The 57,671-nt window shown below is 55.3% G+C and carries 45 protein-coding genes (1 of these 45 only partly in view); 33 read left to right on the top strand and 12 right to left on the bottom strand.

Annotation, left to right across the window (positions count from 1 at the left end; translation table 11 throughout):
• Nucleotides 1–175 precede the first annotated feature (175 nt).
• Nucleotides 176–1,834, top strand: a complete 1,659-nt coding sequence (locus L350_RS13695) for an ATP-dependent endonuclease (protein ID WP_023299709.1) — start codon at nucleotides 176–178, stop codon at nucleotides 1,832–1,834.
• Here L350_RS13695 and L350_RS13700 read toward each other — a convergent pair.
• Nucleotides 1,831–2,787 carry a VirK/YbjX family protein gene (locus L350_RS13700; protein WP_032624548.1) on the bottom strand — a complete coding sequence of 319 codons (957 nt, stop codon included), beginning with the start codon at nucleotides 2,785–2,787 and terminating at the stop codon, nucleotides 1,831–1,833. The two genes, L350_RS13695 and L350_RS13700, sit on opposite strands and share 4 nt — an antisense overlap.
• 159 nt (nucleotides 2,788–2,946) lie before the next feature.
• On the opposite strand from L350_RS13700, the gene macA reads away from it, so the two are divergent.
• Nucleotides 2,947–4,062, top strand: a complete 1,116-nt coding sequence (gene macA, locus L350_RS13705; RefSeq protein WP_022647609.1) for a macrolide transporter subunit MacA — start codon at nucleotides 2,947–2,949, stop codon at nucleotides 4,060–4,062.
• Nucleotides 4,059–5,999 (top strand): macrolide ABC transporter ATP-binding protein/permease MacB, encoded by a 1,941-nt coding sequence (macB, locus tag L350_RS13710; RefSeq protein WP_032624546.1) that lies wholly within the window; start codon nucleotides 4,059–4,061, stop codon nucleotides 5,997–5,999. Before macA ends, macB begins: the two co-directional genes overlap by 4 nt.
• A gap of 70 nt (nucleotides 6,000–6,069) precedes the next feature.
• Here the strand turns inward: macB and cspD are convergent, their stop codons facing one another.
• The gene (gene cspD, locus L350_RS13715) at nucleotides 6,070–6,291 is read right to left on the bottom strand and encodes a cold shock-like protein CspD (protein WP_006174390.1); all 222 of its coding nucleotides are present in this window, start codon (nucleotides 6,289–6,291) and stop codon (nucleotides 6,070–6,072) included.
• A 267-nt stretch (nucleotides 6,292–6,558) separates the two neighbouring features.
• Between cspD and clpS the strand changes: the two genes are divergently transcribed.
• From clpS to L350_RS13730, 3 genes are all read left to right on the top strand, one after another.
• The gene (gene clpS / locus L350_RS13720) at nucleotides 6,559–6,879 is read left to right on the top strand and encodes an ATP-dependent Clp protease adapter ClpS (RefSeq protein ID WP_006174393.1); all 321 of its coding nucleotides are present in this window, start codon (nucleotides 6,559–6,561) and stop codon (nucleotides 6,877–6,879) included.
• Between the two features lie 27 nt (nucleotides 6,880–6,906).
• Nucleotides 6,907–9,186, top strand: a complete 2,280-nt coding sequence (gene clpA, locus L350_RS13725; RefSeq protein ID WP_032624545.1) for an ATP-dependent Clp protease ATP-binding subunit ClpA — start codon at nucleotides 6,907–6,909, stop codon at nucleotides 9,184–9,186.
• 253 nt (nucleotides 9,187–9,439) lie between these two features.
• On the top strand, nucleotides 9,440–9,889 hold the full coding sequence (locus L350_RS13730) for a hypothetical protein (RefSeq protein WP_032624543.1): 450 nt from the start codon (nucleotides 9,440–9,442) through the stop codon (nucleotides 9,887–9,889).
• Nucleotides 9,890–9,960: 71 nt separating this feature from the next.
• Here the strand turns inward: L350_RS13730 and infA are convergent, their stop codons facing one another.
• From infA to trxB, 5 genes are all read right to left on the bottom strand, one after another.
• A complete protein-coding gene (infA, locus tag L350_RS13735) occupies nucleotides 9,961–10,179 on the bottom strand; it encodes a translation initiation factor IF-1 (RefSeq protein ID WP_002211347.1) in 219 nt (72 codons plus the stop codon).
• A gap of 284 nt (nucleotides 10,180–10,463) precedes the next feature.
• On the bottom strand, nucleotides 10,464–11,168 hold the full coding sequence (gene aat / locus L350_RS13740) for a leucyl/phenylalanyl-tRNA--protein transferase (protein ID WP_023299713.1): 705 nt from the start codon (nucleotides 11,166–11,168) through the stop codon (nucleotides 10,464–10,466).
• Between the two features lie 45 nt (nucleotides 11,169–11,213).
• The gene (gene cydC / locus L350_RS13745) at nucleotides 11,214–12,935 is read right to left on the bottom strand and encodes a heme ABC transporter ATP-binding protein/permease CydC (protein ID WP_032624542.1); all 1,722 of its coding nucleotides are present in this window, start codon (nucleotides 12,933–12,935) and stop codon (nucleotides 11,214–11,216) included.
• Nucleotides 12,935–14,701 carry a heme ABC transporter permease/ATP-binding protein CydD gene (gene cydD / locus L350_RS13750; RefSeq protein ID WP_032624541.1) on the bottom strand — a complete coding sequence of 589 codons (1,767 nt, stop codon included), beginning with the start codon at nucleotides 14,699–14,701 and terminating at the stop codon, nucleotides 12,935–12,937. The genes cydC and cydD overlap by 1 nt, the downstream gene beginning before the upstream one ends.
• Nucleotides 14,702–14,815: 114 nt before the next feature.
• On the bottom strand, nucleotides 14,816–15,784 hold the full coding sequence (gene trxB / locus L350_RS13755; protein WP_022647616.1) for a thioredoxin-disulfide reductase: 969 nt from the start codon (nucleotides 15,782–15,784) through the stop codon (nucleotides 14,816–14,818).
• A 543-nt stretch (nucleotides 15,785–16,327) separates the two neighbouring features.
• Here trxB and lrp point away from each other — a divergent pair.
• From lrp to L350_RS13805, 10 genes are all read left to right on the top strand, one after another.
• Complete coding sequence (gene lrp / locus L350_RS13760) at nucleotides 16,328–16,822, top strand: leucine-responsive transcriptional regulator Lrp (RefSeq protein ID WP_000228469.1); 495 nt, start codon at nucleotides 16,328–16,330, stop codon at nucleotides 16,820–16,822.
• A 135-nt stretch (nucleotides 16,823–16,957) separates the two neighbouring features.
• Nucleotides 16,958–20,641, top strand: a complete 3,684-nt coding sequence (locus L350_RS13765; RefSeq protein WP_032624540.1) for a DNA translocase FtsK 4TM domain-containing protein — start codon at nucleotides 16,958–16,960, stop codon at nucleotides 20,639–20,641.
• Between the two features lie 127 nt (nucleotides 20,642–20,768).
• Nucleotides 20,769–21,383: an outer membrane lipoprotein periplasmic chaperone LolA gene (gene lolA, locus L350_RS13770; protein ID WP_022647618.1), complete on the top strand. Its 615-nt coding sequence runs from the start codon at nucleotides 20,769–20,771 to the stop codon at nucleotides 21,381–21,383.
• Nucleotides 21,384–21,392: 9 nt separating this feature from the next.
• On the top strand, nucleotides 21,393–22,736 hold the full coding sequence (rarA, locus tag L350_RS13775; RefSeq protein ID WP_032624539.1) for a replication-associated recombination protein RarA: 1,344 nt from the start codon (nucleotides 21,393–21,395) through the stop codon (nucleotides 22,734–22,736).
• A gap of 92 nt (nucleotides 22,737–22,828) precedes the next feature.
• Complete coding sequence (gene serS / locus L350_RS13780; protein WP_003858266.1) at nucleotides 22,829–24,121, top strand: serine--tRNA ligase; 1,293 nt, start codon at nucleotides 22,829–22,831, stop codon at nucleotides 24,119–24,121.
• Nucleotides 24,122–24,332: 211 nt separating this feature from the next.
• Nucleotides 24,333–26,777: a dimethylsulfoxide reductase subunit A gene (gene dmsA / locus L350_RS13785; RefSeq protein ID WP_032624537.1), complete on the top strand. Its 2,445-nt coding sequence runs from the start codon at nucleotides 24,333–24,335 to the stop codon at nucleotides 26,775–26,777.
• 10 nt (nucleotides 26,778–26,787) lie between these two features.
• Entirely contained in the window at nucleotides 26,788–27,405 is a 618-nt protein-coding gene (locus L350_RS13790; protein ID WP_032624536.1) for a DMSO/selenate family reductase complex B subunit, read from the top strand.
• 1 nt (nucleotide 27,406) lies between these two features.
• On the top strand, nucleotides 27,407–28,270 hold the full coding sequence (locus L350_RS13795) for a dimethyl sulfoxide reductase anchor subunit family protein (protein ID WP_032624535.1): 864 nt from the start codon (nucleotides 27,407–27,409) through the stop codon (nucleotides 28,268–28,270).
• 274 nt (nucleotides 28,271–28,544) lie between these two features.
• Nucleotides 28,545–29,693 (top strand): MFS transporter, encoded by a 1,149-nt coding sequence (locus tag L350_RS13800; protein WP_022647622.1) that lies wholly within the window; start codon nucleotides 28,545–28,547, stop codon nucleotides 29,691–29,693.
• 123 nt (nucleotides 29,694–29,816) lie between these two features.
• Entirely contained in the window at nucleotides 29,817–30,338 is a 522-nt protein-coding gene (locus L350_RS13805) for an anti-virulence regulator CigR family protein (protein ID WP_032624534.1), read from the top strand.
• Between the two features lie 35 nt (nucleotides 30,339–30,373).
• Here the strand turns inward: L350_RS13805 and pflA are convergent, their stop codons facing one another.
• The 4 genes from pflA to ycaO all read right to left on the bottom strand — a co-directional run bounded on the left by pflA (nucleotide 30,374) and on the right by ycaO (nucleotide 36,675).
• Nucleotides 30,374–31,114, bottom strand: coding sequence for a pyruvate formate lyase 1-activating protein (gene pflA, locus L350_RS13810; protein WP_003858250.1), 741 nt, complete (start codon nucleotides 31,112–31,114; stop codon nucleotides 30,374–30,376).
• Nucleotides 31,115–31,317: 203 nt separating this feature from the next.
• On the bottom strand, nucleotides 31,318–33,600 hold the full coding sequence (pflB, locus tag L350_RS13815) for a formate C-acetyltransferase (protein WP_022647624.1): 2,283 nt from the start codon (nucleotides 33,598–33,600) through the stop codon (nucleotides 31,318–31,320).
• A gap of 51 nt (nucleotides 33,601–33,651) precedes the next feature.
• Nucleotides 33,652–34,509, bottom strand: coding sequence for a formate transporter FocA (gene focA, locus L350_RS13820; protein ID WP_017384832.1), 858 nt, complete (start codon nucleotides 34,507–34,509; stop codon nucleotides 33,652–33,654).
• A 405-nt stretch (nucleotides 34,510–34,914) separates the two neighbouring features.
• Nucleotides 34,915–36,675 (bottom strand): 30S ribosomal protein S12 methylthiotransferase accessory factor YcaO, encoded by a 1,761-nt coding sequence (gene ycaO, locus L350_RS13825; protein WP_022647625.1) that lies wholly within the window; start codon nucleotides 36,673–36,675, stop codon nucleotides 34,915–34,917.
• A gap of 127 nt (nucleotides 36,676–36,802) precedes the next feature.
• Here ycaO and L350_RS13830 point away from each other — a divergent pair, with 127 nt between their 5' ends.
• From L350_RS13830 to L350_RS13890, 13 genes are all read left to right on the top strand, one after another.
• Nucleotides 36,803–37,495 (top strand): DUF421 domain-containing protein, encoded by a 693-nt coding sequence (locus L350_RS13830; protein ID WP_023299721.1) that lies wholly within the window; start codon nucleotides 36,803–36,805, stop codon nucleotides 37,493–37,495.
• A 162-nt stretch (nucleotides 37,496–37,657) separates the two neighbouring features.
• Nucleotides 37,658–38,746 carry a 3-phosphoserine/phosphohydroxythreonine transaminase gene (gene serC / locus L350_RS13835; RefSeq protein ID WP_022647627.1) on the top strand — a complete coding sequence of 363 codons (1,089 nt, stop codon included), beginning with the start codon at nucleotides 37,658–37,660 and terminating at the stop codon, nucleotides 38,744–38,746.
• A gap of 68 nt (nucleotides 38,747–38,814) precedes the next feature.
• Nucleotides 38,815–40,098, top strand: coding sequence for a 3-phosphoshikimate 1-carboxyvinyltransferase (gene aroA, locus L350_RS13840; RefSeq protein ID WP_032624533.1), 1,284 nt, complete (start codon nucleotides 38,815–38,817; stop codon nucleotides 40,096–40,098).
• Between the two features lie 185 nt (nucleotides 40,099–40,283).
• Nucleotides 40,284–40,967, top strand: a complete 684-nt coding sequence (gene cmk, locus L350_RS13845; protein WP_015570968.1) for a (d)CMP kinase — start codon at nucleotides 40,284–40,286, stop codon at nucleotides 40,965–40,967.
• 111 nt (nucleotides 40,968–41,078) lie between these two features.
• A complete protein-coding gene (gene rpsA / locus L350_RS13850; protein WP_003858235.1) occupies nucleotides 41,079–42,752 on the top strand; it encodes a 30S ribosomal protein S1 in 1,674 nt (557 codons plus the stop codon).
• A 170-nt stretch (nucleotides 42,753–42,922) separates the two neighbouring features.
• A complete protein-coding gene (ihfB, locus tag L350_RS13855; RefSeq protein WP_003858233.1) occupies nucleotides 42,923–43,210 on the top strand; it encodes an integration host factor subunit beta in 288 nt (95 codons plus the stop codon).
• Nucleotides 43,211–43,422: 212 nt separating this feature from the next.
• Nucleotides 43,423–45,687, top strand: a complete 2,265-nt coding sequence (locus L350_RS13860) for a ComEC family protein (RefSeq protein WP_032624532.1) — start codon at nucleotides 43,423–43,425, stop codon at nucleotides 45,685–45,687.
• Between the two features lie 36 nt (nucleotides 45,688–45,723).
• The gene (msbA, locus tag L350_RS13865; protein ID WP_003858227.1) at nucleotides 45,724–47,472 is read left to right on the top strand and encodes a lipid A ABC transporter ATP-binding protein/permease MsbA; all 1,749 of its coding nucleotides are present in this window, start codon (nucleotides 45,724–45,726) and stop codon (nucleotides 47,470–47,472) included.
• Nucleotides 47,469–48,446 (top strand): tetraacyldisaccharide 4'-kinase, encoded by a 978-nt coding sequence (gene lpxK, locus L350_RS13870; RefSeq protein WP_032624531.1) that lies wholly within the window; start codon nucleotides 47,469–47,471, stop codon nucleotides 48,444–48,446. The genes msbA and lpxK overlap by 4 nt, the downstream gene beginning before the upstream one ends.
• 43 nt (nucleotides 48,447–48,489) lie before the next feature.
• Nucleotides 48,490–49,719, top strand: coding sequence for a winged helix-turn-helix domain-containing protein (locus L350_RS13875; protein WP_032624530.1), 1,230 nt, complete (start codon nucleotides 48,490–48,492; stop codon nucleotides 49,717–49,719).
• A 45-nt stretch (nucleotides 49,720–49,764) separates the two neighbouring features.
• Complete coding sequence (gene ycaR, locus L350_RS13880; RefSeq protein WP_003858220.1) at nucleotides 49,765–49,947, top strand: protein YcaR; 183 nt, start codon at nucleotides 49,765–49,767, stop codon at nucleotides 49,945–49,947.
• The gene (kdsB, locus tag L350_RS13885) at nucleotides 49,944–50,690 is read left to right on the top strand and encodes a 3-deoxy-manno-octulosonate cytidylyltransferase (RefSeq protein ID WP_023299728.1); all 747 of its coding nucleotides are present in this window, start codon (nucleotides 49,944–49,946) and stop codon (nucleotides 50,688–50,690) included. The genes ycaR and kdsB overlap by 4 nt, the downstream gene beginning before the upstream one ends.
• Before the next feature lie 130 nt (nucleotides 50,691–50,820).
• On the top strand, nucleotides 50,821–51,714 hold the full coding sequence (locus L350_RS13890) for a YcbJ family phosphotransferase (RefSeq protein ID WP_003858216.1): 894 nt from the start codon (nucleotides 50,821–50,823) through the stop codon (nucleotides 51,712–51,714).
• Here L350_RS13890 and elyC read toward each other — a convergent pair.
• The gene (gene elyC, locus L350_RS13895; RefSeq protein ID WP_022647634.1) at nucleotides 51,691–52,470 is read right to left on the bottom strand and encodes an envelope biogenesis factor ElyC; all 780 of its coding nucleotides are present in this window, start codon (nucleotides 52,468–52,470) and stop codon (nucleotides 51,691–51,693) included. The two genes, L350_RS13890 and elyC, sit on opposite strands and share 24 nt — an antisense overlap.
• Nucleotides 52,471–52,590: 120 nt before the next feature.
• Here elyC and cmoM point away from each other — a divergent pair, with 120 nt between their 5' ends.
• The 4 genes in view from cmoM to mukB are tightly spaced (at most 3 nt apart) and all read left to right on the top strand, a layout consistent with a single transcriptional unit that may run on beyond the window.
• Nucleotides 52,591–53,370: a tRNA uridine 5-oxyacetic acid(34) methyltransferase CmoM gene (gene cmoM / locus L350_RS13900; protein ID WP_006809373.1), complete on the top strand. Its 780-nt coding sequence runs from the start codon at nucleotides 52,591–52,593 to the stop codon at nucleotides 53,368–53,370.
• A 3-nt stretch (nucleotides 53,371–53,373) separates the two neighbouring features.
• Nucleotides 53,374–54,696: a chromosome partition protein MukF gene (gene mukF, locus L350_RS13905; protein WP_022647635.1), complete on the top strand. Its 1,323-nt coding sequence runs from the start codon at nucleotides 53,374–53,376 to the stop codon at nucleotides 54,694–54,696.
• Nucleotides 54,677–55,381: a chromosome partition protein MukE gene (mukE, locus tag L350_RS13910; RefSeq protein WP_003858208.1), complete on the top strand. Its 705-nt coding sequence runs from the start codon at nucleotides 54,677–54,679 to the stop codon at nucleotides 55,379–55,381. Before mukF ends, mukE begins: the two co-directional genes overlap by 20 nt.
• Nucleotides 55,381–57,671, top strand: partial view of a chromosome partition protein MukB gene (mukB, locus tag L350_RS13915; protein WP_032624529.1) — the 5' portion only. It continues 2,158 nt past the right edge of the window; only the first 2,291 of its 4,449 coding nucleotides appear in the window; its start codon is at nucleotides 55,381–55,383; its stop codon lies beyond the right edge, outside the window. The genes mukE and mukB overlap by 1 nt, the downstream gene beginning before the upstream one ends.

Below are 57,671 nucleotides of genomic sequence, written 5' to 3'. Positions count from 1 at the left end.
AATAAATTCACTAAATTTGATTTAAGGCAATGTGATGTCAATCCTTGTTCAGAACGGAGGTAATTAGAGCATAGCCCAATAATTAAGGGGGCGTATATTCTGCTGTCGTGACCTACAGCCTGCCGCTATACTGCTGATAACTTGAAGGAAAAAGTGGCCGAAATGCGGGGGATGTATGCTACTCGAACGTGTGGAGATTGTCGGGTTTCGCGGGATTAACCGCCTGTCGCTGCAACTGGAACAGAACAACGTCCTGATAGGCGAAAACGCCTGGGGTAAATCCAGCCTGCTGGATGCCCTGACGCTGCTGCTTTCGCCCGAAGAGAACTTGTACCACTTCGTCCATGATGACTTCTGGTTTCCGCCGGGGGATGTCAACGGGCGCGAGAAACACCTGCATATCATTCTGACCTTCCGCGAATCCGAGCCCGGTCGCCATCGCGTGCGTCGTTTTCGCCCTATGTCGCCCTGCTGGGTGCCCTGTGAAGATGGGTTCCAGCGTATTTTCTATCGCCTTGAGGGCGAAATGGCGCAAAACGACGGGGTATTAACCCTGCGTGAATTTCTTGATGAGAAGGGGAATCCGATCCCGCTCGATAATATTGACGAGCTTGCCCGCCATCTTATCCGCCTCTCCCCCGTGTTGCGCTTACGAGACGCGCGCTTTATGCGGCGGATCCGTAACGGCACCGTACCGAATATGCCCGAGGTGGAGGTGACCGCCCGCGAACTGGATTTCCTCGCCCGTGAACTGGTCTCACGGCCGCAGAACCTCACCGACGGCCAGATCCGTCAGGGACTGTCTGCCATGGTCCAACTGCTGGAGCACTACTTCTCCGAGCAGGGAACGGGGCAGGCGCGCCACCGCCTGATGCGCCGCCGCTCGCACGACGAGCAACGAAGCTGGCGCTATCTCGATATTATCAACCGCATGATCGACCGCCCCAGCGGGCGCACGCATCGGGTGATCCTGCTGGGATTATTCTCCACGCTGTTACAGGCGAAAGGGACGGTGCGCCTGGATCGGGACGCGCGCCCGCTGCTGCTGGTAGAAGATCCGGAAACGCGGCTGCACCCGATTATGCTTTCCGTGGCGTGGCATCTTCTTAATCTGCTGCCGTTGCAGCGTGTCACCACCACGAATTCCGGCGAGCTGCTCTCCCTGACGCCGGTGGAGTATGTCTGCCGCCTGGTGCGTGAATCCTCGCGGGTCACCGCCTACCGGCTCGGGCCCGGCGGGTTAAATGCCGAAGATGGCCGACGCATTGCGTTTCATATCCGTTTTAACCGTGCCTCTTCCCTGTTTGCCCGCTGCTGGTTGCTGGTGGAAGGTGAAACTGAAACCTGGGTGATAAACGAGCTGGCTCGCCAGTGCGGACACCACTTTGATGCCGAAGGCATCAAAGTGATCGAATTTGCTCAGTCTGGCTTAAAGCCGCTGATCAAATTTGCGCGCCGGATGGGGATAGAGTGGCACGTGCTGGTGGATGGCGATGAGGCGGGTAAAAAATATGCGGCGACCGTGCGTAGCCTGCTCAATAACGATCGTGAAGAGGAGCGGGAACATCTGACCACGCTGCCCGCGATGGACATGGAGCACTTTATGTACCGCCAGGGATTTGACGACGTCTTTCACCGCGTGGCGATGATCCCGGTGGATGTGCCCATGAATATGCGTCGGGTGATTGCCAAAGCTATCCATCGGTCGTCAAAACCGGATTTGGCCATTGAAGTCGCGACGGAAGCGGGCAGGCGGGGCGTGGAGTCGGTGCCCACGCTGCTGCGTAAAATGTTCTCCCGCGTCCTCTGGCTGGCACGCGGGAGAGCCGATTAACGGGCAGTCGCCTGCGATACCTGTTGGAGCAGGCTATCAAGCAGGATATAGCGGCGGCGGTACTCGGACCGTTTTTTACTCGCAATCTCTTCCATCGGTTTGCGTGGCATGGTCAGTGGCAGGGCAAAGTTGCCGTTCTCCTGCTGCTGTCCGCCAAGGGAGCGCCAGAAGCTGTCATAGTCAGCCAGCATTTTTCCCTCTTTTTTCTTGCGATAGCGCCAGCTGCGGTAGATGTGGGTGGCGTTACTCACCGCGAGGATCTGCTCGACGGGGAAGGCGCCTGCCAGCGTCATGACCGCTTCAACCAGCAGACGTTTTGGGAACAGTCCGTGACAGGCTTTGGTCGCCAGCTGAATGTGCTCGTGCGGGACATGCGCTTTCGCCCCCTGCATTCCGCCGATGAAGAGCGTTGACTTGCCCTGGTATTTGCACAGCGTAAAGGTCAGCTCGGCCAGCACCGTGTTCTGGTGGTCGCAAAAAGTGAGGGTCGCTTCCCCTTCTTTGTCCAGAAACGCATCCGCGCTCAGGCGAACGCTAAACTGCTGCTCCTCTTTGCCCGTTAACGTCACCAGCGTGATGCCCTGGCTGGAAAGGTAGCCGTTCAGCAGTGACGCCGGAAGATGGAGGCTCATCATCTGATAGTGATTGTCCAATGCGTCCAGCGTATTCTGACGGCCCATATTGACGGTCAGCCACGGTCGGTGCAGGCGGCACGGCAGGCCGGGCTGCACGCGCAGGATCTGCATCAGACGGGGCTGTTTTGCAAGGTTTCCGAGCAGGCGCGCAGTGGTGAACGGCGTTGCAAGCGAGCGCAACATAAACTTACGTCGATAGGCCGGATTTTGCCACGCCAGCCCCGGCGTGAGGGAACCCGATGCCAGGCTTTTAAACAGTTGCCAGCCCGATTTAGGCTGGGACAGCGTTGAATAAGGTGTATCGACGATGGAAGACATGTTAGATCCTGCTTCTGGTGGAATTTCGCTATTTCAGCAGGCGCTTTATCAACATCGGGTAAACAATTCCCGACGATTACGGGGATCGGGGGTTTCGTTGAGGAGTGGTTTAGATAAAATCAACGGTGATGATAGCCAGAACAATTATTTGGAATATTTATGAACCTGAAGGGAAAACGCAGAAAGCTGTTTCTGCTGCTGGCGGTAGTGGTGTTAGCAGGCGGATTCTGGTTATGGAAGGTACTGAACGCGCCGGTACCACAGTATCAAACGCTGATTGTTCGTCCGGGCGAGCTGCAACAAAACGTGCTGGCGACGGGGAAGCTGGATGCCCTGCGTAAGGTTGACGTGGGCGCGCAGGTCAGCGGTCAGCTTAAAACCCTGTCGGTTGAGATTGGCGATAAGGTTAAAAAAGGCCAGTTGCTTGGCGTGATCGATCCTGAGCAGGCGCAAAACCAGATCCGCGAAGTGGAAGCGACGCTGATGGAGTTGCGCGCGCAGCGCGCTCAGGCTCAGGCGGAGCGTAATCTCGCTCAGGTCACCCTGTCGCGCCAGCAGGCGCTGGCGAAAACGCAGGCCATCTCGAAACAGGATCTGGACACAGCCGCCACGGAGCTGGCGGTGAAGCAGGCGCAGATTGGCACCATCGATGCGCAAATCAAGCGGAATCAGGCCTCGCTGGATACGGCGAAAACCAACCTCGATTACACGCAAATCGTTGCGCCAATGGCCGGGGAAGTGACGCAGATAACCACCCTGCAAGGCCAGACGGTCATCGCCGCGCAGCAGGCGCCGAACATCCTGACCCTGGCGGATATGAGCACCATGCTGGTGAAAGCCCAGGTATCTGAAGCGGACGTCATTCACCTTAAGCCGGGGCAGAAAGCCTGGTTTACGGTGCTGGGCGATCCGCAAACCCGCTATGAAGGGGTGCTGAAAGATATCCTGCCGACGCCGGAGAAGGTCAACGACGCCATCTTCTACTATGCGCGTTTTGAGGTGCCAAACCCGCAGGGCGTGCTGCGTCTGGACATGACCGCTCAGGTGCATATCCAGCTGACCGGCGTGAAAAACGTGCTGACGGTTCCGCTCTCCGCGCTGGGCGAATCCGCCGGGGATAATCGCTACAAAGTTAAGGTGCTGCGCAACGGTGAAACCCGCGAGCGGGAAGTGGTGATTGGCGCACGTAACGACACCGACGTGGTGGTGGTAAAAGGGCTGGAAGAGGGTGAGGAAGTGGTCACCAGCGAAAGCCTGCCTGGAGCCGCGCAATGACGGCGCTGCTTGAGCTGAATGACATTCGTCGCAGCTATCCGTCCGGCGACGGGCCGGTGGAGGTGCTGAAAGGCATCTCCCTGCGCGTTGAAGCCGGTGAAATGGTGGCGATTGTCGGGGCATCGGGCTCGGGTAAATCAACGCTGATGAACATTCTCGGCTGTCTGGATAAGCCTACCAGCGGCACCTATCGCGTGGCCGGGACGGATGTTTCCACCCTGGACGGCGACGCGCTGGCGAAGCTGCGTCGCGAGCATTTTGGCTTTATCTTCCAGCGTTACCATCTGCTTTCACACCTGAGCGCGGCGCAGAATGTGGAAGTGCCAGCGGTGTATGCGGGCGTCGAGCGCAAAAAACGCCTCGAACGCGCGAAGGCGCTGTTAACGCGTCTTGGGCTGGCGGAGCGTGTTGATTATCAGCCTTCGCAGCTTTCCGGCGGTCAGCAGCAACGCGTGAGTATTGCCCGCGCGCTGATGAACGGTGGGCAGGTGATCCTCGCCGATGAGCCAACCGGTGCGCTCGACAGCCATTCCGGTGAAGAGGTGATGGCGATCCTGCATCAGCTTCGCGATCAGGGGCATACGGTGATTATCGTCACCCACGATCCGCAGGTGGCAGCGCAGGCGGAACGCATTATCGAGATCCACGACGGCGAGCTGGTCAGCAACCCGCCGCCACGTCAGTCCAGAGCGGCGGCGACGAAAGAGGCGCTGCCGGCCGCAACTGGCTGGGGCCAGTTTTCCAGCGGTTTCCGCGAGGCGCTGACCATGGCCTGGCTGGCGATGGCGGCCAACAAAATGCGCACTCTGCTGACCATGCTTGGCATCATTATTGGTATTGCCTCAGTGGTGTCGATTGTGGTGGTGGGCGATGCGGCGAAACAGCTGGTGCTGGCAGATATTCGCGCCATCGGGACTAACACCATCGACGTTTATCCCGGCAAAGATTTTGGCGACGACGAGCCGCAGTATCAGCAGGCGCTGAAGTATGACGATCTGGCGGCTATTCAGAAGCAGCCGTGGGTGAACTCCGCCACGCCTGCCGTCTCGCAAAACCTGCGTCTGCGCTATGGCAACATCGACGTGGCGGCCAGCGCTAACGGCGTCAGCGGAGATTACTTCAACGTCTACGGCATGACCTTCAGCGAAGGGGCGACCTTCAACGCTGAACAGCTGGCGGGCAGGGCGCAGGTGGTGGTGTTAGACGCTAACTCCCGCAGGCAGCTGTTCCCGAATAAGACCAATGTGGTGGGGGAAGTGATCCTCGTAGGCAACATGCCAGCGACGGTGATCGGCGTGGCGGAAGAGAAGCAGTCGATGTTCGGCAGCAGTAAAATCCTGCGCGTCTGGCTGCCGTACACCACCATTTCCGGGCGCATCATGGGGCAGTCATGGCTTAACTCTATTACCGTTCGAGTGAAGGAGGGCTACGACAGCGGGCTGGCGGAACAGCAGCTGGAGCGGCTGTTAACCCTGCGCCACGGGAAAAAGGATTTCTTCACCTGGAATATGGATGGCCTCTTGAAAACGGCGGAAAAGACCACACGTACTCTTCAGCTGTTCCTGACGCTGGTGGCGGTGATTTCGCTGGTCGTCGGCGGGATAGGGGTGATGAACATTATGCTGGTGTCGGTGACCGAACGTACGCGGGAGATCGGCATCCGCATGGCGGTCGGAGCCAGAGCCAGCGACGTGCTGCAGCAATTTTTGATTGAAGCGGTGCTGGTGTGTCTGGTGGGCGGTGCGATGGGGATTGCGCTCTCGATGATGATCGCCTTTGCGCTCCAGCTCTTCTTACCGGGCTGGGAGATTGGCTTCTCGCCGATGGCGATCCTGACGGCGTTTTTATGTTCCACCTTCACCGGTATTCTGTTCGGCTGGCTACCGGCGCGAAACGCGGCGCGGCTGGATCCGGTGGATGCGCTGGCGCGCGAATAACCCGAAAATAAAAATGCCAGCCGATCGGGCTGGCATTTTGCCTGCAGGGTGTACACAATGAATCAGAGAGCTATGCAACCGCTTCTGCTTCAACGGGGACGATCAGACTGGCATGATTGCCTTTTGGCCCCTGGTGTACATCGAACCGGACGGACTGCCCGGCTTTGAGCGTCCTGTAACCATCCATCTGAATGGTGGAATAGTGAGCGAAGATATCCTCGCCGCCGCCTTCGGGGCAAATGAAGCCAAACCCCTTGGCGTTGTTGAACCACTTAACAGTACCCATTTCCATGCTTCGACATCCTTCGTAAATCTTATAAATTAAGATGGAATGAACCGGTGGTGGAGTGGGGGCTGTTCAAAACCTCGCCAACTCACGCTTGTACAATTTAGAGAAACGGAAGAAGCCGTCAAGCGTTTGGCGCTGGAGTTGGGACAATAATCAACCAAAATTTGAGGCAGTTAACGCTATTGCAACAGTTTGTGACAGACATCGCGGATGACAGTAATAGATGATTGTTATCTAACATCTGAGGTAGATTCAAAGTGGTTATGCATAATGGGTAAGACCAACGATTGGCTGGATTTTGACCAGCTGGCGGAAGATAAAGTGCGCGACGCGCTAAAACCGCCATCTATGTATAAAGTTATGTTAATGAACGATGATTACACGCCGATGGAATTTGTTATTGACGTGCTACAAAAGTTCTTTTCTTATGATGTTGAACGTGCAACGCAACTGATGCTTACCGTTCATTATCGTGGCAAAGCGATCTGCGGCATCTTTACTGCCGAAGTAGCGGAAACCAAAGTAGCGATGGTGAACGACTATGCAAGGGAGAACGAGCATCCGTTGCTGTGTACGCTGGAAAAGGCCTGATAAGGCATAAAATTGGGGGAGGTGCCTATGCTCAATCAAGAACTGGAACTCAGTTTAAACATGGCTTTCGCCAGAGCGCGTGAGCACCGACATGAGTTTATGACCGTCGAGCATTTGCTGCTCGCACTGCTTAGCAACCCATCTGCCCGCGAAGCGCTGGAAGCCTGCTCCGTGGATCTGGTGGCGCTACGTCAGGAACTCGAAGCCTTCATCGAACAAACCACACCGGTGCTGCCAGCCAGTGAAGAAGAGCGCGACACACAGCCGACGCTCAGCTTCCAGCGCGTGCTGCAGCGCGCGGTTTTCCACGTCCAGTCTTCCGGACGTAGCGAAGTGACGGGCGCCAATGTGCTGGTCGCCATCTTCAGTGAGCAGGAGTCCCAGGCGGCCTACCTGCTGCGTAAACACGAAGTCAGCCGGCTCGACGTGGTCAACTTCATCTCTCACGGAACGCGAAAAGACGAGCCTAACCAGGCATCGGATCCCAGCGGACAGATCAACAGCAATGAAGAGCAAGCAGGCGGGGAGGATCGTATGGAAAACTTCACCACCAACCTTAACCAGCTTGCTCGCGTTGGCGGTATCGACCCGCTGATTGGCCGCGACAAAGAGCTGGAGCGTGCCATCCAGGTGCTGTGCCGTCGCCGTAAGAATAACCCGCTGCTGGTGGGGGAATCTGGCGTGGGTAAAACCGCGATTGCCGAAGGTCTGGCCTGGCGCATTGTGCAGGGCGACGTGCCGGAAGTGATTGCCGACTGCACCATCTACTCGCTGGATATCGGCTCGCTGCTGGCGGGCACCAAATACCGCGGTGATTTTGAAAAACGTTTCAAAGCGCTGTTAAAACAGCTGGAGCAGGACACCAACAGCATCCTGTTTATCGATGAGATCCACACCATCATCGGCGCAGGCGCGGCTTCCGGTGGTCAGGTAGATGCCGCCAACCTGATCAAACCGCTGCTCTCCAGCGGCAAGATCCGCGTGATGGGCTCTACGACGTACCAGGAGTTCAGCAACATCTTTGAGAAGGATCGTGCGCTGGCGCGTCGTTTCCAGAAAATCGACGTTACCGAGCCGTCGGTTGACGAAACGGTGCAGATCATCAACGGTCTGAAAACCAAGTACGAAGCGCACCACGACGTGCGTTACACCGCGAAAGCGGTGCGTGCGGCGGTGGAGCTGGCGGTGAAATACATTAACGATCGTCATCTGCCGGATAAAGCGATCGACGTGATTGATGAAGCGGGTGCGCGTGCGCGCCTGATGCCAGCGAGCAAGCGTAAGAAAACCGTGAACGTAGCGGATATCGAGTCCGTGGTGGCCCGTATCGCACGTATCCCTGAGAAGAGCGTCTCTCAGAGCGACCGTGATACGCTGCGCACCCTCGGCAATCGCCTGAAAATGCTGGTCTTTGGTCAGGATAAAGCTATTGATGCCTTAACCGAAGCGATCAAGATGGCCCGTGCTGGCCTGGGGCATGACCACAAGCCTGTCGGTTCCTTCCTGTTCGCCGGCCCGACCGGTGTGGGTAAAACCGAGGTAACGGTGCAGCTCTCCAAAGCGCTGGGCATTGAGCTGTTGCGCTTTGATATGTCCGAGTATATGGAGCGTCACACCGTCAGCCGTTTGATTGGTGCGCCTCCGGGCTACGTGGGCTTTGACCAGGGCGGCCTGCTCACCGACGCGGTGATCAAGCATCCGCACGCGGTCCTGCTGCTCGATGAAATCGAGAAAGCGCACCCGGACGTGTTCAACATCCTGTTGCAGGTGATGGACAACGGGACGCTGACCGATAACAACGGGCGCAAGGCCGATTTCCGCAACGTGGTGCTGGTGATGACCACCAACGCCGGGGTGCGTGAAACCGAGCGCAAATCCATCGGCCTGATCCATCAGGATAACAGCACCGATGCGATGGAGGAGATCAAGAAGATCTTCACGCCGGAGTTCCGTAACCGTCTGGACAACATTATCTGGTTCGATCACCTGTCTACCGAGGTGATCCATCAGGTGGTGGATAAGTTCATCGTCGAGCTGCAGGTTCAGCTGGATCAGAAAGGCGTGTCGCTGGAAGTGAGCCAGGAGGCCCGCAACTGGCTGGCCGAGAAAGGCTACGACCGTGCGATGGGTGCCCGTCCGATGGCGCGCGTGATTCAGGACAACCTGAAGAAACCGCTGGCGAATGAACTGCTGTTTGGATCGCTGGTTGACGGCGGCCAGGTGACCGTGGCGCTGGATCAGGCGAAGAACGAGCTGACGTATGATTTCCAGAGCGCGGCGAAGCACAAACCGGAAGCGGCTCACTGAGTTGAAAGGTAAAAGCAAAACGGCAACTTCGGTTGCCGTTTTTTTTGTTTGCTCCCTCTCCCAGTGGGAGAGGGCTGGGGTGAGGGCATCAGGCCGCAGAGGAATTTTGCGAGGCGCTTTCCAGTTTCTTTCGAAGTCAGTTGCTGGATAAATCTACAGTAATAAAATGGCGTCGCACCTGCAAAATCGGGTGCCGGGATTGGCGTCCTGAAAGTGTGTGCACAGACAATCTTGCGTGCATAAAGGATTACATATGACTAATATTAATAGCTTCGCCCAGCTCTACACCGAACTCTCCCTCAACCCCGATCTCCCAACCCTGGCCGAGCGCTGCAAGCTGCTCACCGAAATCCTTCTCGACTGCAAATCTCTCCCACAAACGCAGCCCGTTTGCCGCTGTCTCGGAGCTTATCTGGAAGAGGTAAAATCCGGCCTCACAGAATCCATGCGTGATTTTCAGGTGGTGGAATTAGAGGACGAAGCGGAACAGCCGCGACAAAAAGAGTGGTTGCTGGAAGATACAGAAACGAAATGTGACTACTGCCGGGCGTTAAACCACGTGCTGCTGGTTTCGCATTTTGACCGCGATATGTTGCCGCACCTGACGGGACTGTTGCATGACATTACCCACGCGATAGCTGAAGATTTAATCGTACCCATGAACCCGTGCATGACAATACATCTGCCGACACAGCCACACTAAGGCCATAAATAAAAAAGGCCGGGATTGTCCCGACCTTTTAAATATTCATCTGCCATTACAGGCGAAAACAATTAGCGACTACGGAAGACAATGCGGCCTTTGCTCAGGTCGTACGGGGTCAGTTCAACAGTCACTTTGTCGCCCGTCAAAATGCGGATATAGTTTTTGCGCATTTTACCGGAGATGTGCGCAGTTACCACGTGACCGTTTTCCAGTTCTACGCGAAACATGGTATTAGGCAACGTATCAAGTACGGTACCCTGCATTTCAATATTGTCTTCTTTGGCCATCTAATCCTCTGGGGTATCACTACCAAGTTTTGAACCGGCAAGATAATGCCGAAATTCATCAATTAAGTAAAGAATTGCGCGTTTAAAACGCAGCAAAACAATTTCAGCGTATTGCCCAAGCGTCACGGTACAACCGAACGGAAAGCGCATTCGTAAAGGGGATACGACAGGATAAACGTCAGGACGTTATCTGAAGCGAGGGTCCCAAACGGCGGCGGGGCAACAGGCAGAAGCTACTCTGCGGCGTAATTATAACACCCTCATAAAAAATATGCGGAAAACATTTAGGCATTGGGCATAAAGAGCATTCTGGGAACCCAAAAATCGCGCGGAAGAGTCTCCTGTCGGCACTGTTCAAGGTGTTCGATATAGCGTCGGCGGGAAATTTCAACCGCGCCGAGCGAGGCGGTGTGCTCATTCAGCACCTGACAATCCATCAGTTGTCCGCCGCGTTGGGCAAATTCCTGGCTAAAAACCAGCAGTGCGGTTTTCGACGCATTCGTGGCGCGGGAGAACATCGACTCGCCGCAGAACAGCGTGCCCTGCGCCACCCCGTACATCCCCCCAACGAGGTCATCATCTTTCCATACTTCGATGGAGTGCGCGTAGCCCAGCTCATGAAGCTGGTGGTAGGCGATAATGATGTCGCGGGTTATCCAGGTGCCTTCATGACGATCTTCAGCGCAGCCTTCGATAACCTGCCCGAAGGCATGATTGAGCGTGACGCGATAGGGCGAATTTGCGTGAAAACGTTTCATGCTGCGGCTCAGGTGAAACTGCCCGGGCCACAGCACGGCTCGCGGGTCCGGAGACCACCATAAAATCGGGTCGCCGGGAGAAAACCACGGGAAGATGCCGCGCTGGTAAGCCATTAAGAGACGCGCCGGGCTGAGATCGCCGCCCAAAGCCAGCAATCCGTTAGGTTCACGCAGCGCCCCCTCCGGAGAAGGGAACGCAATATTATGGCGAGAAAGCTGCACCAGGCGCATGACAACAGAACTCCAGTACGCGAGAGAGGACGCTACAAATATAGTCTACAGGCGCTGTTTAAACTGGTAGTAGCGACCCTGTTTTGCCAGCAGCTCTGCGTGATTACCTTGCTCAATTATGTGTCCGTTGTCCATCACAATTATTCGATCGAAATTCACCAGCCCGCGCAGGCGGTGAGTGACCATCAGCACGGTTTTGCCTTTCATCACCTTTGTCAGTAAATCAAGAATTTGACTCTCGGTTGTCGCATCCAGACCTTCTGTCGGTTCATCCAGCAACATCAGCGGCGCATCGTGCAGCAAGGCGCGCGCGATGGCCAGACGACGCAGTTCGCCGCCGGAAAGCTGTCGGCCCCCTTCACCCAGCCAGCTGTTCAACCCGTCGTCCTCAAGCAGCTTGTGCAGCCCAACCTGTTCCAGCATCGCCCGCAGCGTATCGTCAGAGGCGTCTGGTGCCGCCAGAAGAAGATTATCGCGCAGCGTAGCGCTGAACAGGTGCACACGCTGGGGCACGACGCTGACCGTTTTACGCAAGGCCGCTTCGCTAAAATCAGACAGCGGAAGGTCGTTAAACCGAATCTCGCCCTGCTGCGGGTCCCAGGCGCGCGTGAGGAGTTGCAAAAGCGTCGATTTGCCACATCCCGTACGGCCAAGGATCGCAATGCGCTGCCCGGCATCAACAGAAAGGCTGATATCTTCCAGCGCGTTTTGCGCCTGCTTGTCGTAGGCGAAGGTGACGTTGCTGAGCGTCAGCGCGACCTGCTCCGGCACGATGGTTTGACCCGCGCTGAACTTCACTTCCGGCTCCTGCTCTGCAATATCCGTAATGCGCAGCGCAGAGGCAATCACCTGGCCGAGATGCTGAAAGGCGCCGGTGACCGGGGCTAAGGCTTCGAAGGCTGCCAGGGCACAGAAAACAAACAGCGCAATCAGCGGGCCAGGCTGCGGGTTACCGCCCACGCCACCGGAGGCCATCCAGAGCATGGCGATAACGGCAAACCCACCGATTAACATCATCAGCGCCTGAGAAAACGCGGTCAGTTCAGACTGGCGACGCTGGGCTTCATGCCAGTTCAGTTCCGTATTTTCCATACGGGTGAGGTAGCGCTTGCTGGCACCAAAAATGGTGAGCTCGGCCTGACCCTGCAACCAGGAGGTGAGCTGCTGGCGGTATTCCCCGCGCAGACGCGTCAGGTTTTCCCCGGTGGTTTTACCTGCACGATAAAACAGGGGCGGCAGAATAATCAGCGTCATCAGCATGATGCCGCCGAGCGTCAGTGCGATGGGAACATCCAGGAAACTCAACCCCAGCGTGACCACGACAATCACCACAAACGCGCCCACCATGGGCGAGATGACGCGCAGATAGAGGTGATCCAGCGTATCCACATCCGCAACTACGCGGTTGAGTAATTCGCCCTGCCGAAAACGTGCCAGCCCGGCAGGGGAGAGGGGCAGCAATTTGCTGAACGTATAAATACGCAGGTGTTGCAGCACGCGGAAGGTCGCGTCGTGGCTGACCAGGCGTTCGAAGTAGCGCCCGGCAGTTCGCGTAATCGCCGTGCCGCGCACCCCGGCGGCAGGCAGCATGTAGTTAAAGCTGTATAGCCCGGCAAAGCCTGCGGCCGCAGACGCGGAGAGGAACCAGCCAGAAAGCGTAAGCAGGCCGATGCTGGCGAGCAGAGTGATAATCGCCAGTACGATCCCGAGCGTCAGCATCCATTTGTGGCGTTTATACAAAGCAAGATAGGGAAGCAGGGCGCGCATCAGATATCCTCCTGACGGTTCGCCAGCAGGGTCGCAAAGGGCCCCTGCGCGGCAACAAGCGCGGCGTAATCGCCTTGCTCAACAATGTGTCCGTTTTCCATCACCCAGATCTGATCCCAGTCGGCAATACCTTCCAGCTGGTGGGTCACCATCAGGGTAGTTTGCTGGCGTGAGGCTGCATTAAGCGCATCCATCACGCGCTGCTCGCTGTGAGCGTCCAGGCTGGCGGCGGGTTCGTCCAGCAGCATTAACGAACAGGGGTTCAGCAGCGCACGGGCAACCGCGACGCGCTGTGCCTGGCCCACTGACAGCCCGGCAGACTGATCGCCAATGACGGTATCGACACCCTGCGCAAGCAGCGGCAAAAACTCGCTGACCCAGGCGCGGTCGAGGACCGATTGCAGCTCATCGTCACGCGCATCCGGCCTTGCCAGCAGCACATTCTCGCGCAGCGTCGGGGCAGGCAGCTGAGGGTTTTGACCCACCCAGCTTAACTGTTTACGCCAGGCATCAGGATCGAGCTCGCGTAGCTCCGTTTTGTTGATACGCAGCGATCCGGTGTACGCCATAAAACCTGACAGCGCATTCAACAATGAGCTTTTACCTGAGCCGCTGGTACCCACCAGCACCACACGTTGCCCGGCAGGCAGGGTAAAGTTCAGCGGGCCGGCCAGCACTTTGCCTTCAGGCGACAGAACAGAAAAATCCTGTGCTTCAATGGTCACCGGATCGTTCGTATTCAGCGTCACTTCACCACGCTCCGGATGTGCCAGCGGCGTTTCCATAAAGGTTTTCAGGCTGTCGGCAGCACCCACCGCCTGCGCTTTGGCATGGTAAAAGGTGCCGAGATCGCGAAGCGGCTGGAAAAATTCCGGGGCCAGGATCAGCGCCAGGAACCCGGCGGAAAGCGTGACCGCCGTACCGTAGTGGCCAAAGTCCAGCGCGCCGAGGTAGGAGAAGCCAAAGTAAACCGCCACAAGCGCAATCGACAGGGAGGTAAAGAACTCGAGCACGCCGGAAGAAAGGAAGGCCATGCGCAACACTTCCATGGTGCGCTGACGAAAATCCTGCGACGCCAGGCGAATGTTTTCGGTTTCCGCTTCACCACGACCAAAGATCCGCAGGGTTTCCATTCCGCGCAGACGGTCCAGGAAATGACCGCTCAACCGACCCAGCGCAAGGAAGTTGCGACGGTTAGCATCTGCCGCACCCATGCCGACCATCGCCATAAACAGCGGGATGAGCGGGGCGGTCCCCATCAGGATCAGAGCCGCTACCCAGTTAACAGGGAAGATGGCGATAACAATCATCAGAGGCACAAACACTGCCAGCGCCATCTGTGGAAGATAACGCGCATAGTAATCGTGCATATCGTCGATTTGCTCAAGGATCAGCGTCGCCCAGCTACCGGCCGGTTTGCCCTGGATCCACGCAGGCCCGGCTTCCGAAAGCCGGTCGAGCACTTTGCGGCGGATCTCATAGCGGATGTGCTGGCCGGCATGGAACCCAACCCGTTCGCGCAGCCAGACCACCCACGCACGCAGGACGAAAACCAGCACCAGAACGATAAACGGCAGCAGCAGCGCTTCGCGCGGGATGCTCTCCATGATCATATGATTGAGAATGCGGGCCAGCAGCCATGCCTGGGCAACAATCAACAGACCGCTGATAAATCCCAGAACGCGGGAAATCATAAGCCAGCGGCGGGACAGAACGCTTTGCTGTTTCAGCCAGCGCGTTAACTCTTGTTGACGGGTTTTTTCCATTGCGTACTTTGCAGGTGACGTTATAAGAAATTAGACATCTGCATGTTACACGTGAGCAAAAATAAAGGCGACCAGTGGCCGCCTTTATTTACGTTTGTTACTGACTTGTAAAGATTATTTACCTTGTTCTGCCAGTCCGTCCAGATAGCGTTCTGCGTCCAGCGCGGCCATACAGCCGGTGCCCGCAGAGGTGATCGCCTGACGATAAATATGGTCCATCACGTCGCCAGCCGCGAAGACGCCTGGGATGCTGGTCTGCGTGGCATTGCCGTGAATGCCAGACTGCACTTTGATGTAGCCGTTCTCCAGCTCAAGTTGGCCTTCGAAAATGGCCGTGTTCGGGCTGTGACCGATTGCCACAAACAGGCCTGCCACCTCCAGCGTTTCGACGGTGTCGGTGTTCTGCGTATCACGAATTCGCAGACCTGCCACACCCATCTGATCGCCGGTCACTTCTTCCAGCGTACGGTTGGTATGCAGCACAATGTTGCCGCTCGCCACTTTATCCATCAGGCGTTTGATCAGGATCTTCTCGGCGCGGAAGGTGTCGCGACGGTGGATCAGGTGTACTTCTGAGGCGATGTTCGCCAGATACAACGCTTCTTCCACAGCGGTGTTGCCGCCGCCGATCACCGCAACTTTCTGGTTGCGATAGAAGAAACCGTCGCAGGTCGCGCAGGCTGATACGCCGCGCCCTTTGAATGCTTCTTCAGACGGCAAACCGAGATAACGGGCAGAGGCACCGGTAGCGATGATCAGCGCATCGCAGGTGTATTCACCGCTGTCGCCGGTCAGACGGAACGGACGGTTCTGCAAATCCACTTTATTAATGTGGTCGAACAGGATTTCGGTTTCGAATTTAGCAGCATGCTCGTGCATGCGCTCCATCAGCAGCGGCCCGGTCAGGTCGTTCGGGTCGCCCGGCCAGTTTTCCACTTCCGTGGTGGTGGTCAGCTGACCGCCTTTTTCCATCCCGGTAATCAGTACCGGTTGCAGGTTAGCGCGTGCAGCATAGACCGCTGCGGTATATCCCGCAGGTCCAGAACCAAGGATTAGCAGCTTACTGTGTTTGGTCGTGCCCATGAGATCCCCATTGTTGTTGGCAGGCAATGGGCTGGATTGTAGGGAATTTGTTGCCGTAAAAAAAGAGCACGACAGTTTTGCTTCCGATATATGCAATAGTCACGCCCTATGGATCAGACACGGTCATATCACGTCTGCTACTGAAAATCGCGCGTTTATAAGGCAATAAAATGATGATTAATACCCCCCCGAAATGAATATCTGGCATCTTGTACTAAAAATCGATGTTTTGCTTTGACAATCCCCTGCGCTTTTGCGAAAACATTCAAGGAAGAAAAAAAGACGCATGAACTGCATGTCGAATAGACATGCACGTAAATGCCATTTTTACCGGGTCAGTGAAATCTACGCATGGTGTGGACAGACGCCATACGTGATGTCTGTGACTGCTTTCGGGCAACGGTCTTCTTACCGCAGAACCCGAATCCACATCGCATCTAATACATAACCAGGCGATGTGATGAATAACGGGTGCAGGCTCTGAACAGTGATGTGCACAGGGTCCAGGCAGGAGTAGGGAAGGAATACAGAGAGACAATAATAATGGTAGATAGCAAGAAGCGCCCTGGCAAAGATCTCGACCGTATCGATCGTAACATTCTTAATGAATTGCAAAAGGATGGGCGTATTTCCAACGTCGAGCTTTCAAAACGTGTGGGACTTTCCCCGACGCCGTGCCTTGAGCGTGTGCGTCGACTGGAAAGACAGGGTTTTATTCAGGGCTATACGGCTCTGCTAAACCCGCATTATCTGGATGCCTCACTTCTGGTATTTGTTGAGATTACTCTGAATCGTGGTGCGCCGGATGTGTTTGAGCAATTTAACGCCGCTGTACAAAAACTTGAAGAAATTCAAGAGTGTCATCTGGTTTCCGGTGATTTTGACTACCTGTTAAAAACCCGTGTGCCCGATATGTCCGCCTACCGTAAGCTGCTGGGTGAAACCCTGCTGCGTCTGCCAGGCGTGAACGACACCCGTACTTATGTGGTGATGGAAGAGGTCAAACAGAGCAATCGTCTGGTTATTAAGACGCGCTAACACGGAACAGGTGCAAAATCAGTGTAGTTTGATTACACTCCTGTTAATCCATACAGCAACAGTGCCGGGGATACCCGGCGCTGTTGTCCGTTTTAGCACACAGGCAGGACATGCCTGATACCTGGAGAGCCTTTCTTGAGCCAGGAATACACTGAAGACAAAGAAGTCACATTATCTAAGCTAAGCAGCGGACGTCGTCTCCTCGAGGCGTTACTGATTGTTATTGCCCTTTTTGCCGTCTGGCTGATGGCCGCCTTACTCAGTTTCAACCCCTCAGATCCCAGCTGGTCGCAAACCGCATGGCATGAGCCTATTCATAACTTAGGTGGCGTTCCCGGTGCCTGGCTTGCGGACACGCTCTTTTTCATTTTCGGAGTGATGGCTTATACCCTTCCCGTCATCATTATTGGCGGATGCTGGTTTGCCTGGCGTCATCGACAGAACGACGACTACATCGATTATTTTGCCGTTTCGCTGCGCCTGATTGGCGCCCTGGCACTGATCCTCACCTCCTGTGGGCTGGCGGCGATCAACGCCGATGATATCTGGTACTTCGCCTCCGGCGGGGTGATCGGCAGCCTGTTGAGCTCCGCGCTGCAACCGATGCTTCATAGCAGCGGCGGCACGCTGGCGCTGCTCTGTATCTGGGCGGCGGGCCTGACGCTGTTTACCGGCTGGTCCTGGGTGAGCATTGCTGAGAAGATCGGCAGCTTTATTCTGACGCTGCTGACGTTCGCCAGCAACCGTACCCGTCGTGACGATACGTGGGTCGATGAAGACGAGTATGAAGATGAGTACGAAGAGGAAGACGAGGCGCCTGTACAGCGGCGTGAATCTCGCCGCGCGCGTATTCTGCGCGGTGCTCTGGCGCGCCGCCAGCGCGTCGCTGAAAAATTTGCTAACCCGTTAGGCCGTAAAACTGATGCCGCGCTGTTCTCCGGCAAACGTATGGATGAAGACGAGCAGATTGAGTATCGCGGTGCGGCCGTCGACCCTGATGACGTACTGTTCTCTGGCCATCGAGCCACGCCGGGAGAGTATGACGAATACGATCCGCTGCTGAATGGCCACTCCGTGACTGAACCGGTAGCCGCTGCTGCTGCCGCAACGACGGCTGCGCAGGCCCATGTTGCGCCTGTTGAAGCCGTGATGCCGTCCTCGCCTGTTCCGGCACCGGAGTCCGCGATCCAGCAACCGCAGGTAGACTGGCAGACTGCGCCAGGCGTCCATACGCCTGAACCGACCATTGCGCCGGAGCCTGAAAGTTATATTCCTGTGCAGCAGGAACAGTGGCAGCAACCGTATCAGCCGCCTGAGCCTGCCAGCGTGCCGCAACAACCGTATCAGGCTTATACGCCCGAACCCGCTGTACCTGAACAGCCATACGTTGCACCGGTGTCTGAACCCGAAGTGGTGGAGGAAGCGAAGCCATCCCGTCCGCCATTATACTATTTTGAAGAAGTGGAAGAGCGCCGCGCCCGTGAGCGCGAGCAGCTTGCCGCCTGGTATCAGCCCGTGCCCGAGCCGGTGCAGGAACCTGTTGCAAAAGCGCCTTCGGTCAGCGTTCCACCTGTAGAACCTACGCCAGCCGTTGCGTCGGGTGCAGAAGCCGTGAAGCAGGCAACGGCAGCCGCTGCCGCGTCCGCTCCGCTATTCAGCCCGGCAGCCGACAGCGCCCCGCGTCCTCAGGTGAAAGAGGGCATTGGTCCACAGCTGCCGCGCCCTAACCGCGTGCGCGTACCGACTCGCCGGGAGCTGGCCTCTTATGGCATTAAACTGCCTTCCCAGCGTATGGCTGAAGAAAAAGCCCGTGAGTCCGACTACGAAGATGATGCCGACGAACTGCATCAGGATGAGCTGGCGCGTCAGTTTGCTGCCCAGCAGAATCAGCGTTACGGCGAAGAGTATCAGCATGACGTGCCTTCACAGCATCACGTGCCTTCACAGCAGGACGACGATGATGCGACCGAAGCGGAGCTGGCGCGCCAGTTTGCAGCAACGCAGCAGCAGCGTTATTCCGGTGAGCAACCTTCGGGGGCAAACCCGTTCTCGCTGTCGGATTTCGAATTCTCACCAATGAAAGATCTGGTGGATGATGGCCCAAGCGAACCGCTGTTCACGCCGAGCGTAATGCCGGAAGCGGAGCCGGTGCGTCAGCCGCCTGCACCACAGGCTTACGTGCAGCCGCAACAGCCGGCGCCGCAGGCGTATGCGCAGCCGCAGACACCTTCTCAACCGCCTCAGCCACAGTCCCAGCAGCCAGCACCACAGCCGCAGGAGAGCCTGATTCACCCGCTGCTGATGCGTAACGGAGACAGCCGACCGCTGCAACGACCAAGTACGCCGCTGCCGTCGCTGGATCTGTTAACGCCACCGCCAGCGGAAGTCGAGCCGGTGGATACCTTTGCCCTTGAGCAGATGGCCCGTCTGGTGGAAGCGCGTCTGGCTGACTTCCGCATTAAAGCGGACGTGGTGAACTACTCACCGGGCCCGGTGATCACCCGTTTCGAACTGAACCTGGCACCGGGCGTAAAAGCGGCGCGTATTTCTAACCTCTCCCGCGACCTGGCGCGTTCTCTGTCCACCGTGGCGGTACGCGTGGTGGAAGTGATCCCAGGCAAGCCTTACGTTGGCCTTGAGCTGCCAAACAAGAAACGCCAGACCGTTTATCTGCGTGAAGTTCTGGACAACACCAAATTCCGCGACAACCCGTCCCCGCTGACCGTGGTGCTGGGTAAAGATATCGCAGGCGATCCGGTGGTTGCCGATCTCGCGAAGATGCCGCACCTGCTGGTTGCGGGGACTACCGGCTCCGGTAAATCGGTCGGGGTGAACGCCATGATCCTCAGTATGCTCTATAAAGCGCAGCCTGAAGACGTGCGTTTCATCATGATTGACCCGAAAATGCTCGAACTGTCCGTCTACGAAGGCATTCCGCATCTGTTAACGGAAGTGGTTACCGACATGAAGGACGCCGCCAACGCATTACGCTGGAGCGTCAATGAAATGGAGCGTCGCTACAAGCTGATGTCGGCGCTGGGCGTGCGTAACCTGGCCGGTTATAACGAGAAAATCGCCGAGGCGGCGCGTATGGGCCGTCCGATTCCGGACCCATACTGGAAGCCGGGTGACAGCATGGATGCCCAGCATCCGGTGCTGGAAAAACTGCCTTACATCGTGGTGCTGGTGGATGAATTTGCCGACCTGATGATGACCGTTGGCAAGAAAGTGGAAGAGCTGATTGCGCGTCTGGCACAGAAAGCGCGCGCGGCGGGCATCCACCTGGTACTGGCAACGCAGCGTCCGTCCGTGGATGTAATCACCGGTCTTATTAAGGCAAACATCCCGACCCGTATCGCGTTTACCGTGTCGAGTAAAATTGACTCCCGTACTATCCTTGACCAGGGCGGAGCAGAGTCGCTGCTGGGGATGGGTGATATGCTCTATTCCGGGCCGAACTCCACCTCGCCGGTGCGTGTTCACGGTGCGTTTGTTCGCGACCAGGAAGTGCACGCGGTTGTGCAGGACTGGAAAGCGCGCGGGCGACCGCAATATGTTGACGGCATCACCTCTGACAGCGAAAACGAAGGTGGCGGCGGTGGTTTTGACGGCGGCGAAGAGCTGGATCCGTTATTCGACCAGGCGGTTAATTTCGTTACCGAAAAACGCAAAGCGTCCATCTCCGGCGTGCAGCGCCAGTTCCGTATCGGTTACAACCGCGCGGCGCGTATCATTGAGCAGATGGAAGCCCAGGGCATCGTGAGCGAACAGGGGCACAACGGTAACCGTGAGGTGCTGGCGCCACCGCCTTTTGAGTAATCTTCAGCGATTGCAAAGAAGGGTAAATCAGCAAAAATTAAGCATATTCTTCTGTCGCCTGCCTTCGGGCAGGTACAGAATAGAAACGGAACCCCCATATCGGGAAGACGTATTTTAAGGAATAACAATGAAAAAAATCGCCATCGCCTGTGCATTACTCTCCAGTTTTGTTGCCAGCAGCGTCTGGGCTGATGCAGCCAGCGACCTTAAAAGCCGACTGGATAAAGTGAGCAGTTTCCACGCCAGCTTCACGCAAAAAGTGACTGACGGCAGCGGCAACGCGGTGCAGGAGGGCCAGGGAGATTTGTGGGTGAAACGCCCAAATCTGTTCAACTGGCACATGACCCAGCCGGATGAAAGCGTTCTGGTGTCTGACGGTAAAACCCTGTGGTTCTACAATCCGTTTGTTGAGCAGGCGACCGCCACCTGGCTAAAAGACGCGACCAGCAATACGCCGTTTATGCTCATTGCCCGTAACCAGTCCAGCGACTGGCAGCAGTACAACATCAAACAAAACGGTGATGAGTTCGTCCTGACGCCAAAAGGCAGCAACGGTAATCTGAAGCAGTTCACCATTAACGTGAGCAGCAACGGTACCATCAATCAGTTCGGCGCGGTTGAGCAGGACGATCAGCGCAGCAGCTATCAGTTGAAGTCTCAGCAAAACGGCGCCATTGATGCATCGAAATTCACCTTTACCCCGCCGCAGGGCGTAACGGTGGACGACCAACGCAATAAGTAAGAGGCATGAGTGAGCAACCTGTCGCTCGATTTTTCAGATAATGCGTTTCAACCTCTGGCCGCCCGTATGCGGCCAGAAAATTTAGCGCAGTACATCGGTCAGCAACATCTGCTGGCTGCGGGGAAACCCTTGCCGCGCGCTATTGAGGCGGGGCATCTGCACTCCATGATCCTCTGGGGGCCACCCGGCACCGGAAAAACCACGCTCGCTGAAGTGATCGCCCGCTATGCCAACGCGGACGTTGAGCGCATCTCGGCGGTCACGTCGGGGGTGAAAGAGATCCGCGAGGCGATCGAGCGGGCGCGACAAAACCGCAATGCCGGACGTCGCACCATTCTGTTTGTCGACGAAGTTCACCGCTTCAACAAGAGCCAGCAGGACGCCTTTCTGCCGCACATTGAAGACGGTACGATTTTCTTTATCGGCGCCACCACGGAAAACCCGTCGTTTGAACTGAACTCTGCGCTGCTCTCCCGGGCGCGCGTGTATCTGCTTAAATCGCTGACCACGGAAGATATTGAAAAAGTTCTGACGCAGGCGATGGAGGACAAAGCGCGCGGTTACGGCGGGCAGGATATCGTTCTGCCGGACGAGACGCGTCTTGCTATCGCCGAACTGGTTAACGGTGATGCCCGTCGTGCGTTGAACACGCTCGAAATGATGGCCGATATGGCCGAAGTGGACGATGCGGGCAAGCGCGTATTAAAGCCTGAGCTGCTCACCGAAATTGCCGGTGAGCGCAGCGCGCGCTTCGATAATAAAGGCGATCGTTTTTACGACCTCATCTCTGCATTACACAAGTCCGTGCGCGGCAGCGCTCCGGATGCGGCGCTCTACTGGTATGCGCGTATCATCACCGCCGGTGGCGATCCGTTATATGTCGCGCGTCGCTGCCTGGCGATTGCGTCAGAAGATGTCGGTAATGCCGATCCACGCGCCATGCAGGTCGCTATTTCCGCCTGGGACTGCTTTACCCGCGTCGGGCCTGCGGAGGGCGAGCGTGCCATTGCGCAGGCAATTGTCTATCTGGCTTGCGCACCGAAAAGTAACGCGGTGTATACCGCCTTCAAAGCGGCGATGTCGGATGCACGTGAACGTCCGGACTACGATGTGCCGGTTCATCTGCGCAATGCGCCAACCAAATTGATGAAAGAGATGGGTTACGGGCAGGAGTATCGCTACGCCCATGACGAACCCAACGCCTACGCCGCCGGCGAGGAGTATTTCCCACAGGAGATGGCACAAACCCGCTATTATCACCCCACAAACAGAGGTCTTGAGGGTAAGATTGGCGAAAAGCTCGCCTGGCTTGCCGGACAGGATCAAAATAGCCCTATAAAACGCTACCGTTAGTTCAATCGTTGCGGTAATGTTGGCAATATATCTCTGTGGCCGCAGGCTGTGGTCACTTTTTCCTCTTTTAATTCGATAAGCACAGGATAAGCATGCTCGATCCCAATCTGCTGCGTAATGAGCCAGACGCAGTCGCTGAAAAACTGGCACGCCGGGGCTTTAAGCTGGATGTAGATAAGCTGCGCGCTCTTGAAGAGCGTCGTAAAGTTTTGCAGGTACAAACAGAAAATCTGCAGGCAGAGCGTAATTCTCGATCGAAATCCATTGGCCAGGCGAAAGCGCGCGGGGAAGATATTGAGCCATTACGCCTGGAAGTGAACAAACTGGGTGAAGAGCTGGATCAGGCGAAAGCTGAACTGGACGTTCTTCAGGCTGAAATTCGTGATATCGCTCTGGCGATCCCGAACATTCCTGACGACAGCGTCCCTGTCGGCAAAGACGAAAACGACAACGTTGAAGTGAAACGCTGGGGTACGCCTCGCGAGTTTGACTTCGAGGTGCGCGATCACGTGACGCTGGGCGAAATGCACGCGGGCCTGGACTTTGCGGCTGCGGTTAAGCTGACCGGTTCTCGCTTCGTGGTAATGAAAGGTCAGATTGCTCACCTGCATCGCGCGCTGGCGCAATTTATGCTGGATCTGCACACCGAGCAGCATGGCTACAGCGAAACCTACGTTCCGTATCTGGTTAACCACGATACGCTGTACGGTACAGGCCAGCTGCCGAAATTTGCCGGCGATCTGTTCCATACCCGTCCGCTGGACGAAGAAGCTGACAGCAGCAACTACGCGCTGATCCCAACCGCGGAAGTGCCGCTGACCAACCTCGTGCGTGATGAGATCATCGACGAAGACGATCTGCCAATCAAACTGACTGCGCACTCTCCATGTTTCCGTTCTGAAGCCGGTTCTTACGGTCGTGATACGCGCGGTCTGATCCGTATGCACCAGTTCGATAAAGTTGAGATGGTGCAGATCGTTCGTCCGGAAGAGTCTATGGACGCGCTGGAAGAGATGACAGGTCACGCAGAGAAAGTGCTGGAGCTGCTGGGGCTGCCATACCGCCGTATGGCGCTGTGCACCGGTGACATGGGCTTCGGCGCCTGCAAAACCTTCGACCTCGAAGTCTGGGTGCCTGCGCAAAACACCTACCGTGAAATCTCCTCTTGCTCTAACGTCTGGGATTTCCAGGCGCGTCGTATGCAGGCGCGTTGCCGCAGCAAGTCCGACAAGAAGACCCGTCTGGTTCATACCCTGAACGGTTCTGGTCTGGCGGTTGGCCGTACGCTGGTTGCCGTGCTGGAGAACTACCAGCAGGCAGATGGTCGTATTGAGATCCCTGAGGTGCTGCGTCCTTACATGAAAGGCCAGCAGTTCATCGGCTAATATTTTGCTGCAAAACAAAAAAGCGCCTCAGGGCGCTTTTTTTATATCTTTGATTTGATACGACGCAATATTCCCTCCCTCTAAAGTAGTAATACTCCTCCGAACGAAAGTTAGCATAAAACACCTGTAACGAAGGAATTCGTTATATATAAAACTACATAGCGGTATGCGCCGCCTCTCTTTTCTTTGTGAGCAACCAAAGTGAGTCTTTATGAAAATCAAAGCGCCTGAAGCGTTAATGGCTGCCGAGGTCACTCGCCGTGGGTTGATGAAAACCACGGCAATAGGTGGTCTGGCGGTTGCCAGCAGCGCCTTTACGCTTCCTTTTACCCGTCTGGCGTCGGCGGCGGAGGCTCTGTCTCCCGCTTCAGCCCCGGAAAAAGTGGTGTGGAGTGCCTGTACCGTTAACTGTGGTAGCCGTTGTCCCCTGCGTATGCATGTTGTGGACGGTGAAATCAAATACGTTGAAACCGACAATACCGGCGATGATAACTACGAAGGGTTACACCAGGTTCGTGCCTGTCTGCGTGGCCGCTCAATGCGCCGTCGCGTTTATAACCCGGATCGTCTGAAATATCCGATGAAGCGTGTCGGTAAGCGTGGGGAAGGGAAGTTCGAGCGCATTAGCTGGGACGAAGCCTACGATATTATCGCGACCAACATGCAGCGCCTGATCAAAGAATACGGCAACGAATCCATCTACCTGAACTATGGCACCGGGACGCTGGGCGGCACCATGACCCGCTCCTGGCCGCCGGGTAAAACGCTGGTAGCGCGCCTGATGAACTGCTGCGGCGGCTATCTCAACCATTATGGCGACTACTCTTCCGCACAGATTGCCGCGGGCCTGAACTACACCTATGGCGGCTGGGCAGACGGTAACAGCCCGTCGGATATAGAAAACAGCAAGCTGGTGGTATTGTTCGGCAACAACCCGGGCGAAACGCGTATGAGCGGCGGTGGGGTAACCTATTATCTTGAGCAGGCGCGCGCCAAATCCAACGCACGTATGATCATCGTCGATCCGCGCTACACCGATACCGGCGCGGGGCGAGAAGACGAGTGGATCCCTATCCGCCCTGGTACCGATGCGGCGCTGGTCAATGCGCTGGCGTATGTGATGATCACTGAAAACCTCGTCGATCAGCCGTTCCTTGATAAATACTGCGTCGGCTATGACGAGAAGACGCTGCCAGCCAGCGCACCGGCTAACGGGCATTACAAAGCGTATATTCTTGGTCAGGGCAGCGACGGGGTAGCGAAAACCCCTGAGTGGGCATCTACCATCACCGGCATTCCAGTCGAACGTATTGTTCAACTGGCCCGTGAAATTGGTTCAGCAAAACCGGCTTATATCAGCCAGGGCTGGGGACCGCAGCGTCACGCGAACGGCGAAATTGCCACCCGCGCTATTTCTATGCTCTCGATTCTGACTGGCAACGTCGGCATTCACGGCGGTAATAGCGGGGCGCGTGAAGGCTCGTATGAAGTACCGTTTGAACGTATGCCAACGCTGGATAACCCGGTTCAGACCAGCATCTCCATGTTTATGTGGACGGACGCGATCGAGCGCGGCCCGGAAATGACCGCGCTACGCGACGGCGTTCGGGGTAAAGATAAGCTGGATGTGCCAATCAAAATGATCTGGAACTATGCCGGTAACTGCCTGATCAACCAGCACTCAGAGATCAACCGCACCCACGAAATTTTGCAGGACGACAAGAAGTGCGAAATGATTGTGGTGATCGACTGCCACATGACCTCATCGGCGAAGTATGCCGATATTCTGCTCCCAGACTGCACCGCCTCTGAGCAGATGGATTTCGCGCTGGACGCCTCCTGCGGCAACATGTCCTATGTGATCTTCACAGACCAGGCCATCAAACCGCGCTTCGAGTGCAAAACTATCTATGAGATGACGTCCGAGCTGGCGAAACGTCTTGGCGTTGAGCAGCAGTTCACAGAGGGGCGTACTCAGGAAGAGTGGATGCGCCATCTGCACGAGCTCTCACGCAAAGCCATTCCATACCTGCCGGACTTCGATACCTTCCGCAAGCAGGGCATGTACAAGCAGCGCGATCCGGAAGGGCATCACGTGGCGTATAAAGCCTTCCGCGACGATCCGCAGGCCAATCCGCTGACCACGCCGTCGGGCAAAATCGAGATCTACTCCGAAGAGCTGGCAAAAATTGCCGCAACGTGGGAATTGCCGGAAGGGGACGTTATCGATCCGCTGCCGATCTATACGCCTGGCTTCGAAAACTACAACGATCCGCTGACGGAGAAATTCCCACTTCAGTTAACCGGTTTCCACTACAAAGCGCGTGTTCACTCCACCTACGGCAACGTTGACGTTCTGAAAGCGGCCTGCCGACAGGAGATGTGGATCAACCCGATGGATGCGAAAGCGCGCGGCATCAGTAATGGCGATCGCGTACGTATCTTCAACGGACGTGGCGAAGTGCATATCGAAGCTAAAGTGACTCCGCGCATGATGCCTGGCGTTGTCGCGCTGGGGGAAGGGGCCTGGTATAACCCGGATGCGAACCGTATCGATCAGGCGGGCTGCATCAACGTTCTCACTACGCAGCGTCCATCGCCGCTGGCGAAGGGCAACCCATCCCACACAAACCTCGTTCAGGTTGAAAAGGCGTAAGGAGTAACCGATGACAACCCAGTATGGATTTTTTATTGATTCCAGCCGCTGCACCGGGTGTAAAACCTGCGAGCTGGCCTGCAAGGATTATAAAGACCTGACCCCGGACGTCAGCTTCCGTCGTATTTATGAATACGCGGGCGGCGACTGGCAGGAGGATAACGGCGTCTGGCATCAGAACGTCTTCGCCTATTACCTGTCGATTGCCTGCAACCACTGCGAAGATCCGGCCTGCACTAAGGTCTGCCCGAGCGGGGCAATGCACAAGCGAGACGACGGTTTTGTGGTGGTGGACGAGGATGTCTGCATCGGCTGTCGCTACTGCCACATGGCCTGCCCGTACGGCGCGCCGCAGTATAACGCGGCTAAAGGCCACATGACCAAGTGCGACGGCTGCCACAGCCGCGTGGCGGACGGCAAAAAGCCCATCTGCGTCGAGTCCTGCCCGCTGCGCGCGCTGGACTTTGGCCCGATTGAAGAGCTGCGCAAAAAACACGGCCAGCTTGCTGCGGTCGCGCCGCTGCCGTCTGCGCACTTCACGAAGCCGAGTATTGTGATTAAACCTAACGCCAACAGCCGTCCGACGGGTGACACCAGCGGCTACCTGGCAAACCCGAAGGAGGTGTGAGATGGGAAGTGGATGGCATGAATGGCCGCTTATGATCTTCACGGTCTTTGGGCAGTGTGTTGCAGGCGGGTTTATCGTCCTTGCGCTGGCGCTGTTAAAAGGGAACCTCGATGCTGAACAGCAGCAGCGTTTAGTGTTGAGCATGTTTGGCCTGTGGGTGTTGATGGGGATTGGGTTTATCGCCTCTACGCTGCACCTGGGCTCACCGATGCGCGCGTTTAACTCCCTGAACCGTGTAGGTGCCTCTTCGCTGAGTAACGAGATTGCCAGCGGCGCAATCTTCTTTGCAGTTGGCGGGCTGGGGTGGTTACTGGCAGCGCTGAAAAAGCTGCCGTCAGGGTTACGTGCGTTGTGGCTCATCGTCACCATGGTACTGGGCGTTGTCTTCGTCTGGATGATGGTCCGGGTGTACAACACCATCGATACCGTTCCGACCTGGTACAGCGTCTGGACGCCGATGAGCTTCTTCCTGACCATGTTTATTGGCGGGCCGCTGCTGGGCTATCTGCTTCTGCGTGTAGCTGGCATTAATGGTTGGGCGATGCGCCTGCTGCCCGCGGTCTCGCTGCTGGCACTGGTCATCAGTACCGTTGTAGCGCTTATGCAGGGAGCGGAGCTGGCGACGATTCACAGCTCTATCCAACAGGCTTCGGCGCTGGTACCGGATTACGGTTCTCTGATGGCCTGGCGTGTGGTGCTGCTGACGGCGGCGCTGGTGTGCTGGATTGCCCCTCAGCTTAAAGGTTACGCGCCTGCGCTACCGTTGCTGTCACTGGCCTTTGTGCTGGTGCTGGCAGGGGAGTTAATTGGTCGCGGCGTATTTTACGGTCTGCATATGACGGTCGGTATGGCTGTCGCCAGCTAATTTTAGATTTTGTTATAAAAAGCCGGGACATAGTGCCCGGCTTTTCTTTTTTCATTCATGAAATTTTTCGACTGATGTTTCGCTGTTAAAATTCCCGGAAATAAATAAAAACAAATAGATAATTAATATTGGTAGCAGGCTTTGCATTAGCAGGATGAGTTTTTTAAATCGACAAGGCGCATATCGTGCGTGACGCCTGAATCGGTGGATTGACTTTGTTTTTGCCAGTGGCATGATGCGCACGAAATCTGAACTTCCTCACGGTTTTTAATCCATGACCACCTATACCCGCCCGGTGCTTTTGTTGCTCTGTGGCCTGCTTTTGCTGACCCTGGCGATCGCGGTGTTGAACACACTCGTCCCGCTATGGCTCGCCCATGAAAACTTACCAACCTGGCAGGTGGGTATGGTTAGCTCGTCCTTTTTTACGGGCAATCTGCTGGGAACCTTATTAACGGGCAGCCTTATTAAGCGCTTTGGTTTTAACCGCAGTTATTATCTGGCGTCACTGATCTTTGCCGTCGGATGCGCCGGTTTAGGACTGATGGTCGGCTTCTGGAGCTGGATGGTCTGGCGCTTTATTGCGGGCGTTGGCTGCGCCATGATCTGGGTGGTGGTTGAAAGTGCGCTGATGTGCAGCGGCACGTCCCGTAATCGCGGGCGTCTGCTGGCGGCTTATATGATGGTTTACTACGTCGGTACCGTTCTGGGACAACTGATGGTCAGCAAATTCCCAACCGACCTGATGAGCGTTCTGCCATGGGTAACAGGGATGGTGCTGGCCGCAATTCTGCCGCTGCTCTTTACCCGTATCGTGAACCAGAGCAGTGAGCATCAGGAGGCCACGCACGTTTGGCCGATGCTGAGACTGCGTCAGGCGCGCCTGGGGATTAACGGCTGTATTATTTCCGGGATTGTGCTGGGGTCGCTCTATGGCCTGATGCCGCTCTATCTCAACCATCAGGGCGTCAGCGATTCCGGGATCGGTTTCTGGATGGCGGTGATGGTCAGCGCGGGGATTGTCGGCCAGTGGCCGATTGGCCGCCTGGCGGACCGCTTTGGTCGTCTGCTGGTGCTGCGCGTCCAGGTTTTCGTGGTCATCATGGGCTGTCTCGCCATGCTCAGCAACGCCGCGATGGCGCCTGCGCTGTTCATTCTGGGGGCTGCGGGTTTTACGCTCTATCCGGTCGCTATGGCCTGGGCCTGTGAGAAAGTTGAGCATCACCAGCTGGTGGCGATGAACCAGGCATTGTTGCTGAGTTACACCATCGGCAGTTTACTGGGGCCGACTTTTACCGCTATGCTCATGCAAAATTACTCTGATAATCTGCTGTTTATCATGATCGCCAGCGTATCGTTTATTTATCTGTTAATGCTGCTGCGCAAAGCGGGCGAGCACCCAACGCCAGTGGCACATGCCTGATTAAATAAAAGCCTGTCGATGACAGGCTTTTTTGTCCCTGTCACATATAAGACTTTTACTTATTGTGAGTTTTTACTGCCTGGCGATAATTCAAATGAGTTCTACCACTAAAAGGCAGCAATCATGTCTACTCGTCGTTTTTCCACTACCGCACTTGCCGTAGTGTTGGCTTTAACGTTTGCAACGGCTCCGGCCATGGCTAATCCTGGAAACGGGAATGGCGGTGGTCACGGAAACGGTGGCGGACAAGGTAATAGCGGCAATCATGGTAACGGGAACGCTGGTAACCATGGTAATAAGCACAATAACGGCCAGGATAATCCAGGAAAATCGGATAAGAGCTTTAAAAACAGCAACGATGTGGGTCATGATGTTGACGTCCGCGTGAGCTTCGATCATGCCCGCCATCTGGCACTGAATTACGGCTTAACGGGCTACGACTCTCTGCCTCCGGGTATTGCGAAAAACCTGGCGCGCGGTAAGCCACTGCCTCCGGGCATTGCGAAGAAAACCGTGCCAGCCGATATGCTGGGTCAGCTTCCTTCTTATCCGGGCTATGAATGGCGCGTGGTGGGTGACGACCTGGTCTTAATTGCGCTGAGTACCGCGATTGTGACTTCCGTGATTAACGGCGTCTTTAAATAGAATATAAAAAGGCCCGGTTTTCACCGGGCCTTTCGTTAATACATGACCTTGTGGCCATACTGCTCAAGAATACCTTTGACGCGCTCCATCGTCTCTTTTTTCGGCGGCTTAACGCCATCGAGCTTGTACTCTTCACCCATTGCCACCCATTTGTGTTTACCCAGCTCGTGATAGGGCAGGAGTTCAATTTTCTCCACGTTACCCATATCCCGGGTAAATTCGCCCAGACGATGTGCAGAATCATCATCATCTGACCAGCCCGGTACTACCACGTAGCGGATCCAGGTCTTGACGCCTTTGTTGGCAATGTATTTGGCAAATTCCAGCGTACGGTGGTTTGAGACGCCAACCAGATTCTGGTGGATCTCATCGTTCATCTGCTTGAGATCGAGCATCACCAGATCGGTCACTTCAAGCAGTTCATCAATAACCGGATCGTAACGGCGCACAAAGCCGTTGGTGTCGAGGCAGGTATGAATACCTTCTTTATGGCAGGCGCGGAACCAGTCGCGCACAAATTCAGCCTGAAGAATGGCTTCACCGCCGGATGCCGTCACGCCACCACCGGACGCGTTCATGAAGTGGCGATAGGTCACCACCTCTTTCATCAGATCCTCAACGGTGACTTCTTTACCGCCATGGGTGTCCCAGGTGTCACGGTTATGGCAGTACAGGCAGCGCATCAGGCAGCCCTGGAAAAAAGTGATAAAGCGGATCCCCGGGCCATCGACGGTGCCACAGGATTCAAAGGAGTGAATGCGACCAATAATTGACATTGCGGTGATATCTCCGAATTTGGCCCATCCGGGGGCCTATGTAGATGCACAGCTCAAAGGCTATGTCGAGTCTGTTTTGGCTGTTATCCATTAAGTATAGATAGCGGACAAAAGAGACTGATGAAGCGAGGGTGTTAAAAAGGCCCCACTTGCGTGGAGCCTTTATTGTACGCTTTTTAACGCGTGATTTCAGTCAATTCCACTTACATGGACTGAGTGAAAGTACGGGTGATAACGTCCTGCTGCTGTTCTTTCGTCAGGGAGTTAAAACGTACTGCGTAGCCAGATACGCGGATGGTCAGCTGAGGATATTTCTCAGGATGTTCCATCGCGTCGAGCAGCATTTCACGGTTCATCACGTTCACGTTCAGGTGCTGACCACCTTCAATGGACGCTTCGTGGTGGAAGTAACCATCCATCAGACCCGCGAGGTTAGTTTTACGTACTTCGTCGTCTTTACCCAGCGCGTTTGGCACGATAGAGAAGGTGTAAGAGATACCATCTTTCGCGTATGCAAACGGCAGTTTAGCAACGGAGGTCAGAGAGGCAACCGCACCTTTCTGGTCACGACCGTGCATTGGGTTAGCACCTGGGCCGAATGGCGCGCCAGCACGACGACCGTCTGGGGTGTTACCGGTTTTCTTACCATACACAACGTTAGAGGTGATGGTCAGAACAGACTGAGTCGGGATAGCGTTACGATAGGTAGTGAGTTTCTGAATTTTCTTCATGAAACGTTCTACCAGGTCAACCGCCATGTCATCAACGCGAGCGTCGTTGTTACCAAACTGCGGATATTCGCCTTCGATTTCGAAGTCGATAGCCAGACCATCTTCGTCACGAATTGGTTTAACTTTCGCATATTTGATTGCAGACAGGGAGTCAGCCGCAACGGACAGACCTGCGATACCACACGCCATGGTGCGAACGACGTCACGGTCGTGCAGCGCCATCAGAGAGGCTTCGTAGCTATACTTGTCGTGCATGTAGTGGATGACGTTCAGCGCAGTGACATACTGCTTAGCCAGCCAGTCCATGAAGTGATCCATGCGCTCCATCACTTCGTCGAAGTTCAGAAGGTCGCCTTTGATCGGTTCAGACTTAGGACCAACCTGCATTTTCAGTTTTTCGTCAACGCCGCCGTTGATTGCGTACAGCATGGTTTTCGCCAGGTTTGCACGCGCACCGAAGAACTGCATTTGCTTACCAACAACCATTGGGCTTACGCAGCACGCGATAGCGTAGTCGTCGTTGTTGAAGTCCGGACGCATCAGGTCATCGTTCTCGTATTGCAGAGAAGAGGTGTCGATGGACACTTTAGCGGCGAATTTCTTGAAGTTCAGTGGCAGTTTTTCAGACCACAGAACGGTGATGTTCGGCTCCGGAGAAGGACCCATGGTGTACAGGGTGTTCAGGAAGCGGAAGCTGTTTTTGGTTACCAGCGTACGGCCATCTACGCCCATACCGCCGATAGATTCGGTTGCCCAGATTGGGTCACCAGAGAACAGCTCATCATATTCTGGAGTACGCAGGAAACGAACCATACGCAGTTTCATGACCAGGTGGTCAATCATTTCCTGAGCGTCTTGCTCGGTGATTTTGCCTGCTTTGATATCGCGTTCGATATACGCATCCAGGAAGGTGGATACGCGGCCGAAGGACATTGCTGCACCGTTCTGAGACTTAACCGCGGCCAGGTAGCCGAAGTAGGTCCACTGAATAGCTTCCTGAGCGTTGGTTGCAGGACCAGAGATATCACAGCCGTATTTAGCCGCCATCTCTTTGATCTGACCCAGCGCACGGTGCTGTTCAGCAATCTCTTCACGCAGACGGATAGTCGCTTCCAGGTTTACGCCGTTTTCCAGGTCAGACTGGAGAGAGACGAACTGCGCGTATTTGTCTTTCATCAGGAAGTCGATACCGTACAGCGCAACGCGACGGTAGTCACCGATGATACGGCCACGGCCATAGGCATCTGGCAGACCGGTCAGAACGCCAGATTTACGGCAGTTCAGAATGTCTTTGGTGTAAACATCGAATACACCCTGGTTATGGGTTTTACGGTATTCGGTGAAGATTTTTTTCAGCATTGGGTCCAGCTCGCGGTTATACGCTTTGCAGGAACCTTCAACCATTTTAATGCCACCGAACGGGATGATTGCGCGTTTCAGTGGTGCTTCAGTCTGGAGACCAACGATTTTCTCAAGGGCTTTGTTGATGTAGCCAGCATCGTGAGAAGTGATGGTAGAAGCAACGGAGGTGTCAAAATCAACTGGCGCGTGAGTGCGGTTTTCCAGTTTAACGCCTTCCATTACGCTGTCCCACAGCTTGGTGGTTGCATCAGTCGCACCAGCCAGGAAGGATTCGTCACCTTCATACGGGGTATAGTTTTTCTGAATGAAGTCACGGACGTTGACTTCATTCTGCCAGTCACCTTTCGTAAAACCTTCCCAGGCTGTGGCTAACTTTTCATTAAGCTCGGACATGTAACACCTACCTTCTTAAGTGGATTTTTTATTTACTGCCTGAGACAACCATTAATGATGATCGCCGCCACGCAGGTAAATGACCCAGTATGTCAACCCAACTAACAGACCCCCACCGATAATGTTCCCGATAGTGACGGGGATCAGGTTATCAGTAATGAAATTCATAATAGTCAGGTGTGAAAAACTTTCCGGGGTTGAACCAACAGCAGTCCAGAACTCCGGGCTTGCAAAGTTGCGGATAACAATCCCCATCGGGATCATGAACATATTCGCAATACTGTGCTCAAAGCCGCTGGCAACAAACATCGCAACCGGCAGAACCATAATCATGGCTTTATCCATCAGGCTACGACCAGAGTAGCTCATCCAGACCGCCAGGCAGACCATCAGGTTTGCAAGGATGCCGAGAGCAACGGCTTCGATAAATGTATGGTGCATTTTGTGGTCGGCGGTTTGCAGGACGTTAAGCCCCCAGCCGCCGTTGGCGGTCATGTACTCGCCAGAAAGCCACATCAACAGAACAAAGAGCAGACAGCCAATCAGGTTGCCAACGTAGACGTTGAGCCAGTTGCGCCCCAGTTGACCCCAGGTAATTCTTCCGCTGGCTTTTGCCACAACAATCAGCACCGTTGAGGTGAAGAGGTCGGCGCCGCAGATGACGCAGAGGATCAGGCCCAGTGAGAAGCAAATACCACCAATCAGTTTCGCTATGCCGAAAGGCATCCCGGCAGTGCCGGTGGTGGCTGTGATATAGAAGACGAAAGCGATGGAGATGAACACCCCAGCCGTAATGGCCAGAAAGAACGTCGTCATCGGATGTTTCGTTGCTTTGTAGACACCCGCTTCTTCGGCAACTTTCGCCATCGCAGCGGGGAGTAATAGATCAAAAGGGTTGTCAGCTTTCACACTAACTCTCTCTTTATTAAGTCGGCGACGAAATACTAACAAAGCATTATAGAAGAGAAATTGATATAGATCATATCTCGCCTGGCTTATAGGCCCGCAGTGTGTATGGTTTTACAGCAAAAGCGGAGTAAGTATTTGATTATCCGTATAAAAATAAATTTTAAAAGTTATGAAAAGAGTTGAATTTTTTCCTTCAGCCTCCCGTGGAACAGTTAATTAAAATGGAGTATTTATTAGAATTAGTAACAGTAAAGCCCAGGTAAGCGTTTTTATATTTACCCGTGGTTAACTTAATTATTACAATTAAACGTCATTGCGGAAAAATAAAAAAAAGGGGCAATGAAATTGCCCCGTAATATAGCTCAGGCGATTGAATACGCCTACAGCCATTAATGTTATATGCGCTTATTTTGACCAGTAAGCGGCTTTAGCCTTCTGCAATTTTTCATACGCATTCAGCAGCGACTGATGCGCCGGGAAGGCTTTCAGATCGCTGTCAACCGCTTGCAGGCCATAGAACGGTTCTTCACCGCTCAGCGCAGCGCTGGCAGCTTCAACGGCATCTGCACCGTACATGCGGACGAAGGCGTTCAGATACTGCAATGGCTCGCGGTCGTCTTCCTGAGAAAGCAGGAGCAGCGTTTGCAGGCAACGGTAATAGTTAGTGCGCTCGGCGGAGAAGACGGACTGGTTAAACTCCATCGTCCACTCGGTCCAGGCCAAAGCCTGATCCAGATCGCCGCCCGCCAGCGCCAGCATCGCTTTTAGCTCGCCGATGCGCAGCGTGTACCAGCCGTTATCTTTTCCGGTTGCCAGACCCAGCAGTTCGCGTACGCGGGTGAAATCATCGTGTCCTTCTTCGTCCAGTTGGGCGATCAGGTTCAGATAATCTTCTTTATCCCACTCGCTGCCCGGCAGGGCCAGCAGGGTTTCACGCAGATGCGCGCCCATGCTGTTGTTCGCCAGCCACAGATCTTCTGCCGGATAGATGTCCGACATACCCGGCACAATAATACGGCACGCATAAACGCCGAGGTGTTCATAGTCGGCAATATAGACTTCCTGATCTTCCGCGTTGAAGATCGCCATCAGGGTGGCGAACTCTTCTTCCGTCGTACCGGCAAAGCTCCAGTCCACGAACGGATAGTCCGCGTCCTGTTTGAACATATCCCAGGAGATCAAACCGCTGGAGTCGATGAAGTGCGTTTCGAGGTTGGTGTGCTCGGCGACTTCTTCATCATCAAAGGTTGGCGGGGTGAAGACGTCGAGATCTTTCAGGCTACGACCTTGCAGCAGTTCGGTCACGGTACGCTCCAGCGCCACGCCGAAGTCCGGGTGCGCGCCGAAAGAGGCGAAGCAGGTGCCATTTGCCGGGTTAAACAGTACCACGCAGATAACCGGATATTTGCCGCCCAGAGAGCCGTCATAAGCAAAGATTGGGAAACCTTCCGCTTCCAGTTTGGCGATGGATTCCACCACGCCCGGGTAGCGCGCCAGCACGTCAGCCGGGATCTCCGGCAGGCTGATGGATTCAGCAATAATACGGTTTTTGATGTGACGCTCGAAAACTTCAGACAACCCCTGTACACGCGCTTCGTTACGGGTGTTACCGGCAGACATACCGTTAGACACATACAGATTGCCAACGATGTTCATTGGAATGTAAACGGTCTGCTCGTCAGACTGACGGGTGAACGGCAGGGCGCAGATACCACGATCCTCATTGCCGGATTGCAGGTCGATCAGCATGCTGGCGGTCAGTTCGTTTTCCGGATCGTAGAACGCGCGCAGGCGGGCATCGAGAATGCCTTCCGGCAGTTCGTCGTCTTCGGGTAGCGGGAACCATTTTTCGTTCGGGTAGTGAACGAACGGGCCGTTGGCAATCGTTTCACCCAGCCAGAAGTCGGCGAAGAAATAGTTGGTGGACAGACGCTCAAAATACTCACCCAGCGCAGAGGCCAGTGCCGCTTTTTTGGTCGCGCCTTTGCCGTTGGTGAAGCACAGCGCACAGTCTTTGTCGCGAATATGCACGGACCAGACGTGAGGCACCGGATTCAGCCAGGAGGCTTCTTCGATATTAAAGCCCAGGTCGGTCAGTTTCTGCTGGAAGCGAGCGATGGAATCTTCCAGAGCGGCGTCTTTGCCGGGGATAAACGTTTGAGTCATGGCGTTCACTTTTATCGTACGTAAAGCGCGCAATGATACGGGTTTTGCGTGACGGGTGCTATCTCCGGCGAAAATAAATGGCTGGGCTATGCTTATAAGCAGTAACCTACTGTTAAGGCATAAAAAAATGAAAGCATTTGATCTCCAGCGGATGGCGTTTGATAAAGTCCCACCTGAGTTTTTAGGCGAAGTGGCGTTGCGTAGCCTGTACACCTTTGTACTCGTCTTCCTGTTCCTGAAAATCACCGGACGTCGCGGCGTGCGGCAGATGTCACTGTTTGAAGTGCTGATTATCCTGACGCTGGGTTCGGCGGCAGGGGACGTTGCCTTTTATGACGATGTGCCGATGGTGCCGGTTTTTATCGTCTTCGTGACGCTTGCGCTGCTGTACCGGCTGGTCATGTGGCTGATGTCGAAAAGTGAAAAACTGGAAGATCTGTTCGAAGGAAAACCGGTGGTGATTGTCGAAGATGGTCAACTGGCCTGGGAGAATGTGCAAAGCGCCAATATGACGGAGTTTGAGTTCTTTATGGAGCTACGTATAAGCAGCGTTGAACAGCTGGGGCAGGTGCGTCTGGCGATTATGGAAACGAACGGTCAAATCAGCGTTTATTACTATCCTGACGATGAGGTCAAGCCCGGCCTGTGCATACTGCCGGATATGCTTATCGAGCGATACAAAACCGTCCCTGATGCGGGCCAGTATGCCTGCATAAAATGCAGCCATGTGGTGGTCATGCAGGCGGGCGATCATCAATTATGCCCTCGCTGTACAAATCCAGAATGGACGAAGGTTAGCCGGGCTAAACGCATTACCTGACAGCGATTTTGTCGGTTTTGCGACAACGATACGGCAGATTGTTTTGTGTGACGAGGGGCACATTTCTTCGGCCATAAGTTTTAGACATTGCGGCGCGTGTCACTGAATGATAAAACCGATATCCACAGTTATAACTTATGGCTTTTAGCGTGGTGAGGGGAAATGGCTCAAGTCTTTAATTTCAGTTCAGGTCCGGCAATGTTACCGGCAGACGTGCTCAAACAGGCTCAACAGGAGCTGTGTGACTGGAACGGTCTGGGTACGTCGGTGATGGAAGTCAGCCACCGGGGTAAAGCGTTTATTCAGGTGGCGGAAGAGGCAGAAAAGGATTTTCGCGATCTGCTGAACATTCCCTCGAACTACAAAGTATTGTTCTGTCACGGCGGTGGACGCGGTCAGTTTGCGGGTATTCCGCTCAATCTGCTGGGCGACAAATCCACCGCTGATTACGTTGATGCCGGCTACTGGGCGGCCAGTGCGGTAAAAGAAGCGCACAAATATTGCACGCCGAACGTTATCGATGCCAAAGTGACCGTTGACGGTATGCGCGCCGTGAAGCCGATGAGTGAGTGGCAGCTTTCTGACAACGCCGCGTATCTTCATTACTGCCCGAACGAAACCATCGACGGTATCGCTATTCACGAAGAGCCAGACTTTGGCGAAAATGTCATTGTGACGGCGGACTTCTCCTCCACCATTCTGTCCACGCCGCTGGACGTCAGCCGCTACGGCGTCATCTACGCGGGTGCCCAGAAAAACATCGGTCCTGCGGGTCTGACTATCGTTATCGTGCGTGAAGACCTGCTGGGGAAAGCCCATAAGTCTTGCCCGTCAATTCTGGATTACACCGTCCTGAACGACAACGATTCCATGTTCAACACTCCACCAACGTTCGCCTGGTATCTCTCCGGCCTGGTCTTCAAATGGCTGAAGCAAAAAGGCGGCGTGGCGCAGATGGACAAGATCAATCAGCAAAAAGCTGAACTGCTGTACGGCGTGATCGACAAGAGCGATTTCTACCGTAACGATGTCGCCAAAACTAACCGTTCGCGCATGAACGTGCCGTTCCAGCTGGCGGACAACAACCTGGATAACGTGTTCCTGGAAGAGTCCTTCGCGGCGGGTCTGCATGCGCTGAAAGGTCACCGTGTGGTAGGCGGTATGCGTGCCTCTATCTATAACGCGATGCCGCTGGAAGGCGTTAAAGCCCTGACTGATTTCATGATCGACTTCGAACGTCGTCACGGTTAATTGGCTGTTTTTCACCCCCGCAGCGTTCCTGCGGGGTTTTTATTATGTTGAGTTGAGAGTTAAGTTTCATGGAATCCCTGACGTTACAACCTATCGCGCGGGTAGATGGCACCATTAATCTGCCTGGTTCAAAAAGTGTCTCGAACCGCGCTCTGCTGCTGGCAGCTCTGGCAAACGGCACCACCGTCCTTTCCAACCTGCTGGACAGCGATGACGTGCGCCATATGCTCAATGCACTGAAAGCGTTGGGCGTTCAGTATGCGCTGTCAGACGATCGTACCCGTTGTGAAGTCACCGGTAACGGCGGCGCATTACATTCCGCTGAAGCGCTGGAGCTTTTCTTGGGTAACGCCGGTACGGCGATGCGTCCTCTGGCCGCTGCGCTGTGTCTTGGGAGCAACGATATTGTGCTGACCGGCGAGCCGCGCATGAAAGAGCGTCCGATCGGCCACCTGGTCGATGCCCTGCGTCAGGGCGGCGCGCAGATTGATTATCTTGAGCAAGAAAATTACCCGCCACTGCGTCTGCGCGGTGGTTTCACTGGCGGTAATGTTGAGGTTGACGGTAGCGTCTCCAGCCAGTTCCTGACGGCATTGCTGATGACCGCACCGCTGGCTCCAAATGATACCGTGATTAGCATTAAAGGCGACCTGGTCTCTAAGCCGTACATTGATATCACGCTGCACCTGATGAAAACCTTCGGCGTTGAGGTGGAAAACCAGTCTTATCAGCGCTTCGTGGTGCGCGGGGCACAGCAGTACCAGTCTCCGGGCAACTACCTGGTTGAAGGGGATGCGTCATCCGCGTCCTACTTCCTGGCCGCGGGTGCGATTAAAGGCGGTACGGTAAAAGTGACGGGTATTGGTCGCAACAGCGTGCAGGGCGACATTCGTTTTGCCGACGTGCTGGAAAAAATGGGCGCGGTTGTGACCTGGGGCGATGACTTCATCTCCTGTACGCACGGTGAGCTGAACGCCATCGACATGGACATGAACCATATTCCTGACGCGGCAATGACCATCGCCACCGCTGCGCTGTTTGCGAAAGGCACCACCACGCTGCGTAACATCTATAACTGGCGCGTAAAAGAGACTGACCGCCTGTTCGCAATGGCAACCGAGCTGCGTAAAGTGGGGGCGGTGGTAGAAGAGGGCGAAGACTACATTCGCGTCACGCCGCCGGCAAAACTGCAATTTGCAGAAATTGGCACCTACAACGATCACCGCATGGCGATGTGTTTCTCGCTGGTGGCGCTGTCAGATACGCCAGTCACCATCCTTGACCCGAAGTGCACGGCGAAAACCTTCCCGGACTACTTCGAACAGCTGGCGCGCATTAGCACCCTGGCCTGACGATCGTATGCCGCATCTCCTGATGCGGCATTTCCTTACGCTTTCTGACAGTCATCCTCTTTCATTTCTTCTACACTCTGCTTCAATCATTCCGTAATTTGCACGCAAAGGTAACAGTTGCGCACGTTGGCGCGTATAATGCGCGGCGTTCATGTAAACGGTATGCCTTAATTAAGGAGAAAAAGATGACGGCAATTGCCCCGGTAATCACCATTGATGGGCCAAGTGGCGCAGGGAAAGGTACTCTGTGCAAAGCGATGGCGGAAGCATTGCAATGGCATCTTTTAGATTCGGGAGCAATCTATCGCGTGCTGGCGCTGGCTGCGCTGCATCATCATGTAGATGTTGCGTCTGAAGAAGCGCTGGTACCGCTGGCTGCACATCTGGATGTGCGCTTTGTCTCTACTGATGGCAACCTTGAAGTGATCCTGGAAGGGGAAGATGTCAGCGGTGAAATCCGTACGCAGGAAGTGGCCAATGCGGCCTCTCAGGTGGCGGCTTTCCCACGCGTTCGTGAAGCGCTGTTACGTCGCCAGCGCGGTTTCCGCGAAGCGCCGGGGCTGATCGCCGACGGCCGCGACATGGGAACCGTGGTATTCCCTGATGCGCCAGTGAAAATTTTCCTTGACGCCTCTTCGGAAGAACGTGCTCAACGCCGCATGCTTCAGTTGCAGGAAAAGGGGTTTAGTGTTAACTTTGATCGCCTTTTATCCGAGATAAAAGAGCGCGATGACCGCGATCGTAACCGCGCCGTCGCACCACTTGTTCCCGCGCAAGACGCATTAGTGCTGGATTCAACCAGTTTAACTATTGAGCAAGTGATTGAAAAAGCGCTACAATATGCGCGCCAAAAACTGGCACTCGCGTAATCGCGACCGATTTAGCAGTACCCCCGCTGCAATGGATTGACGGCGGGTATGTGAAACAACCCCATCCGGCACGGAGCCAGGTGGACGTTAATATTAACCTGAAGATTAAACATGACTGAATCTTTTGCTCAACTGTTTGAAGAATCCTTAAAAGAAATCGAAACCCGTCCGGGTTCCATCGTTCGCGGTGTTGTTGTTGCTATCGACAAAGACGTAGTACTGGTTGACGCCGGTCTGAAATCTGAGTCCGCCATCCCGGCTGAGCAGTTCAAAAACGCCCAGGGCGAGCTGGAAATCCAGGTAGGTGACGAAGTTGACGTTGCTCTGGACGCAGTAGAAGACGGCTTCGGCGAAACCCTGCTGTCTCGTGAGAAAGCTAAACGTCACGAAGCATGGATCACGCTGGAAAAAGCTTACGAAGAAGCTGAAACTGTGGTCGGTGTTATCAACGGCAAAGTTAAAGGTGGCTTCACTGTTGAGCTGAATGGTATTCGTGCGTTCCTGCCAGGTTCTCTGGTAGACGTTCGTCCAGTCCGTGACACCCTGCACCTCGAAGGCAAAGAGCTTGAGTTCAAAGTAATCAAGCTGGACCAGAAGCGTAACAACGTTGTTGTTTCCCGTCGTGCCGTTATCGAATCCGAAAACAGCGCAGAACGCGATCAGCTGCTGGAAAATCTGCAGGAAGGCATGGAAGTCAAAGGTATCGTTAAGAACCTCACTGACTACGGCGCATTCGTTGACCTGGGCGGCGTTGATGGCCTGCTGCACATCACCGACATGGCGTGGAAACGCGTTAAGCACCCAAGCGAAATCGTGAACGTGGGCGACGAAATCACTGTTAAAGTGCTGAAGTTCGACCGCGAGCGTACTCGTGTATCCCTCGGCCTGAAACAGCTGGGCGAAGATCCATGGGTAGCTATCGCTAAGCGTTACCCAGAAGGTACTAAACTGACTGGTCGCGTTACCAACCTGACCGACTACGGCTGCTTCGTTGAAATCGAAGAAGGCGTTGAAGGCCTGGTGCACGTTTCCGAAATGGACTGGACCAACAAAAACATCCACCCATCCAAAGTTGTTAACGTTGGTGATGTAGTGGAAGTGATGGTTCTGGATATCGACGAAGAACGTCGTCGTATCTCCCTGGGCCTGAAGCAGTGCAAAAACAACCCATGGCAGCAGTTCGCGGAAACCCACAACAAGGGCGACCGTGTTGAAGGTAAAATCAAGTCTATCACTGACTTCGGTATCTTCATCGGCCTGGACGGCGGCATCGATGGCCTGGTTCACCTGTCTGACATCTCCTGGAACGTTGCAGGCGAAGAAGCAGTTCGTGAATACAAAAAAGGCGACGAAATCGCAGCAGTTGTTCTGCAGGTTGACGCAGAGCGTGAACGTATCTCCCTGGGCGTTAAACAGCTCGCAGAAGATCCGTTCAACAACTGGGTTGCACTGAACAAGAAAGGCGCAATCGTAAACGGTAAAGTGACTGCTGTTGACGCTAAAGGCGCAACCGTAGAACTGGCTGACGGCGTTGAAGGTTACCTGCGCGCTTCCGAAGCTTCACGTGACCGCGTTGAAGATGCAACTCTGGTTCTGAGCGTTGGTGACGACGTTGAAGCTAAGTTCACCGGTGTTGACCGTAAGAACCGTGCAATCAGCCTGTCTGTTCGTGCTAAAGACGAAGCTGATGAGAAAGATGCAATCGCAACTGTGAACAAACAGGAAGATGCAAACTTCTCTAACAACGCAATGGCTGAAGCTTTCAAAGCAGCTAAAGGCGAGTAAGTTCAGGTTCGCACCATCATTTGAGCTGTAACGCATTTACAGCGCGAAGGATGGAGAGCAGACTTGACAGATTGCAGGATTCGTCCTGTAATCAATAACAAAGGGCGGCTACGGCCGCCCTTGTTTAATAAGCTGTTCAGCTAATGGGTTTGAAAGGAACCGGAGGAATCATGACCAAGTCAGAATTGATTGAAAGACTTGCCAGTCAGCAACCGCATATCCCTGCCAAGGCTGTGGAAGATGCCGTTAAAGAGATGCTGGAGCATATGGCTACCACTCTTGCCCAGGGCGAGCGCATTGAAATCCGCGGTTTCGGTAGTTTTTCCCTGCACTATCGTGCACCACGTACCGGGCGTAACCCGAAGACTGGCGATAAAGTGGAGCTGGAAGGAAAGTATGTTCCGCACTTTAAGCCGGGTAAAGAACTGCGCGATCGCGCCAATATTTACGGTAACTGAGTTTAATCATCAGGGTTAAACTGAGTTTAAAGAAAGCACCTTAGGGTGCTTTTTTTGTATCCCGTCCCTGCATTTCTGAATACGCGCCGCATTTAAATTTTCTCTTTGCTGTAAACGCTTAAAAACGTTGCAGCGCCCGCTGTAAATCACGCCTTTTCTGTCTGACGACGCATCACTCCCGCCGCATAATCGCCTGAAACATGGAGGTGAAGATGGGGATCCACGTTATCAGTATGTGCGCCATTCTGGCCATAATCCCGCTCTATTGGTTACCCGTTTTGCCAGACTTGCATATTGTCTGGTTGCTGATTGCCGCAGGAATTGCGTTATCCGTACAGCAGAGAAAATGGCTCAGGTTTTCAGGCCTCGCATTGCTTTTTATGTGCTGGGGGATCCTGGCCGCTCAGGAAAGCGTGTGGCCGATGAACCATTTAACGAAAGCACCGCAGCAGGCCGAGGTGGTCATTACCGCAACGGACGGCGCAACGATGCATCAGGGAAGGATTATCAGCCTCAATGGAGAACGTGTGTGGGCTGCCATGGGCGTGTCACTCTACGGCAACTACCTGCCTCAAAATGTCTGCGTGGGTCAACGCTGGGCAATGACCCTGCGGCTCAGGGCGGTACACGGAGAACTCAACGATGGCGGCTATGATTCGCAGAAAAACGCCTTTGCCCGACACCAGACGCTGAGCGGACGGTTTACCCATGCGGAGATTATCGACGCACGCTGTAGCCTGCGTTCGCAATACCTGACATCACTACAGAATACGCTTTCAGCATATCAGTGGGGGCCCGTGATCCTGGGGCTGGGGATGGGGGAGCGGTTGTCGGTCTCGCGGGAGATAAAAAACCTGATGCGTGAGACCGGAACGATGCATCTGATGGCAATCTCGGGATTGCATATTGCGCTGGCCGCTTCTGCTGTCTGGCTACTGGCTCGGGGCATCCAATTTTTCCTGCCGGGCCGCTGGATTATCTGGCAAGTGCCCTTACTGGCAGGTCTGCTTTTTGCCGCGTTTTACGCATGGCTAACGGGATTGCAGCCGCCCGCGCTGCGTACGGTTATGGCGCTTGTGGTACTGGCTGCATTAAAAATGAGTGGTCGCCAGTGGTCGCCTTGGCAGGTATGGCTTACCTGCGTGGCGGCGATCCTGTTTTTCGATCCGCTGGCGGTACTGTCACAAAGCCTGGCGTTATCCGCGTTTGCGGTCGCCGCGCTTATTTTTTGGTATCAGTGGTTGCCTCTCCCGCACTGGCAACGTGGCCGGTGCCTGCGGCCGCTGGTTACGCTGTTGTATTTGCAGGTTGGAATGCTGCTGCTTCTGTTGCCGCTTCAGGTACTGATTTTCCATGGTTTCAGTCTCTCCTCGCTGGTGGCGAATCTGTTTGCTGTTCCTCTGGTAACGTTTATCTCAGTTCCACTGATCCTGCTCGGTATGTTTCTGCATCTGTTTCCGGTGGCGACGCTGGAAAGTATCGTCTGGCTGGCTGCCGATAAGTCTCTGGCAGGACTTTTCTGGCTATTGATGCGTTTACCGAATGGCTGGCAGGACGTGGATGAACGCTGGCAATACCTGACGTTACTGCCGTGGCTGCTGATCATTGGCTGGCGATTCAGGGCCTTCAGCGCAGTACCCGCAGTCTGTCTGGCAGGCAGCGTGGTGATGGCATTTCCCCTCTGGCACAGGATTAAAACTGACAGCTGGTCCCTGCATATGCTGGATGTAGGGCAAGGGCTGGCGATGGTCATTGAGCGTCACGGGAAGGCCATTCTGTATGACACCGGGCTGGCATGGCCCGGTGGGGACAGCGCGCAGCAGCTGATTATCCCCTGGCTACGCTGGCATCATCTGAGGCCGGAAGGGGTGATCCTGAGCCATGAACATCTCGACCACGCGGGGGGACTGGCATCGCTAAAAGCTGCCTGGCCTGCAATGTGGATCAGAAGCCCCTTAGCCTGGGCCGGACATCTTCCATGCTTTCGTGGACAGCGATGGCAGTGGCATGGGTTAACGTTTTCCGTGCACTGGCCACCCGAAAACACCCCGGCGAAAGGTAACAACCGCTCCTGCGTGGTAAAAATCGATGACGGCGAACAGAGCGTTTTACTGACCGGAGATATTGAAGCGCAGGCAGAACTGGCAATGTTGAGCCACCGCTGGCGTCAACTTCCGGCTACACTGATTCAGGTGCCGCACCATGGGAGTAACACGTCATCTTCAACACCGCTGCTACAGCGCGTGGAGGGGCAGGTTTCGCTGGCCTCGATGGCCCGCTATAACGCGTGGCGTTTCCCTTTCATCAAAGTAGTCAGGCGCTATCGAACTGAGGGATATCTCTGGCTTGATACCCCGCAGTCCGGACAGATAACTGTGACGTTTTCGCACCAAAGTCGGCAAATTCGCCGCTTACGTGAACACTATTTACCGCGTTGGTATCATCAGTGGTTTGGCGCGCCCGTAGATAACGGGTAGAATATGCGGCTATTTCAACAAATGCTGGTTTTTTGAATGCATAACGACAAAGATCTCTCCACGTGGCAAACGTTCCGCCGGCTCTGGCCGATGATTGCACCTTTCAAAGCAGGCTTGATCGTGGCGGGCGTAGCGTTAATCCTCAACGCAGCCAGCGATACGTTTATGTTATCGCTTCTCAAACCGTTACTGGATGACGGTTTTGGTAAAACGGATCGTTCAGTGCTGCTATGGATGCCGCTGGTGGTTATTGGGCTGATGATCTTACGCGGAATCTCCAGCTATGTATCCAGCTACTGCATCTCCTGGGTATCCGGTAAAGTGGTGATGACCATGCGCCGTCGGTTATTCAGCCATATGATGGGGATGCCAGTCTCATTCTTTGACAAACAGTCAACCGGTACCCTGCTGTCGCGTATTACCTACGATTCAGAGCAGGTGGCGTCGTCCTCTTCCAGCGCACTGATTACCGTTGTGCGTGAAGGCGCATCCATCATCGGTCTTTTTGCGATGATGTTCTATTACAGCTGGCAACTGTCGCTGATCCTTATTGTGTTGGCGCCGATTGTCTCCATCGCGATCCGCGTGGTATCAAAGCGTTTTCGCAACATCAGTAAAAATATGCAGAATACGATGGGGCAGGTGACTACCAGCGCCGAGCAGATGCTGAAAGGCCATAAGGAAGTGTTGATCTTCGGCGGTCAGGAAGTCGAAACCAAACGCTTTGACAAGGTCAGCAACAGAATGCGCCTGCAAGGGATGAAAATGGTATCGGCCTCGTCGATTTCCGATCCGATCATTCAGCTGATTGCCTCTTTGGCCCTGGCCTTCGTCCTGTATGCAGCAAGCTTCCCGAGCGTCATGGAAACCCTGACTGCGGGTACCATTACCGTGGTGTTCTCATCCATGATTGCGCTGATGCGTCCGCTGAAATCGCTGACTAACGTCAACGCCCAGTTCCAGCGCGGGATGGCAGCCTGTCAGACGCTGTTCAGCATCCTCGATTCCGAACAGGAAAAAGATGAAGGTACACGCGTGATCGAGCGCGCTAAAGGTGACCTGGAATTCCGCAACGTGACCTTTACCTATCCAGGCCGTGAAGTGCCGGCGCTGCGTGATATCAGCCTGTCCATCCCGGCGGGTAAAACCGTTGCACTGGTCGGTCGTTCCGGTTCGGGCAAGTCGACTATTGCCAGCCTGATTACCCGTTTCTACGATATCGACCAGGGCGAAATCCTGCTTGATGGTCACGACCTGCGGGAATATACCCTACAGTCGTTGCGTAACCAGGTCGCGCTGGTTTCGCAGAACGTGCATCTGTTCAACGATACGGTGGCAAACAACATTGCGTATGCCCGTACCGAAGAGTACAGCCGTGAAGAGATCGAGAATGCGGCGCGTATGGCCTATGCGATGGACTTCATTAACAAAATGGACAACGGTCTGGATACGATCATTGGCGAAAACGGGGTGCTGCTCTCCGGTGGTCAGCGTCAACGTATCGCGATTGCCCGAGCGCTGCTGCGCAACAGCCCGATTCTGATCCTCGATGAAGCAACGTCCGCACTGGATACGGAATCTGAACGCGCTATCCAGTCGGCTCTGGATGAATTACAGAAAAACCGTACCTCGCTGGTTATCGCGCACCGTCTGTCGACCATCGAACAGGCTGACGAAATCGTGGTGGTGGAAGACGGCGTTATCGTTGAACGCGGCAGCCATGCGGACCTGCTGGAACAACGTGGTGTATACGCGCAGCTTCATAAAATGCAGTTCGGTCAATGATTGCACGCATCTGGTCGGGTGAATCCCCTCTGTGGGTGCTGCTTCTCCCGCTCTCCTGGCTGTATGGCCTGGTGAGCGGTGCTATTCGTCTGCTTTACCGCCTTGGGATCAAGCGCGCCTGGCGCGCACCGGTACCGGTCGTGGTGGTCGGCAACCTGACTGCGGGTGGAAACGGCAAAACCCCGGTGGTGATCTGGCTGGTAGAGCAGCTCCAGAGGCGCGGTATCCGCCCGGGAGTTGTCTCACGCGGTTACGGTGGTAAAGCGGCGCAGTATCCACTGGTGCTGAGCCCAGCTACGACAACCGCTGAAGCCGGTGATGAGCCGGTACTGATTTACCAGCGTACCGGCGCGCCGGTTGCGGTATCGCCGGTGCGCAGTGATGCCGTGAAGGCACTGCTTGCGGAGCATGATGTACAAATCATCATTACCGATGATGGTTTGCAGCATTACGCGCTGGCGCGTGACAAAGAGATCGTGGTTATTGACGGCGTGCGGCGTTTTGGCAACGGCTGGTGGCTTCCAGCCGGTCCAATGCGTGAGCGTGCGTCGCGCCTGAAGAGCGTCGATGCCGTGATTGTAAACGGTGGTGAAGCCAGAGCGGGTGAGATCCCGATGCATCTTCGTCCCGGAAAGGCAGTGAATATGCTGACCGGCGAGCGTAAAGACGTCGCGTTACTGGATCATCTGATAGCGATGGCCGGGATTGGTCATCCACCGCGTTTCTTCGCGACGCTGGAGCAGTGCGGCGCGCGGCTGGAGAAACGGGTACCGCTGGCCGATCACCAGGCGCTGGTTGCCGAAGAGATTGAGAGGCTGGCCGCACCGGGCCAGACGCTGATCATGACGGAAAAAGACGCGGTAAAATGCCGGGCCTTTGCGAAAGAAAACTGGTGGTATCTGCCGGTTGATGCTGAACTCAGCGGCGAACAGCCGGAATATTTGCTCAAGGAACTGCTCGCGTTAGTGCAGTAACTTCTACGCGGTTCCGGTGGCGCTTTGACTGACAGGAAAACGCATGTCTCTACCGCAACTCTCACTTGCAGCCGCACGAAACCTGCATCTTGCCGCCCAGGGGCTTCTGAAAAAGTCCCGCCGCCGCGCACAGCCAGCGGATATCCTCTCTACCGTGCAACGCATGTCGTTGCTGCAAATCGACACCATTAACATCGTGGCGCGTAGCCCGTATCTGGTCCTGTTTAGCCGCCTGGGAAACTATCCTCCGCAGTGGCTGGATAATGCGCTAAGTCAGGGCGAACTGATGGAATACTGGGCGCACGAAGCCTGTTTTCTCCCGCGCAGCGATTTTGCCCTGGTGCGTCACCGTATGCTCGCCCCGGACAAAATGGGCTGGAAATACCGCCAGGAGTGGATGGTGGAACACGCGGATGAAATAGAGCAACTGATTGCCCATATTCAGGAAAACGGTCCGGTACGCTCCGCGGATTTTGAACACCCGCGAAAAGGCGCCAGCGGATGGTGGGAGTGGAAACCGCACAAACGCCATCTTGAAGGGCTGTTTACGTCGGGCAAAGTGATGGTGGTCGAGCGCCGCAACTTTCAGCGCGTCTATGACCTCACGCACCGCGTTATGCCTCACTGGGACGATACGCGTGACATGCTGTCTCAGGACGTAGCCGAAGCCATCATGCTCGGGAACAGCGCCCGCAGCCTTGGCATTTTCCGCCCACAGTGGCTGGCGGATTATTATCGTCTGCGTCAGCCGCAGCTAAAACCGCTGCTGGAAACGTGGCAGCGTGAACAGCGCGTGATGCCGGTCTCGGTTGAGTCGTTAGGTGAAATGTGGCTGCATGCGGATTTGTTCCCTCTGCTGGCGCAGGCGCAAGAGGGCAAACTCCAGGCGACCCACAGTGCCGTACTCTCGCCGTTCGACCCCGTTGTCTGGGACAGAAAGCGGGCCGAACAGCTGTTTGATTTCAGCTACCGTCTGGAATGCTACACCCCGGCGCAAAAACGTCAGTACGGTTATTTTGTTTTGCCGTTGCTTCATAAAGGGCAGCTTGTCGGGCGCATGGACGCTAAAATGCACCGTAAAACCGGCACGCTTGAAGTTATCGCGCTCTGGCTGGAAGAGGGCATAAAAGTGACGGCAGGACTGGAAAAAGGGCTAACGTCTGCGCTCGGTGAATTTGCGCGCTGGCAGGGGGCATATGAAATTGTACTCGGTCGCGTGCCTGCGGGGCTGTTTACGACCTGTCGAGGTGGCTGGGAAACAGGCACTTCCTGAAAAAAGAATGTGGTAAGCTTTAGCAATTACCCATACGGAGGAACTATGGATCACCGTTTACTTGAAATTATTGCCTGCCCGGTGTGCAACGGCAAACTGTATTACAGCCAGGATAAACAAGAGCTGATTTGCAAACTGGACAGCCTGGCGTTCCCGCTGCGTGACGGTATTCCGGTCCTGCTGGAAAATGAAGCCCGTTCTCTGGTGGCAGAAGAGATCAAACCATGAGTTTTGTTGTCATTATCCCTGCGCGTTATGCTTCAACGCGCCTGCCAGGTAAACCGCTGGTGGATATCAACGGTAAACCGATGATTGTGCATGTCCTTGAACGGGCACGCGAATCGGGCGCCGGACGCGTCATCGTCGCCACCGATCACCCGGATGTCGCGCGAGCGGTTGAGGCCGCGGGTGGGGAAGTGTGCATGACCCGTGCCGACCACCAGTCAGGCACCGAGCGCCTGGCGGAAGTCGTCGAAAAATGCGGTTTCAGTGACGAGACGGTGATTGTGAACGTGCAGGGCGATGAGCCGATGATCCCGGCGGCTATTATCCGTCAGGTGGCCGACAACCTGGCCCAGCGTAAGGTTGGCATGGCGACCCTCGCGGTGCCGATTCACCACGCTGAAGAGGCGTTCAATCCGAATGCGGTGAAAGTGGTCATGGACGCAGAGGGCTACGCGCTCTATTTCTCCCGCGCCACCATTCCGTGGGATCGCGATCGTTTCGCGCAATCGAAAGAGACGATCGGCGAAACCTTCCTGCGCCACATCGGTATTTACGGCTACCGCGCCGGCTTTATTCGTCGCTATGTCGCCTGGGCACCAAGCCCGCTTGAGCATATCGAAATGCTCGAACAGCTTCGCGTGCTGTGGTACGGCGAGAAAATTCACGTTGCGGTTGCCCAGGAAGTCCCTGGCACCGGCGTGGATACGCCTGAAGATCTCGATCGCGTACGCGTCGAATTGCGTTAATTCGCTGCCATCCCCTCGTTCTGGGGGGATGTTCTCTTCCTTTTCTTTTTCATTATTGATCTCGACCGGGTGACATCCGGGGTTCGCGCGCTCATTATAAAAGCAGTAGTCTTAATGGGGGTAATCTCATATGGAACAGCTGCGTGCTGAACTCAGCCATCTCCTTGGCGAAAAGCTAAGCCGGGTGGAATGCGTGAATGAAAAGGCCGATACCGCACTCTGGTCGTTGTACGACAGTCAGGGAAACCCCATGCCGCTGATGGCCAGAAGTTTTACCTCGCCGGGCGTCGCCAGACAGCTGGCCTGGAAAATGTCGATGCTGGCGCGGGAAGGGACTGTCCGTATGCCGACGGTCTACGGCGTGATGACCCATGAGGAGCATCCCGGCCCGGATGTTCTGCTTATTGAACGTTTACGCGGGGTTTCTGTTGAAGCTCCGACGCGTACACCGGAGCGCTGGGAACAGCTGAAAGATCAAATTGTCGAGGCTCTGCTTGCCTGGCATCGGCAGGACAGCCGGGGTCTTGTTGGCGCGGTAGACAGCACCCAGGAAAACCTGTGGCCGCTATGGTATCGCCAGCGTGTCGAAGTGCTCTGGGGCACGCTGAACCAGTTCAACAACACCGGTTTAACGATGCAGGACAAACGTATTCTGTTCCGCACCCGGGAATGTCTTCCGACGCTGTTTGAGGGTTTTAACGACAACTGCGTGCTGGTTCACGGCAACTTCACGCTGCGCAGTATGCTTAAAGACTCGCGCAGCGATCAGCTTCTGGCAATGGTCGGGCCGGGGATCATGCTCTGGGCGCCGCGCGAGTACGAACTGTTCAGGCTGAGCGAGGGCGGGGCGGCGGAAGATTTGCTCTGGCACTATCTTCAGCGCGCCCCCGTTGCGGAGGCCTTTCTCTGGCGACGCTGGCTCTATCTTCTCTGGGATGAGGTGGCGCAACTGGTCAACACTGGGCGCTTTAATCGGGCCAGTTTCGATCTGGCCGCAAAATCACTCCTGCCCTGGCTTGCCTGACGAACCCTTAAGCCACTGCCACAGGCGGCCAAGCGTCTCGTAACCGACGCGGTCGCTGTGCATCAGCCATACCGGGGACGGGATTATCCGTTCCCACGGGTTGAGCGGGGCGTCAATGGCCAGCTGGTTTGCCGGAGCAGGAAGCGGATGCAGGCCCTGATTCTCAAAGAAAATCATTGCGCGCGGCAGGTGTGAAGCAGAGGTCACCAGCAGGAACGGCACATCACCGATGGCTTGTTTCACCGCAGCAGCTTCTTCTTCGGTATCTTTTGGGCTATCCAGTGTGATGATGGCGGAACGTGGTACGCCAAGCGATTCAGCCACTCTTGCCCCTGCTTCAGCGGTACTTACCGGGTTGGTTTTTGCCGCAGCGCCCGTGAAGATCATCTTCGATCCCGGATTGGCCAGCCACAGGCGGATCCCCTCGTTCAGACGCGGCAGACTGTTGTTGATCAGGTTCGAGCTGGGCGCCCAGTTCGGATCCCAGGTATACCCGCCGCCCAGCACCACGATATAGCCCACCTTCTGTTTTCCCTGCCATGTAGGGTAGGTGTTTTCAATCGGGCGTAACAAACCGTCAGCGACCGGTTGCAGGCTGAGTAACAGCAGCGCCAGCCAGCCCACGGTGACGAGGGATTTACCGCTTTTCTGAAAGCGGCTAAACCATATCAATGCCAGCCCCAGCGCGATGAGAAGCAACAGCAGGGGAAGGGGAAGCATCATGCCTCCGATATATTTTTTTAGGGTAAAAAGCATCCTTTTTGGTTCCTTTTTTAACCATACAGCAGGCGATTGCCCGTGATATTACACCAGAGTGGTTCATTCTCCGCGCGGGTGTGACAAAATAGCGGTTTTGCAGTGAGTGGAACCCTCCCAATGCGGGATCGCAATTTTGATGACATCGCGGAAAAGTTTTCGCGCAACATTTATGGCACCACCAAAGGTCAGCTTCGTCAGACGATCCTCTGGCAGGATCTGGATAAGCTGCTGGCTGAATTTGGTGACCGACCGTTGCGCGTACTGGATGCCGGAGGTGGGGAAGGGCAGACTGCAATTCTGATGGCGCAGCGGGGACATCACGTCACGCTTTGCGATCTTTCTGCCGAGATGGTTGCGCGCGCCGGGCGAGCGGCAGAAGAGAAAGGTGTGAGCGACAACATGCATTTTATACATTGCGCCGCTCAGGACATTCCGCAACATTTGGAAACGCAGGTTGATCTGATATTGTTTCATGCTGTGCTCGAATGGGTCGCCGAACCACAAGCGATGTTAAAAACGCTGTGGTCGATGTTGCGCCCGGGCGGTGCGTTATCGCTGATGTTTTACAATGCCAACGGCCTGCTAATGCGAAACGTGCTGGTCGGCAATTTTGGCTATGTACAGCAGGGCATGTATAAAAAGAAACGACGCACGCTTTCACCGGATTTCCCCCGTGAACCGCAGCAGGTCTATGGCTGGCTGGAGGAGATCGGTTGGGAAATTACCGGCAAAACCGGCGTGAGGGTGTTTCATGATTATCTGCGTGATAAACAAAAACAGGATGACTGTTTAGACGCCTTAACAGAAATAGAGACGCGGTACTGCCGCCAGGAGCCTTATCTGAGCCTTGGCCGGTATATCCACGTCACCGCGCGCAAGCCGCAGATGCAAGGATAATCTATGAGTGAATTTTCCCAGACAGTCCCCGAACTGGTTGCCTGGGCCAGGAAAAACGATTTCTCCATCTCGCTGCCGGTAGACAGACTCTCATTCCTGCTGGCGGTTGCGACGCTAAACGGCGAACGCCTGGATGGCGAAATGAGTGAAGGCGAACTGGTGGATGCGTTCCGCCACGTCAGTGATGCGTTTGAGCAAACCAGCGAAACCATTAGCGTGCGTGCCAACAACGCAATCAATGATATGGTGCGTCAACGTCTGCTGAACCGCTTTACCAGCGAGCAGGCGGAAGGAAACGCCATCTATCGTCTTACGCCACTGGGCATTGGCATTACCGACTATTACATCCGCCAGCGCGAATTTTCCACGCTGCGTCTCTCCATGCAGCTCTCCATTGTTGCAGGCGAGCTGAAGCGTGCCGCCGACGCGGCTGATGAAAACGGTGACGAATTCCACTGGCATCGCAACGTTTACGCGCCGCTAAAATACTCGGTCGCCGAGATTTTCGACAGTATCGATCTGACTCAACGTCTGATGGACGAACAGCAGCAGCAGGTCAAAGACGATATCGCTCAATTGCTGAATAAAGACTGGCGTGCGGCCATCTCCAGCTGTGAACTTTTGCTGTCAGAAACGTCCGGTACGCTACGTGAGTTGCAGGATACGCTGGAGGCGGCCGGGGATAAGCTACAGGCCAACCTGCTGCGCATCCAGGACGCGACGATGGCGCACGACGATCTGCATTTTATCGACCGTCTGGTGTTTGATTTGCAGAGTAAGCTTGACCGCATTATCAGCTGGGGCCAGCAGTCGATCGACCTGTGGATCGGTTACGACCGCCACGTGCATAAATTTATCCGTACCGCCATCGATATGGATAAGAACCGCGTCTTTGCTCAGCGTCTGCGCCAGTCGGTACAGACCTACTTTGATGCGCCGTGGGCGCTGACCTACGCCAACGCCGATCGTCTTCTGGATATGCGCGACGAAGAGATGGCGCTGCGTGATGAAGAGGTCACCGGTGAACTGCCGCCGGATCTGGAATACGAAGAATTTAACGAAATTCGCGAGCAGCTTGCGGCGATGATCGAAGAACAGCTCGCTGTCTATAAAGCCAGACAAGCACCGCTGGATCTTGGCCTCGTGGTACGCGACTATCTGGCGCAGTATCCGCGAGCGCGCCACTTCGATGTAGCCCGCATTGTTGTAGACCAGGCGGTGCGCCTGGGCATCGCACAAGCCGATTTCACCGGACTGCCGCCGAAGTGGCAGCCGATTAACGATTACGGAGCCAAGGTACAGGCGCATGTCATTGACAAATATTGAACAAGTGATGCCAGTTAAGCTGGCACAGGCGCTGGCGAATCCGTTGTTTCCGGCGCTGGACAGCCAGCTGCGTGCCGGTCGTCACATTGGCCTTGACGAGCTGGATAATCACGCCTTTTTGATGGACTTTCAGGAGTATCTGGAAGAGTTTTACGCTCGCTATAACGTTGAGCTGATCCGCGCGCCGGAAGGGTTTTTCTACCTGCGTCCGCGCTCTACTACGCTTATTCCGCGCTCGGTGCTTTCCGAACTGGATATGATGGTCGGCAAAATTCTCTGCTACCTCTACCTCAGCCCGGAACGTCTGGCGAATGAAGGGATCTTCACCCAGCAGGAGCTTTACGATGAGCTGCTGTCGCTGGCGGATGAAAGCAAGCTGCTCAAGCTGGTAAATAACCGCTCGACGGGGTCCGATCTGGACCGTCAGAAATTACAGGAAAAAGTTCGCTCTTCCCTGAACCGTCTGCGCCGTCTGGGAATGGTCTGGTTCATGGGTCACGACAGCAGCAAGTTCCGCATTACCGAATCGGTCTTCCGCTTTGGTGCCGACGTGCGTGCGGGTGACGATGCGCGTGAAGCACAGCTGCGCATGATCCGTGACGGTGAAGCGATGCCGGTGGAAAACCATTTGCAGCTCAATGACGAGCACGAAGAGAATCAGCCGGATAGCGGGGAGGAAGAGTAATGATTGAACGCGGTAAATTTCGCTCACTAACGCTGATTAACTGGAACGGCTTCTTTGCCCGAACCTTCGATCTGGATGAGCTGGTGACAACGCTCTCCGGCGGTAACGGGGCAGGTAAATCCACCACCATGGCGGCCTTCGTGACGGCGCTGATCCCTGACCTGACCCTGCTGCACTTCCGTAACACCACTGAAGCGGGTGCAACGAGCGGCTCCCGAGATAAAGGGCTGCACGGTAAGCTGAAAGCGGGCGTCTGTTATTCGGTGCTGGACGTGATCAACTCCCGTCATCAGCGCGTGGTTGTAGGCGTGCGCCTGCAGCAGGTTGCCGGCCGCGACCGTAAAGTAGATATCAAACCGTTTGCGATCCAGGGGCTGCCAACCTCCGTGCAGCCGACCGCGCTGCTGACGGAAACCCTGAATGAACGTCAGGCGCGCGTTCTGACGCTCCAGGAGCTGAAAGACAAGCTGGAAGCCATAGAAGGCGTGCAGTTTAAGCAGTTTAACTCCATTACCGACTACCACTCTCTGATGTTCGATCTCGGCGTGGTGGCCCGTCGTCTGCGCAGCGCGTCAGATCGTAGTAAATACTACCGTCTGATTGAAGCCTCCCTGTACGGCGGTATCTCAAGCGCCATTACCCGCTCCCTGCGCGACTACCTGCTGCCGGAAAACAGCGGCGTGCGTAAGGCCTTCCAGGATATGGAAGCCGCGCTGCGTGAAAACCGCATGACGCTGGAAGCGATTCGCGTTACGCAATCTGACCGCGATCTGTTTAAGCACCTGATCAGCGAAGCCACCAACTACGTGGCGGCAGACTATATGCGTCACGCCAATGAGCGCCGTATTCATCTCGATCAGGCGCTGGAATACCGCCGCGAGCTGTTTACCTCCCGCAAACAGCTGGTCGCCGAGCAGTATAAGCATGTCGAAATGGCGCGCGAACTGGGCGAGCACAACGGTGCCGAAGGGGATCTGGAAGCCGATTACCAGGCGGCCAGCGATCATCTGAACCTGGTGCAAACCGCGCTGCGTCAGCAGGAAAAAATCGAGCGCTATGAAGCCGATCTCGATGAGCTGCAAATTCGTCTTGAAGAGCAAAATGAAGTGGTGGCAGAAGCCGCCGATTTGCAGGAAGAGAACGAAGCCCGCGCGGAAGCCGCCGAGCTGGAAGTGGATGAGCTGAAAAGCCAGCTCGCAGACTACCAGCAGGCGCTGGACGTGCAGCAGACCCGCGCGATCCAATACAACCAGGCGCTGCAGGCGTTGCAGCGTGCCAAAGAGCTGTGCCACCTGCCGGACCTGACCCCTGAAAGCGCTGACGAATGGCTGGATACCTTCCATGCCAAAGAGCAGGAAGCCACTGAGAAACTGCTTTCTCTCGATCAGAAAATGAGCGTGGCGCAAACGGCACACAGCCAGTTTGAGCAGGCGTACCAGCTGGTGGTGGCGATCAACGGTCCGCTGGCGCGTAACGAAGCATGGGACGTTGCCCGTGAGTTGCTGCGCGACGGCGTCAATCAGCGCCATCTGGCCGAGCAGGTGCAGCCGCTGCGCATGCGCCTGAACGAGCTGGAACAGCGTCTGCGTGAACAGCAGGAAGCTGAGCGTCTGCTGGCGGAATTCTGCAAACGTCAGGGTAAAAATTACGATTTCGACGAGCTTGAGGCTCTGCATCAGGAGCTGGAAGCGCGTATTGCGGCCCTGTCCGATACCGTATCGAACGCCAGCGAACAGCGCATGACGCTGCGTCAGGAGTTGGAACAGCTTCAGTCCCGTTCGAAGACGCTCTTACAGCGTGCGCCGATCTGGCTGGCCGCACAAAGCAGCCTGAACCAGCTCAGCGAGCAGTGTGGTCAGGAGTTTGCCTCCAGCCAGGACGTCACCGAATACATGCAACAGCTGCTGGAGCGCGAACGCGAAGCGATTGTTGAGCGTGACGAAGTGGGCGCGCGCAAGCGTGACGTCGATGAAGAAATCGAGCGTTTAAGCCAGCCTGGCGGCTCAGAAGATCCGCGCCTGAATGCGTTAGCCGAGCGTTTCGGCGGCGTGCTGCTGTCTGAAATTTACGACGACGTCGGCCTGGACGATGCGCCGTACTTCTCCGCGCTGTACGGTCCGTCCCGTAACGCGATTGTAGTGCCGGATCTGTCGCTGATTTCTGACCAGCTTGCAGGGCTGGAAGACTGCCCGGAAGATCTCTACCTCATCGAAGGGGATCCGCAGTCGTTTGATGACAGCGTATTCAGCGTCGACGAGCTGGAAAAAGCGGTGGTGGTGAAAATCGCCGA

This window comes from Enterobacter sp. MGH 4 (assembly GCF_000534735.1).
Classification (GTDB): Bacteria; Pseudomonadota; Gammaproteobacteria; order Enterobacterales; family Enterobacteriaceae; genus Enterobacter; species Enterobacter intestinihominis.
The sequence above is the reverse complement of the archived record's forward strand: the minus strand, read 5'-3'. Positions and strand labels throughout refer to the sequence as shown.

What these genes read in the sequence shown, in the direction of transcription:
- L350_RS13695 (WP_023299709.1), top strand. Translation starts at nt 176, where the DNA reads ATGCTACTCGAACGTGTGGAGATTGTCGGGTTTCGCGGGATTAACCGC.
- L350_RS13700 (WP_032624548.1), bottom strand. Translation starts at nt 2,787, where the DNA reads ATGTCTTCCATCGTCGATACACCTTATTCAACGCTGTCCCAGCCTAAA.
- macA (WP_022647609.1), top strand. Translation starts at nt 2,947, where the DNA reads ATGAACCTGAAGGGAAAACGCAGAAAGCTGTTTCTGCTGCTGGCGGTA.
- macB (WP_032624546.1), top strand. Translation starts at nt 4,059, where the DNA reads ATGACGGCGCTGCTTGAGCTGAATGACATTCGTCGCAGCTATCCGTCC.
- cspD (WP_006174390.1), bottom strand. Translation starts at nt 6,291, where the DNA reads ATGGAAATGGGTACTGTTAAGTGGTTCAACAACGCCAAGGGGTTTGGC.
- clpS (WP_006174393.1), top strand. Translation starts at nt 6,559, where the DNA reads ATGGGTAAGACCAACGATTGGCTGGATTTTGACCAGCTGGCGGAAGAT.
- clpA (WP_032624545.1), top strand. Translation starts at nt 6,907, where the DNA reads ATGCTCAATCAAGAACTGGAACTCAGTTTAAACATGGCTTTCGCCAGA.
- L350_RS13730 (WP_032624543.1), top strand. Translation starts at nt 9,440, where the DNA reads ATGACTAATATTAATAGCTTCGCCCAGCTCTACACCGAACTCTCCCTC.
- infA (WP_002211347.1), bottom strand. Translation starts at nt 10,179, where the DNA reads ATGGCCAAAGAAGACAATATTGAAATGCAGGGTACCGTACTTGATACG.
- aat (WP_023299713.1), bottom strand. Translation starts at nt 11,168, where the DNA reads ATGCGCCTGGTGCAGCTTTCTCGCCATAATATTGCGTTCCCTTCTCCG.
- cydC (WP_032624542.1), bottom strand. Translation starts at nt 12,935, where the DNA reads ATGCGCGCCCTGCTTCCCTATCTTGCTTTGTATAAACGCCACAAATGG.
- cydD (WP_032624541.1), bottom strand. Translation starts at nt 14,701, where the DNA reads ATGGAAAAAACCCGTCAACAAGAGTTAACGCGCTGGCTGAAACAGCAA.
- trxB (WP_022647616.1), bottom strand. Translation starts at nt 15,784, where the DNA reads ATGGGCACGACCAAACACAGTAAGCTGCTAATCCTTGGTTCTGGACCT.
- lrp (WP_000228469.1), top strand. Translation starts at nt 16,328, where the DNA reads ATGGTAGATAGCAAGAAGCGCCCTGGCAAAGATCTCGACCGTATCGAT.
- lolA (WP_022647618.1), top strand. Translation starts at nt 20,769, where the DNA reads ATGAAAAAAATCGCCATCGCCTGTGCATTACTCTCCAGTTTTGTTGCC.
- serS (WP_003858266.1), top strand. Translation starts at nt 22,829, where the DNA reads ATGCTCGATCCCAATCTGCTGCGTAATGAGCCAGACGCAGTCGCTGAA.
- dmsA (WP_032624537.1), top strand. Translation starts at nt 24,333, where the DNA reads ATGAAAATCAAAGCGCCTGAAGCGTTAATGGCTGCCGAGGTCACTCGC.
- L350_RS13790 (WP_032624536.1), top strand. Translation starts at nt 26,788, where the DNA reads ATGACAACCCAGTATGGATTTTTTATTGATTCCAGCCGCTGCACCGGG.
- L350_RS13795 (WP_032624535.1), top strand. Translation starts at nt 27,407, where the DNA reads ATGGGAAGTGGATGGCATGAATGGCCGCTTATGATCTTCACGGTCTTT.
- L350_RS13800 (WP_022647622.1), top strand. Translation starts at nt 28,545, where the DNA reads ATGACCACCTATACCCGCCCGGTGCTTTTGTTGCTCTGTGGCCTGCTT.
- L350_RS13805 (WP_032624534.1), top strand. Translation starts at nt 29,817, where the DNA reads ATGTCTACTCGTCGTTTTTCCACTACCGCACTTGCCGTAGTGTTGGCT.
- pflA (WP_003858250.1), bottom strand. Translation starts at nt 31,114, where the DNA reads ATGTCAATTATTGGTCGCATTCACTCCTTTGAATCCTGTGGCACCGTC.
- pflB (WP_022647624.1), bottom strand. Translation starts at nt 33,600, where the DNA reads ATGTCCGAGCTTAATGAAAAGTTAGCCACAGCCTGGGAAGGTTTTACG.
- ycaO (WP_022647625.1), bottom strand. Translation starts at nt 36,675, where the DNA reads ATGACTCAAACGTTTATCCCCGGCAAAGACGCCGCTCTGGAAGATTCC.
- L350_RS13830 (WP_023299721.1), top strand. Translation starts at nt 36,803, where the DNA reads ATGAAAGCATTTGATCTCCAGCGGATGGCGTTTGATAAAGTCCCACCT.
- serC (WP_022647627.1), top strand. Translation starts at nt 37,658, where the DNA reads ATGGCTCAAGTCTTTAATTTCAGTTCAGGTCCGGCAATGTTACCGGCA.
- aroA (WP_032624533.1), top strand. Translation starts at nt 38,815, where the DNA reads ATGGAATCCCTGACGTTACAACCTATCGCGCGGGTAGATGGCACCATT.
- cmk (WP_015570968.1), top strand. Translation starts at nt 40,284, where the DNA reads ATGACGGCAATTGCCCCGGTAATCACCATTGATGGGCCAAGTGGCGCA.
- rpsA (WP_003858235.1), top strand. Translation starts at nt 41,079, where the DNA reads ATGACTGAATCTTTTGCTCAACTGTTTGAAGAATCCTTAAAAGAAATC.
- ihfB (WP_003858233.1), top strand. Translation starts at nt 42,923, where the DNA reads ATGACCAAGTCAGAATTGATTGAAAGACTTGCCAGTCAGCAACCGCAT.
- L350_RS13860 (WP_032624532.1), top strand. Translation starts at nt 43,423, where the DNA reads ATGGGGATCCACGTTATCAGTATGTGCGCCATTCTGGCCATAATCCCG.
- msbA (WP_003858227.1), top strand. Translation starts at nt 45,724, where the DNA reads ATGCATAACGACAAAGATCTCTCCACGTGGCAAACGTTCCGCCGGCTC.
- lpxK (WP_032624531.1), top strand. Translation starts at nt 47,469, where the DNA reads ATGATTGCACGCATCTGGTCGGGTGAATCCCCTCTGTGGGTGCTGCTT.
- L350_RS13875 (WP_032624530.1), top strand. Translation starts at nt 48,490, where the DNA reads ATGTCTCTACCGCAACTCTCACTTGCAGCCGCACGAAACCTGCATCTT.
- ycaR (WP_003858220.1), top strand. Translation starts at nt 49,765, where the DNA reads ATGGATCACCGTTTACTTGAAATTATTGCCTGCCCGGTGTGCAACGGC.
- kdsB (WP_023299728.1), top strand. Translation starts at nt 49,944, where the DNA reads ATGAGTTTTGTTGTCATTATCCCTGCGCGTTATGCTTCAACGCGCCTG.
- L350_RS13890 (WP_003858216.1), top strand. Translation starts at nt 50,821, where the DNA reads ATGGAACAGCTGCGTGCTGAACTCAGCCATCTCCTTGGCGAAAAGCTA.
- elyC (WP_022647634.1), bottom strand. Translation starts at nt 52,470, where the DNA reads ATGCTTTTTACCCTAAAAAAATATATCGGAGGCATGATGCTTCCCCTT.
- cmoM (WP_006809373.1), top strand. Translation starts at nt 52,591, where the DNA reads ATGCGGGATCGCAATTTTGATGACATCGCGGAAAAGTTTTCGCGCAAC.
- mukF (WP_022647635.1), top strand. Translation starts at nt 53,374, where the DNA reads ATGAGTGAATTTTCCCAGACAGTCCCCGAACTGGTTGCCTGGGCCAGG.
- mukE (WP_003858208.1), top strand. Translation starts at nt 54,677, where the DNA reads ATGTCATTGACAAATATTGAACAAGTGATGCCAGTTAAGCTGGCACAG.